The sequence below is a fragment of the Roseomonas sp. SRI_022 genome, from assembly GCF_057586215.1.
The window spans coordinates 54,494-110,973 of sequence record NZ_JBYCZL010000013.1 but is presented as its reverse complement, the minus strand read 5'-3'; the positions used below and the strand labels follow the sequence as shown (position 1 = coordinate 110,973).

The 56,480-nt window shown below is 69.7% G+C and carries 50 protein-coding genes (1 of these 50 cut by a window edge); 39 read left to right on the top strand and 11 right to left on the bottom strand.

Annotation, left to right across the window (positions count from 1 at the left end; all coding sequences use genetic code 11):
* On the top strand, window positions 1-80 hold the 3' portion of the coding sequence (locus tag AC2YHJ_RS14970) for a carbohydrate ABC transporter permease (protein ID WP_487396878.1). 814 nt of this gene lie to the left of the window's left edge; 80 of the gene's 894 nt are visible here — the last part of the coding sequence; the start codon falls outside the window, past its left edge; its stop codon occupies window positions 78-80.
* Window positions 73-906, top strand: a complete 834-nt coding sequence (locus AC2YHJ_RS14965; protein WP_487396877.1) for a carbohydrate ABC transporter permease — start codon at window positions 73-75, stop codon at window positions 904-906. Before AC2YHJ_RS14970 ends, AC2YHJ_RS14965 begins: the two co-directional genes overlap by 8 nt.
* Window positions 907-1,385: 479 nt before the next feature.
* Here AC2YHJ_RS14965 and AC2YHJ_RS14960 read toward each other — a convergent pair whose 3' ends face one another.
* Complete coding sequence (locus AC2YHJ_RS14960) at window positions 1,386-2,336, bottom strand: calcium-binding protein (RefSeq protein ID WP_487396876.1); 951 nt, start codon at window positions 2,334-2,336, stop codon at window positions 1,386-1,388.
* Window positions 2,337-2,653: 317 nt separating this feature from the next.
* On the opposite strand from AC2YHJ_RS14960, the gene AC2YHJ_RS14955 reads away from it, so the two are divergent.
* Window positions 2,654-4,573, top strand: a complete 1,920-nt coding sequence (locus tag AC2YHJ_RS14955; RefSeq protein ID WP_487396875.1) for a polysaccharide biosynthesis protein — start codon at window positions 2,654-2,656, stop codon at window positions 4,571-4,573.
* A 173-nt stretch (window positions 4,574-4,746) separates the two neighbouring features.
* Here AC2YHJ_RS14955 and AC2YHJ_RS14950 read toward each other — a convergent pair whose 3' ends face one another.
* Window positions 4,747-5,565: an IclR family transcriptional regulator gene (locus tag AC2YHJ_RS14950; protein ID WP_487396874.1), complete on the bottom strand. Its 819-nt coding sequence runs from the start codon at window positions 5,563-5,565 to the stop codon at window positions 4,747-4,749.
* A gap of 159 nt (window positions 5,566-5,724) precedes the next feature.
* Here AC2YHJ_RS14950 and AC2YHJ_RS14945 point away from each other — a divergent pair, with 159 nt between their 5' ends.
* From AC2YHJ_RS14945 to AC2YHJ_RS14900, 10 genes are read left to right on the top strand one after another with little or no spacing between them, the layout of a single operon-like run.
* Window positions 5,725-7,794 (top strand): hydantoinase/oxoprolinase family protein, encoded by a 2,070-nt coding sequence (locus tag AC2YHJ_RS14945; protein WP_487396873.1) that lies wholly within the window; start codon window positions 5,725-5,727, stop codon window positions 7,792-7,794.
* Entirely contained in the window at window positions 7,791-9,440 is a 1,650-nt protein-coding gene (locus AC2YHJ_RS14940) for a hydantoinase B/oxoprolinase family protein (protein ID WP_487396872.1), read from the top strand. The genes AC2YHJ_RS14945 and AC2YHJ_RS14940 overlap by 4 nt, the downstream gene beginning before the upstream one ends.
* 42 nt (window positions 9,441-9,482) lie before the next feature.
* Window positions 9,483-11,003: an ABC transporter substrate-binding protein gene (locus AC2YHJ_RS14935; protein WP_487396871.1), complete on the top strand. Its 1,521-nt coding sequence runs from the start codon at window positions 9,483-9,485 to the stop codon at window positions 11,001-11,003.
* A gap of 4 nt (window positions 11,004-11,007) precedes the next feature.
* A complete protein-coding gene (locus tag AC2YHJ_RS14930) occupies window positions 11,008-11,961 on the top strand; it encodes an ABC transporter permease (RefSeq protein ID WP_487396870.1) in 954 nt (317 codons plus the stop codon).
* A complete protein-coding gene (locus AC2YHJ_RS14925) occupies window positions 11,961-13,814 on the top strand; it encodes a dipeptide/oligopeptide/nickel ABC transporter permease/ATP-binding protein (RefSeq protein ID WP_487396869.1) in 1,854 nt (617 codons plus the stop codon). Before AC2YHJ_RS14930 ends, AC2YHJ_RS14925 begins: the two co-directional genes overlap by 1 nt.
* Complete coding sequence (locus AC2YHJ_RS14920) at window positions 13,811-14,791, top strand: ABC transporter ATP-binding protein (RefSeq protein ID WP_487396868.1); 981 nt, start codon at window positions 13,811-13,813, stop codon at window positions 14,789-14,791. Before AC2YHJ_RS14925 ends, AC2YHJ_RS14920 begins: the two co-directional genes overlap by 4 nt.
* Window positions 14,788-15,483: an SDR family oxidoreductase gene (locus AC2YHJ_RS14915; protein ID WP_487396867.1), complete on the top strand. Its 696-nt coding sequence runs from the start codon at window positions 14,788-14,790 to the stop codon at window positions 15,481-15,483. The genes AC2YHJ_RS14920 and AC2YHJ_RS14915 overlap by 4 nt, the downstream gene beginning before the upstream one ends.
* Window positions 15,480-15,755 (top strand): 2Fe-2S iron-sulfur cluster-binding protein, encoded by a 276-nt coding sequence (locus AC2YHJ_RS14910; RefSeq protein WP_487396866.1) that lies wholly within the window; start codon window positions 15,480-15,482, stop codon window positions 15,753-15,755. Before AC2YHJ_RS14915 ends, AC2YHJ_RS14910 begins: the two co-directional genes overlap by 4 nt.
* Complete coding sequence (locus tag AC2YHJ_RS14905; RefSeq protein ID WP_487396865.1) at window positions 15,752-17,131, top strand: FAD-dependent oxidoreductase; 1,380 nt, start codon at window positions 15,752-15,754, stop codon at window positions 17,129-17,131. The genes AC2YHJ_RS14910 and AC2YHJ_RS14905 overlap by 4 nt, the downstream gene beginning before the upstream one ends.
* Window positions 17,128-18,240, top strand: coding sequence for an NAD(P)/FAD-dependent oxidoreductase (locus tag AC2YHJ_RS14900; RefSeq protein ID WP_487396864.1), 1,113 nt, complete (start codon window positions 17,128-17,130; stop codon window positions 18,238-18,240). Before AC2YHJ_RS14905 ends, AC2YHJ_RS14900 begins: the two co-directional genes overlap by 4 nt.
* Here AC2YHJ_RS14900 and AC2YHJ_RS14895 read toward each other — a convergent pair.
* A complete protein-coding gene (locus tag AC2YHJ_RS14895; protein WP_487396863.1) occupies window positions 18,231-19,091 on the bottom strand; it encodes an isocitrate lyase/PEP mutase family protein in 861 nt (286 codons plus the stop codon). The genes AC2YHJ_RS14900 and AC2YHJ_RS14895 overlap by 10 nt on opposite strands.
* 156 nt (window positions 19,092-19,247) lie before the next feature.
* On the opposite strand from AC2YHJ_RS14895, the gene AC2YHJ_RS14890 reads away from it, so the two are divergent.
* Both AC2YHJ_RS14890 and AC2YHJ_RS14885 read left to right on the top strand, forming a co-directional pair.
* Entirely contained in the window at window positions 19,248-20,600 is a 1,353-nt protein-coding gene (locus tag AC2YHJ_RS14890; protein ID WP_487396862.1) for an MFS transporter, read from the top strand.
* Between the two features lie 32 nt (window positions 20,601-20,632).
* Window positions 20,633-21,634 (top strand): alpha/beta fold hydrolase, encoded by a 1,002-nt coding sequence (locus AC2YHJ_RS14885; protein WP_487396861.1) that lies wholly within the window; start codon window positions 20,633-20,635, stop codon window positions 21,632-21,634.
* On the opposite strand, the gene AC2YHJ_RS14880 is transcribed toward AC2YHJ_RS14885, so the two are convergent.
* A complete protein-coding gene (locus tag AC2YHJ_RS14880; RefSeq protein ID WP_487396860.1) occupies window positions 21,631-22,791 on the bottom strand; it encodes an MFS transporter in 1,161 nt (386 codons plus the stop codon). The genes AC2YHJ_RS14885 and AC2YHJ_RS14880 overlap by 4 nt on opposite strands.
* 10 nt (window positions 22,792-22,801) lie before the next feature.
* Window positions 22,802-23,548 (bottom strand): dienelactone hydrolase family protein, encoded by a 747-nt coding sequence (locus AC2YHJ_RS14875; protein WP_487396859.1) that lies wholly within the window; start codon window positions 23,546-23,548, stop codon window positions 22,802-22,804.
* 94 nt (window positions 23,549-23,642) lie between these two features.
* On the opposite strand from AC2YHJ_RS14875, the gene AC2YHJ_RS14870 reads away from it, so the two are divergent.
* The 7 genes from AC2YHJ_RS14870 to AC2YHJ_RS14840 all read left to right on the top strand — a co-directional run bounded on the left by AC2YHJ_RS14870 (window position 23,643) and on the right by AC2YHJ_RS14840 (window position 33,679).
* Window positions 23,643-24,233, top strand: coding sequence for a glutathione S-transferase N-terminal domain-containing protein (locus AC2YHJ_RS14870; protein ID WP_487396858.1), 591 nt, complete (start codon window positions 23,643-23,645; stop codon window positions 24,231-24,233).
* 112 nt (window positions 24,234-24,345) lie between these two features.
* Entirely contained in the window at window positions 24,346-28,257 is a 3,912-nt protein-coding gene (locus AC2YHJ_RS14865) for a hydantoinase B/oxoprolinase family protein (RefSeq protein ID WP_487396857.1), read from the top strand.
* A complete protein-coding gene (locus tag AC2YHJ_RS14860) occupies window positions 28,254-29,846 on the top strand; it encodes an ABC transporter substrate-binding protein (RefSeq protein ID WP_487396856.1) in 1,593 nt (530 codons plus the stop codon). The genes AC2YHJ_RS14865 and AC2YHJ_RS14860 overlap by 4 nt, the downstream gene beginning before the upstream one ends.
* Window positions 29,843-30,850: an ABC transporter permease gene (locus AC2YHJ_RS14855; protein WP_487396855.1), complete on the top strand. Its 1,008-nt coding sequence runs from the start codon at window positions 29,843-29,845 to the stop codon at window positions 30,848-30,850. The genes AC2YHJ_RS14860 and AC2YHJ_RS14855 overlap by 4 nt, the downstream gene beginning before the upstream one ends.
* Window positions 30,850-31,740 (top strand): ABC transporter permease, encoded by an 891-nt coding sequence (locus AC2YHJ_RS14850; RefSeq protein WP_487396854.1) that lies wholly within the window; start codon window positions 30,850-30,852, stop codon window positions 31,738-31,740. The genes AC2YHJ_RS14855 and AC2YHJ_RS14850 overlap by 1 nt, the downstream gene beginning before the upstream one ends.
* Window positions 31,737-32,723, top strand: a complete 987-nt coding sequence (locus AC2YHJ_RS14845; protein ID WP_487396853.1) for an ABC transporter ATP-binding protein — start codon at window positions 31,737-31,739, stop codon at window positions 32,721-32,723. The genes AC2YHJ_RS14850 and AC2YHJ_RS14845 overlap by 4 nt, the downstream gene beginning before the upstream one ends.
* Window positions 32,720-33,679: an ABC transporter ATP-binding protein gene (locus tag AC2YHJ_RS14840; RefSeq protein ID WP_487396852.1), complete on the top strand. Its 960-nt coding sequence runs from the start codon at window positions 32,720-32,722 to the stop codon at window positions 33,677-33,679. The genes AC2YHJ_RS14845 and AC2YHJ_RS14840 overlap by 4 nt, the downstream gene beginning before the upstream one ends.
* A 3-nt stretch (window positions 33,680-33,682) precedes the next feature.
* On the opposite strand, the gene AC2YHJ_RS14835 is transcribed toward AC2YHJ_RS14840, so the two are convergent.
* A complete protein-coding gene (locus AC2YHJ_RS14835) occupies window positions 33,683-34,408 on the bottom strand; it encodes a transporter substrate-binding domain-containing protein (RefSeq protein WP_487396851.1) in 726 nt (241 codons plus the stop codon).
* A 120-nt stretch (window positions 34,409-34,528) separates the two neighbouring features.
* On the opposite strand from AC2YHJ_RS14835, the gene AC2YHJ_RS14830 reads away from it, so the two are divergent.
* Genes AC2YHJ_RS14830 through AC2YHJ_RS14820 form a run of 3 tightly spaced genes read left to right on the top strand, consistent with a single transcriptional unit; the run spans window position 34,529 to window position 37,802 of the window.
* On the top strand, window positions 34,529-35,188 hold the full coding sequence (locus AC2YHJ_RS14830; RefSeq protein ID WP_487396850.1) for an AroM family protein: 660 nt from the start codon (window positions 34,529-34,531) through the stop codon (window positions 35,186-35,188).
* Window positions 35,188-36,261, top strand: coding sequence for an S-methyl thiohydantoin desulfurase family protein (locus tag AC2YHJ_RS14825; RefSeq protein WP_487396849.1), 1,074 nt, complete (start codon window positions 35,188-35,190; stop codon window positions 36,259-36,261). Before AC2YHJ_RS14830 ends, AC2YHJ_RS14825 begins: the two co-directional genes overlap by 1 nt.
* Window positions 36,258-37,802 carry a hydantoinase/oxoprolinase N-terminal domain-containing protein gene (locus AC2YHJ_RS14820; protein WP_487396848.1) on the top strand — a complete coding sequence of 515 codons (1,545 nt, stop codon included), beginning with the start codon at window positions 36,258-36,260 and terminating at the stop codon, window positions 37,800-37,802. The genes AC2YHJ_RS14825 and AC2YHJ_RS14820 overlap by 4 nt, the downstream gene beginning before the upstream one ends.
* 7 nt (window positions 37,803-37,809) lie before the next feature.
* On the opposite strand, the gene AC2YHJ_RS14815 is transcribed toward AC2YHJ_RS14820, so the two are convergent.
* Window positions 37,810-38,784, bottom strand: a complete 975-nt coding sequence (locus tag AC2YHJ_RS14815) for a Bug family tripartite tricarboxylate transporter substrate binding protein (RefSeq protein ID WP_487396847.1) — start codon at window positions 38,782-38,784, stop codon at window positions 37,810-37,812.
* A gap of 236 nt (window positions 38,785-39,020) precedes the next feature.
* Between AC2YHJ_RS14815 and AC2YHJ_RS14810 the strand changes: the two genes are divergently transcribed.
* The 11 genes from AC2YHJ_RS14810 to urtE all read left to right on the top strand — a co-directional run bounded on the left by AC2YHJ_RS14810 (window position 39,021) and on the right by urtE (window position 50,587).
* A complete protein-coding gene (locus tag AC2YHJ_RS14810) occupies window positions 39,021-39,836 on the top strand; it encodes an IclR family transcriptional regulator (RefSeq protein ID WP_487396846.1) in 816 nt (271 codons plus the stop codon).
* Between the two features lie 17 nt (window positions 39,837-39,853).
* Entirely contained in the window at window positions 39,854-41,659 is a 1,806-nt protein-coding gene (locus tag AC2YHJ_RS14805; RefSeq protein ID WP_487396845.1) for a thiamine pyrophosphate-binding protein, read from the top strand.
* A gap of 67 nt (window positions 41,660-41,726) precedes the next feature.
* Window positions 41,727-42,941: an ABC transporter substrate-binding protein gene (locus AC2YHJ_RS14800; RefSeq protein ID WP_487396844.1), complete on the top strand. Its 1,215-nt coding sequence runs from the start codon at window positions 41,727-41,729 to the stop codon at window positions 42,939-42,941.
* A 201-nt stretch (window positions 42,942-43,142) separates the two neighbouring features.
* The gene (locus tag AC2YHJ_RS14795; protein WP_487396843.1) at window positions 43,143-44,108 is read left to right on the top strand and encodes a Bug family tripartite tricarboxylate transporter substrate binding protein; all 966 of its coding nucleotides are present in this window, start codon (window positions 43,143-43,145) and stop codon (window positions 44,106-44,108) included.
* Window positions 44,109-44,124: 16 nt separating this feature from the next.
* A complete protein-coding gene (locus AC2YHJ_RS14790) occupies window positions 44,125-44,451 on the top strand; it encodes an NIPSNAP family protein (protein ID WP_487396842.1) in 327 nt (108 codons plus the stop codon).
* 5 nt (window positions 44,452-44,456) lie between these two features.
* Window positions 44,457-44,873 (top strand): VOC family protein, encoded by a 417-nt coding sequence (locus AC2YHJ_RS14785; protein ID WP_487396841.1) that lies wholly within the window; start codon window positions 44,457-44,459, stop codon window positions 44,871-44,873.
* Window positions 44,874-45,205: 332 nt separating this feature from the next.
* Complete coding sequence (gene urtA / locus AC2YHJ_RS14780) at window positions 45,206-46,450, top strand: urea ABC transporter substrate-binding protein (protein ID WP_487396840.1); 1,245 nt, start codon at window positions 45,206-45,208, stop codon at window positions 46,448-46,450.
* 44 nt (window positions 46,451-46,494) lie between these two features.
* Window positions 46,495-48,066: an urea ABC transporter permease subunit UrtB gene (gene urtB / locus AC2YHJ_RS14775; protein WP_487396839.1), complete on the top strand. Its 1,572-nt coding sequence runs from the start codon at window positions 46,495-46,497 to the stop codon at window positions 48,064-48,066.
* 59 nt (window positions 48,067-48,125) lie between these two features.
* Window positions 48,126-49,157, top strand: a complete 1,032-nt coding sequence (gene urtC, locus AC2YHJ_RS14770; protein ID WP_487396934.1) for an urea ABC transporter permease subunit UrtC — start codon at window positions 48,126-48,128, stop codon at window positions 49,155-49,157.
* Window positions 49,154-49,891: an urea ABC transporter ATP-binding protein UrtD gene (gene urtD / locus AC2YHJ_RS14765; protein ID WP_487396838.1), complete on the top strand. Its 738-nt coding sequence runs from the start codon at window positions 49,154-49,156 to the stop codon at window positions 49,889-49,891. The genes urtC and urtD overlap by 4 nt, the downstream gene beginning before the upstream one ends.
* 3 nt (window positions 49,892-49,894) lie before the next feature.
* Window positions 49,895-50,587, top strand: coding sequence for an urea ABC transporter ATP-binding subunit UrtE (urtE, locus tag AC2YHJ_RS14760; RefSeq protein ID WP_487396837.1), 693 nt, complete (start codon window positions 49,895-49,897; stop codon window positions 50,585-50,587).
* A 5-nt stretch (window positions 50,588-50,592) separates the two neighbouring features.
* Here urtE and AC2YHJ_RS14755 read toward each other — a convergent pair whose 3' ends face one another.
* The 4 genes from AC2YHJ_RS14755 to AC2YHJ_RS14740 form a co-directional block, all read right to left on the bottom strand.
* Window positions 50,593-51,771 carry a cupin domain-containing protein gene (locus AC2YHJ_RS14755; protein WP_487396836.1) on the bottom strand — a complete coding sequence of 393 codons (1,179 nt, stop codon included), beginning with the start codon at window positions 51,769-51,771 and terminating at the stop codon, window positions 50,593-50,595.
* Between the two features lie 445 nt (window positions 51,772-52,216).
* Window positions 52,217-52,744 carry a hypothetical protein gene (locus AC2YHJ_RS14750; RefSeq protein ID WP_487396835.1) on the bottom strand — a complete coding sequence of 176 codons (528 nt, stop codon included), beginning with the start codon at window positions 52,742-52,744 and terminating at the stop codon, window positions 52,217-52,219.
* A 90-nt stretch (window positions 52,745-52,834) separates the two neighbouring features.
* Entirely contained in the window at window positions 52,835-53,293 is a 459-nt protein-coding gene (locus AC2YHJ_RS14745; RefSeq protein ID WP_487396834.1) for a hypothetical protein, read from the bottom strand.
* A 192-nt stretch (window positions 53,294-53,485) separates the two neighbouring features.
* On the bottom strand, window positions 53,486-53,674 hold the full coding sequence (locus AC2YHJ_RS14740) for a hypothetical protein (RefSeq protein WP_487396833.1): 189 nt from the start codon (window positions 53,672-53,674) through the stop codon (window positions 53,486-53,488).
* 145 nt (window positions 53,675-53,819) lie between these two features.
* On the opposite strand from AC2YHJ_RS14740, the gene AC2YHJ_RS14735 reads away from it, so the two are divergent.
* The 3 genes from AC2YHJ_RS14735 (at window position 53,820) to AC2YHJ_RS14725 (ending at window position 56,352) form a co-directional block, all read left to right on the top strand.
* Window positions 53,820-54,779, top strand: a complete 960-nt coding sequence (locus AC2YHJ_RS14735; protein WP_487396832.1) for a Bug family tripartite tricarboxylate transporter substrate binding protein — start codon at window positions 53,820-53,822, stop codon at window positions 54,777-54,779.
* Between the two features lie 19 nt (window positions 54,780-54,798).
* A complete protein-coding gene (locus AC2YHJ_RS14730) occupies window positions 54,799-55,305 on the top strand; it encodes a tripartite tricarboxylate transporter TctB family protein (RefSeq protein WP_487396831.1) in 507 nt (168 codons plus the stop codon).
* A 153-nt stretch (window positions 55,306-55,458) separates the two neighbouring features.
* Window positions 55,459-56,352, top strand: coding sequence for a PhzF family phenazine biosynthesis protein (locus tag AC2YHJ_RS14725; RefSeq protein ID WP_487396830.1), 894 nt, complete (start codon window positions 55,459-55,461; stop codon window positions 56,350-56,352).
* Window positions 56,353-56,480 lie beyond the last annotated feature (128 nt).

Here is a 56,480-nt window from a genome sequence, read left to right as displayed (position 1 = left end):
TCGCCATGGTCCTGCTCTCCCTGGCGATTGCGGCGCCCTATCTCTACGCCGCGTGGGTCAGGATGCTGCGCCATGCGTAGGCCGCGGCCAATGGGACGCGCGCTGCGGCTGTCTGCCGCGGCGCTGGCGATCGCCTGGTCGATCTTCCCCATCGCGATGGTCGTGCTGTCCTCCTTCAAGCCGCAGCGCGACATCTTCGCGATCCCGCCGCAACTCGTCTTCGCCCCGACGCTCGACAACTACGTGCGGTTGCTGGCGGAATGGCCGGCCTTCCTGCCGAACCTGCTCAACAGCCTGATTGTCACTGTCGGCGCCACGGTGGTGACGGTGCTGTTCTCGACGCTCGCCGGTTATGTCTATGCGCGCTACCGCGGCCGGATGCTGGCGTTGTCCGCCTTCTTCATGGTGGTGGTCCGCATGCTGCCGCCGATCGTCGTCACCCTGCCGCTGTTTCCACTGTTCTCCTGGCTGCGCATCAACGACACGCACCTGGTGCTGGTGATCCTCTACGCCGCGTTCTTCGTCAGCCTCTCGACCTGGATCATGCGCGCGTTCATCGACCAGGTCCCTCGCGAGCTTGAGGAGGCGGCGCTGGTGGATGGCGCGGGGTTGTTCCAGGTGCTGCGAATGGTGGTGCTGCCCTTGGTCACCAACGGCGTGATCGCGGCGGCGCTCTTCGTCATCGTCTATGCGTGGAACGAGTTCATCTTCGCTCTCGTGTTCACTACTCGCGTTGCGCGCACGGCGCCGCTGGTGATGAGCGAGATGATGAGCACGACGGACGGCGTTGACTGGGGCGTGCTGTTCGCCGCGGCGACGGTGCAACTCGCACCGGTCCTGGCCTTCATCCTGTCGGCGCAGCGTTACGTGATTGCTGGCCTGACCGCTGGGGCGGTGAAGGGCTGATCCATGGCCGCGAGGCTGCGTCCGGATGCCGCCCGATCGAACTGCGGCGCGATGACTGCCCCGGAATCCGCGGCCAGGCGGCGATTGCGATCAATTCACCGGGGAGGATAACGCGCACCGGCGCGCAGGGCTGACCGGTGCCGGTGCAGGCGGCGGCGGTTTCGCTGCCGCCCGTGCGGCGTTGGTAAGGCCGCTGGAAGAACCTGCACGGCCGGTTGCGACGCATCATCGGCTGCGGCACCGCAAACGACCTGCTCACGCATCTCGTCCGCGACGCGCTCGATATGTCGGGGACCGTCAGGAAGCCGGCGTACGCCGCATCACCGGGTTCGTCCGCGATGCCCGCGAACAACGCCATGGCCGAGGTGCCCTGCGTCACTCTCGAGCGCGGACCGCTCAACCGCCGCCTCCGTTCTCGGGCCAGGCCCGCATGGCCGCCTGACGGTGGCCGTCGGTACCAGGCCAAGGCTGGGGCGCCCTCAGCCGATGAGGAACCAGTCACTCGACACAGTGTTGACGTCGACACCTGCCAGCAGGACAGTCACGTTGCCTGCTGACATCAATGTTTGCGTCTCGTCGCCGGTGGCGGATTTCATCAGCGCATCGCGTAGTGCGGCGGAGGCGACCACCAGGTGGTCCCCATCGCCCGCCTGGCCGCCGCTGAAGTCGAGGATGATGTCGGAGGACCCTGCATTGGGGCGCAGGACGAAGGTGTCCGCACCGCCGCCGCCCGACATCACATCGTCGCCGATGCCACCGTTGATCGCATCGGACCCGTCGCCGCCGTCGATGGTGTCGGCCCCGGCGTTGCCTTGCAGAGCGTCGTTGCCGGCGCCGCCATTGACCACGTCATTGCCTGCGCCGCCGACGACACTGTCGTCGCCGTCCTCGCCTTCCAGCGCATCATTGCCGGCGGCGCCGAGAATCGTGTCCGCTCCGGCATCGGCGAAGACCGAGTCGTTCCCGGCGCCGGTATGCGTGAAGTCGCTGCCGTCGCCGAGCAGGATGAAGTTGGCGCCCGCGCTGCCATAGGCGCGATCGTCGCCCGCCCCCGCATCGAGCGTGTCGGCCGCGGTGTCGGTGCCGGCATAGAGCACGTCGTTGCCGTCGCCGCCGGCCATCACATCGGCACCGGCACCGCCGGCCACCGTGTCGTTGCCGCCGCCCGCATCCACGACGTCGTCGCCATCGCCGGCGGTGACGTAGTCATCCCCTTCGCCTGCGAGGATGGTGTCGGCGCCCGCCGCGCCGCCCAGCGTATCGTTGCCGGCGCCGCTGAGAATGAAGTCGTTGCCGATCCCGGCATAGATCGCGTCGCCAGCATCGCCGGCCACCAGGACGTCGTCGCCCGCCAGGCCAAAGATCGTGTCGGCCAGGCCGGTCGTGTTGGAAAGCGTGTCGTTGCCGGCCGTGCTGCCAGGGATCGCCATGTCTGTTTCCTTCCAGCGTTACCTTTCTCGTTCATGGATTCTTCACAGATTCGTTACGACGTCCATGCAATAACGGCGAATCCGGAACGATTTTCACGATAAGCCGTTGCATTTGTCGCTATTGGTCATTTTTGGGACGTTGCAGGCGGCCTTCCCGCCGGCAAGTCAAGCCGAAGGGGCTGATCGCGTGTTGGGCGCGCAGTTGCCGGCGTTCGCCAGGCTCGACCGGCCCGCCGCCCGGCGCCGGCGGGGTCGCGGATGCAGGGCGGCGTCGTTGAAGGCTGGCCGTCAGGCTTGCGGCGCCCTATAGCCGCGACATGGCCCGCGGCCCATCCTTTCGCATCCTGCTGAACCTTGCGCTCGACAGCCTGTCGGCGGTCATCGCGCTGCCGGTCGCGGTCTGGGCGGCCGCGCCCGGGGTATGGCCGCCGGCATTTTGGTGGGTGGGCGCATTGCCCGGGGCCGTCCTGGCGCTGGCGGCAGCGGGGGCGCCGCTGCGCCTGCCTCAACAATACTGGCGCTTCGTCGGCCCGCGCGACCTGATGGCGGTGGCCGGGGCGGCGATCGGCGCCGCGCTGGTCTTCGCCCTGGGACTGCATCTGCTCGGCGCCTGGCGGCCGCCCAATGAGGCGTTTCCGCTGATCCACGCCGCGGCACTTGGCCTGCTGCTCGCCGGCGGGCGGGTGGCGAGCCTGCTGCAGGCAGCGCGCCATGCCGGTGATGCCTCCCCCGACGCGCAGAACGTCCTGCTGGTCGGTGCGGCGGAAGGGACCGACCTGTTCCTGCGCGCCCTGTCGCGCGACCGCCGCGCGCCCTATCGCGTCACCGGCATCCTGTCGCTCCGCGCGCGCCAGGCCGGGCGGCGCATGCAGGGCCACGCTATCCTCGGCACGGTCGAGGAGACCGAGGCGGTGCTCGACACGCTGCGCGCCGAGGGGCGCTTGCCGGCGGTGATCGTGCTCGCCTCCGCCCTGTCGGGCCCGATGCTGGAAGGGCTGCTCGACGCCGCCGACCGCCATGGCGTGCCGGTGCGCCGCGCCCCGGCGCCGACCACCCTCGCCCCGGCAGGCGGCGGCGAAGGGCGGCGCGTCGAACTGCGCCCGGTTTCGATCGAGGACCTGCTTGACCGCCCGCAGGTGCCGCTCGACCGGGAAGGCATGGCCCGGCTGGTGCAGGGAAGGCGCGTGCTGGTCACGGGCGCGGGCGGGACGATCGGCGGCGAACTGGCGCGGCAGGTCGCCGCACTTGGGCCGGCGACGCTGACATTGCTCGATCACGGCGAATACGTGCTCTACGAGATCGACCTCGAATTGCGGGAGAAGAACCCGGAGGTCGTCCGCCGCGCCGTGCTGGCCGATGTGCGCGACGAGCCGCGTATCCGTCGTCTGTTCGAAGAGATCCGCCCCGAGCTCGTCTTCCACGCCGCCGCGCTGAAGCATGTCCCGATGGTCGAGAACGACCCGCTCGAGGGGTTGCTGACCAATGCGCTCGGCACGCGCATCGTCGCCGATGCGGCGCGCGCGGTCGGCACCACGGCGATGGTGTTCATCTCGACCGACAAGGCGGTGAACCCGACCTCGGTGATGGGCGCGTCGAAGCGGCTTGCCGAGATGTATTGCCAGGCCTTCGACCGTGAGGCGCGCCACGGCAAGGAAGGGATGCGCTGCATCACCGTGCGCTTCGGCAATGTGCTGGGGTCCACCGGTTCGGTCGTGCCGCTGTTCCGCCGCCAGTTGGAACGCGGCGGCCCGCTGACCGTCACGCATCCCGACATGCGACGGTATTTCATGACAGTGCGCGAGGCCGTCGGCCTCGTGCTGCAGGCCTCCGTCGTCGGCACCACGGACCCGGAGAACATGCCCCCGGAACTCGCCGATGGCGGCATCTTCGTGCTCGACATGGGGGAGCCGGTGAAGATCGTCGACCTCGCCCGGCGCATGATCCGCCTGGCCGGGCTGCGGCCGGACGAGGATGTCGAGATCCGCTTCACCGGCCTGCGCCCCGGCGAGAAGCTGTTCGAGGAACTGTTCCACGGCAAGGAAGCGCCGCGTCCCACGGCCTATCCAGGGCTGCTGGTGGCGACGCCGCGGACGGCCGATGCGGCGCTGGTCGGGCGCGCGATCGATGAGATCGCGACCGCTGCGCGGGGCGGAACGCCACGGGTGGCGCTGCAGCAGCTTGGCCGGCTGGTGCCGGAATTCGAGCACGCGCCGGAAGGGACCGTGGCGACGCGGTAGAGGCGGAGGGGGGCGCCGCCCCTTCCCAATCCTGACCCCGCCGGTGTGCGGCGCGCCCTTGCGCGTGGTCTGTGGTGCTGGCCGCCAGAGCTGCTGCCGGGGCAACAAAGGCCCCTGGCCCCTGGTGGGATGGGTCCGGGAGGTCAATGCCCCTCCTGGTTCCGCGCCCGGCGCTACCCGAATTCCATCGCCGCGCCGGCGCGCCGCAGCGACGGGTCGAAGGGGTTGATCCCCCGCCCGATCGCCGCGGCTTCCCGCTTCAGCATCTCGGCCATCACCGCGCGGCGTTCGGGCGTCAGCCGGTCGGTCGTGGTGCCGATCGAGATGGCGGCGACAGCGCGCCCATCCTGGTCGAGGATCGGCGCGCCAAGCCCCGCCATGCCGGGGATCAGCCCGGCCGCGCCGCCGCAGAAGCCCTCACGATGCACCTGCGCCAGTTCGGCGCGCAGGGATGCCTCGTCCGGGCCGCCGATCTGGCGCATGCGCGGCAAGTTGTGGCGGATGATCTCGTCCTGCTCGGCAGGGGGCAGGAAGGCAAGGATCGCCACCGACCCCTGCCCGACGCCGAGCGGCACGCGCCCGCCGATATCCCCGGTGAAGGAGCGGATCGGCAGCGGCCCCGCGCTGCGTTCGATGCAGACCGCGTCATAGCCATTGTGGACCAGCAGGAAGAGCGTCTCGCCCAGCGATGCCGTCAGGCGCAGCAGGGTCGGCCGGGCCAGGTCGCGCAGGCCGAGCGTGTCGCCGGCCCGCGCGGCCAGCAGGAACAGCCCGAGGCCGAGGGTGTAGCGCTTGGACCGCGCATCGAAGGCGACCGCGCCCTCGGCGGCGAGGGCGCGCAGCATGCGGTGGACGGAGGGGCGCGGCAGGCCGGCGCGGCTGGCGATCTCGGTCAGGCGGGTGCCGCCAGGGCCGCTGTCGCCCAGCAGGCGCAGCAGGCCGAAGGCGCGGCTGACGCCGCTGATTGCGGGTTCATGGAGTGCTTCCGACAAGCGCGGCATCTCCTTCCTGATCGGCCTATGAAATTCCGCGGAGAGAAAAAATGCGTCAATGACTCTCGCTGTAAGGAATAAAGGCTTGCCGGCCGGCGAAATGCAACAGGATAGTCATGTCGCGCAAGGCGCGATCATCCGCGAAAGGGAAGCAGTTCCATGGCCCGTTGGCGTGTTGGCGTGGACTCCGGCGGGACCTTCACCGATGTCTGCCTCTTCGATGAGGAGGAAGGCCGGGTCGAGGTGTGGAAGGTCTCCTCCACGCCGGACGACCCGTCCCGCGGCATCGCCCAGGGGGTCGAGGAAGGCATGCGCCGCGTCGCCCCTGACGCTGCGCAGCCCGGCGCACCGGTCGCCTATTTCGGCCACGGCACCACGGTCGCGACGAATGCGCTGATCCAGCATCGCGGCGTGAAGACCGGCCTGGTCACGACCGATGGCTTCCGCGACCTGCTGGAGATCGGCCGCCAGAAGCGTCCCGACCTCTACGACATGCAGGCAGACAAGCCGCCGACCCTGGTGTCGCGCGACCTGCGCCAGGAAGTGCCGGAACGCGTGCGCCACGACGGGCGCATCGACTTGCCGCTCGACGAGGCGCGGATGCGCGAGGCGGCGAAGGCGCTGAAGGAAGCGGGGGTGAAGGCGATCGCCGTCTCCTTCCTCTACGGCTTCATCCGGCCCGAGCATGAGAAGCGCGCCGTCGAGATCCTGCGCCAGGAGATGCCCGACGTCTTCATCAGCGCCGGCCACGAGATCGCCCCTGAATTCCGCGAGTTCGAGCGGCTTTCGACCGTGGTGCTGAACGCCTATCTCGGCCCCGTCATGCGCAACTACATCGAGCGCCTGACGCCGCGGCTGCGCGACCTCGGCATGACCGCGACGCCGCATCTGACGCAATCCAATGGCGGTGTCATCGGCTTCGGCACGGCCGCCGAGATGCCGGTGCGCGCGGTGCTCTCCGGCCCGTCCACCGGCGTGGTCGGCGCGCAGGCGATCGGCGCGCTGGCGGGCTTCGAGGACCTGATCACCTTCGACATGGGCGGCACTTCCACCGACGTGGCGCTGCTCAACGGCGGAGCCTGCAAGCTGACTTCGGAGGCCATGGTGCATGGCTATCCGATCAAGGCGCCGATGCTCGACATCCACACGGTCGGCGCCGGCGGTGGGTCCATCGCCCATATCGATGCGGGCGGGCTGCTGAAGGTGGGGCCGCGGTCCTGCGGCGCTGATCCCGGCCCGGTCTGCTACGACCGCGGCAACACCGAGCCGGCGACGACCGACGCCAATGTCGTGCTGCAGACGCTGAACCCGGTCTATCTGCTGGGTGGCCGGATGAAGGTGCGGCAGGACCTGGCCAAGGCCGCGATCGGGCGGTTGGCGGAGAAACTCGGCCTCGGCGTGATGGAGACGGCGCAGGGGATCATCTCCGTCGTCACGGCGAACATGGCGCGCGCGATCCGCGTCATCTCCGTGCAGCGCGGCTACGACCCGCGCGACTACACGCTGATGGCCTTCGGCGGAGCCGGCCCGCTGCATGCGGCGCGGCTGGCGCGTGAGCTCGACATGAAGCGCGTGCTGGTGCCGCCCTATCCTGGCATCCTCTGCGCCATGGGCCTGCTGCTCACCGACCTGCGTGCCGATTTCGCGGCGACCAAGCTGCTGCCGGCGACGCCGGACTCGGTCGGCGACGTGGCGTCCGCCTTCGATGGTCTCGTGGCGCGTGCCGCCGAATGGTTCACGCATGAGGAGATCGCCGCACCCGACCAGCACATGACCCGCACGGCGGATATGCGCTACGCCGGGCAGAACTACGAACTCGCGGTGCCGCTGCCCGACGGCCCGGTGACGGCGGCGACCATCGCCGCACTCGCCGAGGGCTTCGCCGAGGCGCACAGGCAGCGCTACGGCTTCGTCGCGGAAGGCGAGCCGGTGCAGCTCGTCACGCTGCGCCTCGAAGCCACCGGCCGCGTGCGCAAGGCGGAGTTGAAGTCCCACCCCGATGCCGGCCCCGATGCCTCGAAGGCGATCGTCGGCGAGCGCGACGTCTGGTTCCCCGAGGCTGGCGCCTTCGTCCACACGCCGATCTACAGCCGCGACAAGCTCGCGCCGGGCAATCTCTTCACCGGCCCGGCCATCGTCGAGCAGATGGACACCACCACGGTCGTCCTGCCGGGGATGCATGCACGGGTGGATTCCTACCTCAACCTGATCCTGGAGGTGGCGGCATGAACGACGCGCCCGCAACGCACGCCCCCGTGCTGGACCCCATCACCGTCGAGGTGATCGGCGCCGCGCTCTCCTCCATCGTCGAGGAGACGGGCGAGGCGCTGATCCGCGCCTCCTACTCCACCAACATCAAGGAACGGCGAGACTGTTCCACCGCGCTGTTCGACACCAGCGGCAACACGCTGTGCCAGGCGGAACATATCCCGATTCATCTCGGGTCCTTCATCGGCATCGTGCCGCATATCATGAAGAAGCACCGGGTGGAGGACATGCAGCCCGGCGACGTCTTCGTCGGCAACGACGCCTATGAGGGCGGCGGCACCCATCTGCCCGACATCGTGCTGGCCGAGCCGATCTTCGTGGAGGGCAGGATCGTCGCCTGGACGGTGAACCTCGCCCACCATTCCGACTTCGCCGATCGCGGCCATGCCCATATCTACCAGGAGGGGCTGCGCATCCCGCCGGTGCGGCTGTATCGGGCGGGGGAACTGCAGAAGGATGTGCTCGACCTCATCCTGCTGAACTGCCAGGTGCCGCGCGAACGCCTGTCCGACCTGCGCGCGCAGATGGCGGCGAACCGCGTCGGCGTGCAGCGCTTCCAGGCGCTCTGCGCGAAGTATGGCACGGCGGTGGTGATGGCCGCCGGCGCGGCGCTGCTCGACTACGCTGAGCGCAAGATGCGCGCCGGCATCGCCGCCATCCCCGACGGTACCTGGACCTTTGAGGATGTCTTCGAGAGCACCGAGGTCACCGAACATCTGCCGCTGAAGGTGCGCGTCACCGTGCAGGGCGATGCGATGTCGCTGCATTTCGACAGCCCGAAGCAGCTGCGCGCCGGGTTGAACATGACCTGGACCGCGCTCGCGGCCACTGCCTACTACGTCGTGAAGTCTGTGGTCGATCCGACCATCCTGCCGAATGCCGGCCTGGCGCGGCCGCTGACGGTCACGGCGCCGGATGGTACGGTGCTGAACTGTTCGCACCCCGCCGCCGTGAACGGGCGCGTGCAGACCTGCCAGCGCGTGTCCGACCTGATCATCGGCGCGTTGGCGCAGGCGGTGCCGGACCGGGTGACGGCCTGCTCGAACTCCGTCTGCACGGTGGCGACCTTCATCGGCCAGCGGCCGGAGGATGGTGCGATCTGGGTGTACCTCGAGACCATGGGCGGAGGCGCCGGCGCGCGCGCGTCCAAGGACGGGCTGGACGGCGTGCATGTGCATGTCACCAACACCTCCAACCTGCCGGTCGAGGCGCTGGAGATCGAATATCCGCTGACGCTGCTGCGCTATGAGCTGGTCGATGATTCCGGCGGCGTCGGGCAGTATCGCGGCGGCATGGGACTGCGCCGCGTCTATCGCGCCGACCAGGATTGCCGCGTGCGCGTCGATGTCTCGCGCCTGTCGTCCAAGTCATGGGGCCTGCTGGGCGGCGGCGCCGGCGGCCATGGCGCGGTCGAATGCGGCCCCGGCGTGGTGTTCGACAAGGATAATGCGGTGCTGAAGGCGGGCCAGTGGTTCGCCGTGGTCAGCCCGGGTGCGGGCGGCTACGGCCCGCCGGACAGGCGCGAGCCCGCCGCGGTGGCGCGCGACCTGGCCGAGGGCGTGATCGGCGCGGCGACGGCGCGCGAGGTCTACGGCTACACTGGCTGACACAGGGTCTGTCTGGGCAACAATGAACAGGAGTGCTGAGCAATGGGTCCGAGCATTTCCCGCCGCGCCGTCATGGCTGGTGCCGCGAGCCTGCCCTTCCTGCGCGCCCCGGGGGCGCGCGCCGGCACGCCGGGCGAGTTGACCTTCGGCCTGTCATCCTTCCCGCCCAGCATCCAACCCTGGCAGAACACCGGCACCGCCGCCGCGACGATCAAGCTGATGATCTATCGCGGCCTCACCTCCTACGCACCCGATGGGTCGCTGCGCGGGGAACTCGCGGAATCCTGGCAGCCGATCGGCACCCAGGGCTGGGAGTTCAAGCTGCGCGACGCCCGCTTCCAGAACGGCGAGAAGGTCACTTCAGCCGATGTGAAGTGGACGATCGAACAGATCGCCGCGGAACGCTCCACCGCCTATTTCCGCGCCGAGATGCAGGGCGTGGACCGTGTCGATACACCCGACGACCGCACTGTGCGCATCATGCTGAAGGCGCCGGTGGCGACGCTGCCGATCATGATGGCGTCCTATCACCTGCCGATCATTTCGCGGAACTCGCCGCGCGGCCAATCAGTGGGTGCCGGGCCGTTCATGATCAAGGCGCAGGAACGCGGCGTCTCGCTGGAACTGGAGCCCTTCACTGGCTTCCACCGCGCTGGCCTGCCCAAGCTGAAGCGCATCCGCGCCATCGCCTATGCCGATGAGAATTTGCGTGTCGCGGCCCTGCGGTCCGGCGATGTGGACCTGATCGAATACGTGCCCTGGCAGTCGATGGACGCGATCAGTGCGGATCCGGGACTGAGCCTCGACACCGTCGATGGCGCCTTCATGTTCCTGGTGTTCAACGGGTCGCGCCCGCCCTTCAACGACCCGCGCGTGCGCAAGGCCGTCGCCCATGCCGTCAAGCGGGAGGAATTGGTCCGCGCCGCTTTCTTCGGCCGCGGTTCGCCGCTTCAGCAGCTGCCCGTCGCGGAATCCAGCCCCTTCTACAACGCCGAGTTCAAGGACGGCTGGAAGTACGACCCCGACCTGTCCAAGCGCCTGCTGGCCGAGGCCGGGCACGCCAACGGCATCTCCTGCTCGCTGCTGTCCACCGCGCAATACGGCATGCACAAGGATACGGCGGAGGTGGTGCAGCAGCACCTGGCCGCTGTCGGCATCCGCGCCGAGCTGAACATGCCCGACTGGGCGACGCGCGTGGCGATCGGCAATCGTGGCCAGTACGACGTGGCGGTGATGGGCACCGCCGCCGACAGCAACGACCCGGACGGCATCGCCAACTTCATCGACGGCTCGCTCGCGCCGTCCTATGTCCGCAGCTTCAACCTGAAAATCGACCGCATCACCGAGGGGCTGGCCGCCGGGCGCGCCGAGTTCGACCAGGAGAAGCGCCGCGACATCTACCGGGAGGTCGAGCGCGTCGCGATCGAACAGGCGCCCATCGTTGGCCTGACCTGGCGCAGCCAGGGCTATGCGATGCGCAAGCAGGTGACGGGCTTCAAGAACCTGCCGGGCGCGCTGACTTTCTATTCGGGCCTGACCTTCGAAACCACCGAAGTGGCCTGACTGCGTGCTCGCCTTCGCCGCGCGCCGCCTGATCGTGTCGGTCGGCCTGGTCTGGGCCGTGGCTTCGCTGGTCTTCCTGGTGATTCACCTGATCCCGGGCGATCCGGCGGAGCTACTACTCTCCCAGGGCGGCATCGCGCCGGACCCGGTGGCGGTGGAGGAACTGCGTGACCGGCTGGGGTTGAACCTGCCGCTGTGGACGCAGTATCTCGACTACATGGGCGGGTTGCTGCGCGGGGATTTCGGCCTCGCCTTGCAGGATGAGCACCCGATCGTGGACGAGATCGTGCTGCGCCTGCCGCGCACGCTGGAGCTGGTGGGCACGGCGGGGCTGATCGCGCTGGTCTTCGGTGTGCCGCTCGGCATTGCGGCGGCCCTGCGCGCCGGCGGCCTGCTGGATCGTGCGCTGACCGCGTGGGCCGGCTTCGCGCTGTCGATCCCGGTCTTCGTCGTCGGCACGCTGACGGTGCTGGTCCTGGCGCAGCAGTTGAAACTAGTGCCGGCCGGCGGCTACGTGCCTTTCGCACGCGATCCGGGGCGTCACATCCTGCTGCTGCTGATGCCGGCCGGGACCATCGCGGTCGGCCTCGGCGCGGTGGTGTTCCGTGTCATGCGCGCCTCTGTGCTCGAGGTTCTGGAACGCGAGCATGTCCGCGCCGCCCAGGCGCGCGGCGTCTCCCCGGCGGCGATCATCCGGCGGCACGTGCTGCGCAATGCGTTGACGCCGGTGGTCACGGTGGTGGCGCTGCATCTCGGCTCGCTGCTCGGCGGCACCGTGCTGGTGGAATTCGTGTTCAACTGGCCGGGCCTGTCGGGCTACCTCGTGCGCGCGGTGGAATCGCGCGACTATCCGGAGGTGATGGGCATCGTGCTCGTCATCTCCGCGATCTTCGTGCTGCTGAACTTCCTGGTCGATCTGCTTTATGCGGTGATCGACCCGCGCGTCAGGCACGGCTGATGCGGCGCACCGCCCTGCGTGGCCTGCTCGCACCCGGCCTGCTGGCGCTGGCGATCGTGCTGCTGGCGATCGCCGCGCCGGTCCTGCCGCTCGCCGACCCTGTGCGGCAGGATGTCGCGAACCGACTGACGGGCCCCTCGGCGCTGCATTGGCTGGGGCAGGACGAATACGGGCGCGACGTGCTGTCGCGCATCATCTGGGGCGCACGGGTTTCGCTCTCCGTCGCCTTCGCGGCGGCGGCGGCGGCGGCCGTCGCCGGCACGCTGCTCGGCATCCTCGGTGGCTATTTCCGCGGCGTGGTGGAACTGTTCACCGTGCGCATGGCGGAAATTGTGCTGTGCTTCCCGCCGCTGTTGCTCGCGCTGCTGGTCGTCACGCTGCTCGGGCCGGGCGCGGCGACGCTGATCTTCTCGCTGTCCATCCTGTTCGCCCCGGGCTTCGCGCGCGTCGCCTACGCCGAGACGCTGTCGGCCCGCGCGCTGGACTACGTCACGGCGCAGCAGGCGCTGGGCGCGCGGACGCGGCGCATCCTGGCGCTGACCGTGCTGCCGAACATCGCGACGCCGCTGATCGTGCAGTTCTCGCTGACCGTCGCGGCGGCGATGCTGCTGGAAAGCGGGCTGTCCTTCCTCGGGCTCGGCGTGGTGCCGCCCTCGCCATCCTGGGGGCTGATGATCCGCGGTGCGCGCGCGGCGATGGAACAGGCGCCGCTGCTGCTGTTCTGGCCCTGCCTCGCGCTGACGGGCACGGTGCTGGTGCTGAACCTGCTGTGCGACCGGTTGCGCGACGCGCTCGACCCGCGCGGGCGCGCGATGGGACGGCCGGGTTTCCTCGGCCGTGTCTTTGCGCTGCCGCGCGCGCCCGAGCCGACAACGGCGCCGGGCCTTTTGACCGTCCAGGGGTTGACGCTGCAGGTACCGGGGCCGCAGGGGCCGGTCGCGGTGGTGCGCGACGTCTCCTTCAGCCTTGCGCCGGGCGAGACGATGGCGATCGTCGGCGAGAGCGGATCGGGCAAGACGCTGACCGGCCTTGCCGTGATGGGCTTGCTGCCGGCGGCGGTGACGCCGCTGGCGGGCAGCATCCTGCTGACCGGCCGCGACCGGCAGCTGCGCGACCTGTTGCGCCTGCCGGAGGGCGAGTTGCGCGGGTTGCGCGGCCACGACCTTGCCATGATCTTCCAGGACCCGTCGAGCAGCCTGAACCCGCTGCTGCGCATCGGTTCGCAGGTCGCCGAAAGCCTGCGCGCCCACGGCACGACCGATGGCCTGCAAGACCGTGTCGTCGCGCTGCTGCGACAGGTCGGTCTGCCCGATCCGGAACGCGCGGCCATGGCCTATCCGCATGAACTCTCCGGAGGCCAGCGCCAGCGCGTGATGATCGCCGCGGCCATTGCCAATCATCCGCGCCTGTTGCTGGCGGATGAACCGACCACCGCGCTCGACGTCACGGTGCAGGCGCAGATCCTCGCGCTGCTGCAGGAGTTGAAGCAGGCCGAAGGCGGGATGGGCATGGTCTTCGTGACGCACAACCTGGCCGTCGTCGCAGAGATCGCCGACCGCGTCGCGGTGATGTATGCGGGTGAGGTGGTGGAGGAAGGCCCGGCCACCAAAGTGCTCGCCGCACCCCGCCACCCCTATACCGCCGCGCTGATCGCCAGCACGCCGGAAGGCGAGGCGGCGCGTCTGTCCGCCATTCCTGGTGCCGTGCCGCAGCCCTGGGCCATGCCGGCCGGATGTCGCTTCGCCCCGCGCTGCGCGATGGCGCAGCCCGCCTGCGAAGCGGCCGCCCCGGCATTGGCCGAGGTCGCCCCCGACCGCACCGCGCGTTGCCTGCGCTGGAAGGAGGTCGCATGACCGCCCCCCTGGTGCGTGGCGAGGGCCTGACCCGCGCCTTCCATCGCCGCGGCGGCTTGCTGTCGCGCGGCGTGCCGATGATGGCGCTGCGCGGTGTCGATATCGACCTGCATCGCGGCGAGGCGGTCGGCGTCGTCGGGGAATCCGGCTGCGGCAAATCGACGCTCGGCCGCCTTCTGCTGAGGCTGATGACGCCCACCGGCGGGCGCGTGCTGTTCGAGGACCGCGACCTCGCTACCCTGCCCGCGGCCGATCTGCGGGCGTTGCGGCGGCGCATGCAGATGGTCTTCCAGGACCCATACGGCAGCCTTGATCCACGCCGCACGGTGGGTGCGCAGATCGCCGATGGCATGGTGATCCATGGCCTCGCGCAGGGTGCGGCGGCGCAGGACCGTGTTGCGGCGCTGCTGCGGCAGGTTGGACTCGATCCCGGTCATGCGAAGCGTCTGCCGCATGAATTCTCCGGCGGGCAGCGCCAGCGCATCGCGGTGGCGCGCGCGCTGGCGACGCAGCCGGATTTCATCGTCGCGGATGAACCGGTCTCGGCGCTCGACGTGTCGATCCAGGCGCAGGTGGTGAACCTGCTGGCAGACCTGCGGGCGGAACTCGGCCTCGCGCTGGTCTTTATCAGCCATGATTTGCATGTGGTGCGGCATCTCTGCGACCGCGTGGTGGTGATGTATCTCGGCCTGGTGATGGAGGAAGGCCCGGCGGCCGAGATCTTCCGCGCCCCGGCGCACCCTTACTCACGCGCGCTGCTCGCCGCGACGCCGTCGCTGCGCCATCGCGGCGCCGCCGCCGCGCCGCTGGCCGGCGAAGTACCGAGCATCGCGAGGCCGCCCTCCGGCTGCGTATTCCGCACGCGCTGCCCGATGGCGCAGCCGGCCTGCGCGGACGCCGTGCCGATCCTGCGGCCACTTCCCGGCGCGACCGGTCGCCTGATCGCCTGCCACCGCGCCGAGGAGATCGCCGCATGATGGACCCGACCGGACGCGTCGCGATGATCTCCGGGGCCGCGCGCGGCATCGGGCGCGCGGTGGCCGAACGCCTGCTCGCCGCCGGCTACACCGTCAGCGCCGGGGTGCGCGATGCCTCGCGCCTGCCTGCCCATGACCGCCTGTCGGCCCATAGGTTCGAGGCCGCGACGCCCGGCAGCGCCGAGGCCTGGGTCGCCGCGACCATCGCCCGGCACGGTCGCATCGACGCGTTGGTGAATGCCGCGGGCATCAATCCGCGCGCCGCGATGCTCGACGCGGACGAGACGAATTTCGACGCGATGTGGACGGTGAATGCGAAGGGGCCGATGCGCGTCATCCGCGCCGCCTGGCCGCATCTGGTCGCGACGAAGGAGGGGCGCGTGGTCAACGTCTCCTCCCTGTCCGGCAAGCGCGTGCGCAATGAGAATCTCGGCTACGCGATGAGCAAGTTCGCGGTCATGGCGCTGACGCAGGAGGTGCGGCGCCAGGGCTGGGAACACGGCATCCGCGCCACCGCTGTCTGTCCCGGCTTCGTCGATACCGACATGACATCCCATGTCACCAAGGTCAGCCGCGATTCCATGTCGCGGCCCGAGGATATCGCCGCGCTGATCGAATCCGTACTGCGCCTGCCGAACAACGCGACGGTCGCGGAGTTGCTGGTGAATTGCCGGCATGAGGACACGCTGTGAAACTGGTCCGCTTGCGCGACGCGATCCGCCCGCGCATCACGTTGCGGCTGGAAGGCGCACCGATCGAAGCGCAGCGCGGCGACACGCTGCTGACCGCACTGCTCGCCGCTGATGCGGGCCATCTGCGCGAGAGCGAATTCGGCGACGGACCGCGCGCCGGCTTCTGCCTGATGGGCGCCTGCCAGGATTGCTGGGTGGTGGTGCAGGATCTCGGCCGCGTGCGCGCCTGCGCGACCCTTGCCGAGGATGGCATGGAGGTGCGGCGCGGATGAGGGTCGCGGTGGTCGGCGCGGGCCCCGCCGGGGTGCGCGCGGTGGAACGGCTGGTGGCCGCGGGCCTTTCGCCCGTCTGGATCGACGAGGCACCGGATGGCGGCGGACGCATCTACCAGCGGCCGCCGCCGGGCCTCGCCCGCGATGCGCGCAGCCTCTACGGCTTCGAGGCGAAGCGCGCCACGGCGCTGCATGAAACGCTCGATGCGCTGAAGCCGCGCTGCGATTGGCGCCCCGACACGCTGGTCTGGCACATCCGCCCCGGCGCGAAGCGGCTCAGCACGTTGTCGCGCGGCCGACAGCAGGACGTCGCATATGACGCCGCCATTCTCTGCACCGGCGCGATGGATCGCGTCATTCCCGTCCCCGGCTGGACGCTGCCGGGGGTGACGACGATGGGCGCGGCGCAGATCGCGCTGAAGACCCAGGGCTGCGCGATTGGGCGCCGCGTCGTGTTCCTCGGTAGCGGGCCGCTGCTGTGGCTGGTGGCCTATCAATATGCGAAGGCCGGCGCCGAGGTTGCGGCGGTGCTCGACACGACGGCCTTCGCGACGAAGCTGCGCGCTTCGCCCGGGCTGCTGTTGGGCGGGGCGACCTTCGCCAAGGGGCTGTACTACACGGCGTGGCTGCGCGCCCGTGGTGTGCGCATCGCGGAGGGCATCACGCCCGTCGCGATCGAAGGCGGCGATGACGGCGTCGCTGCGGTGACCTGGCGCGACGCCGCCGGGCGCGAGCACCGCACGGAATGCGATGCGGTCGGCCTGGGCTGGGGGCTGAAGCCAGAGGCGCAACTCGCCGACCTCGCGGCCGTGCCGTTCCGCCACGATGCCGTGCAGTCCAACTGGGTGCCGGTGCGCGATGGTGCGGGACGCACGCCGGTCGCGGGCATCTACCTGGCTGGTGACGGCGCGGGGATCGGCGGCGCGGAGGTGGCTGAACTCGCCGGCGCGCGCGCGGCATTGGCGCTGTTGGAAGACAGCGGCCATCGCATCGATCCGATCGAGACCGTCGCGCTGGATCGTCGCCTTTCCGCTCAGGCGCGCTTCCGCGCCGCGCTGGAGCGCGCCTTTCCTTTCCCCGCGCATCTCGCGCGCAACATGGCGGACGATACGCTGCTGTGCCGCTGCGAGGGGCTGCGCGCAGGCGAACTCCGCGCCGCCGCGCGGGCGGAGGCGGCCACCGGCCCGGCACCCGAGATGAACCGTGCCAAGGCCTTCACTCGTGTCGGCATGGGTCGCTGCCAGGGCCGCGTTTGCGGCCCGGCGGCGGCGGAGATCCTTGCCGCCGAGCTCGGCTGCGAGGTGCCGCAGATCGGCCGTCTGCGCGGCCAGCCGCCGGTCAAGCCGATACCGATCAGCGCGGGAGACGCAGCATGACCACGACCTGCGACGTGCTGATCCAGGGCGGCGGCGGGGCGGGTTGCTCGGCGGCGCTGCATCTCGCGCAACGCGGGTTGCGCGTGGTCCTGCTTGAGCGCGGGCTGGTCGGTGGCCAGGCCTCCGGCGTGAATTACGGCGGCGTGCGGCAGCAGGGGCGGCATCCGGCGGAATTGCCCATCGCGCGGCGGTCGCGCGAGATCTGGGGGCGGCTCGGCGTGCTGGTCGGCACCGATGCGGAGTTCACCGTCACCGGCCATCTGAAGCTGGCGCGCAGCGAAGCGGAGGAAGCCGAGCTCATCGCCTACCTCGACGTCGCGAAGCAGTACGACCTGCCGCTGCGCCTGGTCGGGCGCAACGCGATCCATCGGGAATATCCCTGGCTTGGACCGAAGGTCCTCGCGGGATCCTTCGCGCCGGAAGATGGCGCGGCCAATCCGCGTCTGCTCGCGCCTGCCCTGGCAAATGCCGCGCGCGCTGCCGGCGCCGACATCCGCGAACATGCGGAGGTCGTCGCGCATGCGCATGACGGCACGCGCTTCACGCTGCACACCAAGGCCGGAGACAGCTTCTCCGCTCCGGTGCTGCTGAATATGGCCGGCTTCTGGGGTGGTGCTGTCGCCGAGGCCTTCGGGGAGGCGGTACCGATCGCGCCGCTGTCGCCGAACATGGCGGTGACCGAGCCGCTGCCCTATTTCATCGAACCCAATCTCGGCGTCGTCGGCGGCAACGTCTATCTGCGCCAGATCCCGCGCGGCAACATCATCTTCGGCGGTGGGCACGGGGAAGCGGATGCCTCCGTTCCCTGGTCGCGCCCGCTGCCGGACGTGACGATCGAGGCGACGCAACTCGCGGTGCAACTGGTCCCGGCGCTGGCCGGCGCGCAGATCATCCGGTCCTGGAGCGGCATCGACGGCAAGATGCCCGACGGCATTCCGGTGATCGGGCCGAGCAGCACCACGCCCGGCCTGTTCCACGCCTTCGGCTTTTCCGGCCACGGCTTTCAGCTCGGCCCCGGTATCGGGGCGATCATGACTGAGCTGGTCGTGGACGGGCGCACCGATATCCCGCTCGATGCCTTCCGGATCGAGCGCTTCGCTCAGCCGTAATCCTCGTCCAGCTTCTGGAAGCGCGGCAGGTCCACGAGGGCGCTGAATTCGCCATAGGTCATCATGGAAGCGGCCGCGGCGGCCGGCGTGCCGTCGCGCTTCAACGTGGCGAGTGCATCGGCCATCGCCTTCGACGCTGCGAAGAGAAGCGAGACGGCGTAGAGCACGACGGCGAAACCCATCTCCTCCAGCGCCTTGGCGGTCAGCGCCGTGGTTTCGTTGCCATCGACGATGCTGACCACCTTCGGACCAGGAACCTGCCGGGCGACAATCTCCACTTCCCGGATATGCTTGATGCCGTCGACGAAGACGAGGTCCACGCCGGCATCGCGGTACATCAGGGCGCGACGGATCGCCTCCTCCGCCCCGATTGCCGGCATGGCATCGGTGCGGCCAATCACTAGCGGGCCGTTCGCGGGGCGTGAGGCGATCGCGCAGCGCAGCCGGCGTGCGGCCTCCTCCGCATCGATCAGGCGGATGCCGGCGAGTTGCCCGCAGCGCTTCGGCGCCACTTGGTCCTCCAGATGCACGGCGGCGACGCCGGCCTGGGCGTATTCCTCCATGGTGCGGGCGATATTCGCCGGGCCGCCATAGCCGGTGTCGGCATCGGCGATGATCGGGATGGCCACCGCGCGTGCCATGTCGCGGGCATGGGTCGTCATCTCGGTCTGCGTCAGCAGGCCGATATCGGGTCGGCCGAGGCGCGAGGCGGTGGCGCCGAAGCCGGTCATGTAGATCGCCTCGAAGCCGGCGCGTTCGATCAGGCGCGCGGCCAGCGCATCCGGCGCCCCGGGCGCGGAGATGATGCCGCCCGCGGCAAGGCGGGCACGAAGGCGGTCGGCAGCGGTCATGATGGTCGGTCCTGGCGTTTCCCTGGGAGCGCAGAATCCCCCGGAACCGGGTCGCTTGTGAAGGTCGCACAACGCTGTTGAGCAGCCCTGGTGCTGGGTGGGGTGCGCCGGTCCGTCGTATCGGCGATGCTGCGCGTCAGGACCAGGGGGATGCGCATGAACGGGCAGGGCCTGCTGCGGCTGGCGCCGATCGCGCTGGGCACGCTGATCGTGCCGCTCGACAGCGCGGTGAATGTCGCCTTCCCGGCGATCGCCGCCTCTTTCGGCCTGGCGGTGCCCGAGATCCAGTGGATCGTGATCTGCTACGTGCTGACCTATGGCAGCCTGATGCTGGCGGTCGGCCGGCTGGGCGACATCTTCGGCCATGCCCGCGTCTTCCGCTTCGGCCTGGCCTGGAGCGCGGTGGCCTATCTGCTGCTGACCGTCGTGCCGGGCTTCCATGCACTGCTGGCCTGCCGGGTGCTGCAAGGCATCGGCGCAGCGTTGGTGCTGGGCTGCGGCCCGGCGTTGGCGACCGGGCAGTTCCCTGAGGCGATGCGCGCCCGGGCACTCGCCGCCTATGCCGCGACGCTTGCCGCTGGTTCGACGATCGGGCCGCTGACCGGCGGCGTGCTGGTGGAAGCGTTTGGCTGGCAATCGGTTTATTGGTTCCGCGCGCCGATCGCGGTGGTGGCGCTGGTATTGTCCTGGCGGTTGCTCGCCGCACCGCGCGCCGCCTCGCGCGAGGCCTTCGACGCACCCGGCGCGGTGCTGCTGGTGGCAACGGTCGCGACACTGCTGCTGGCGCTGAACCGCGCGCCGACTCCCATGGCCATCGTCATCGCCCTGCTGGCGCCATCTTGCGGCATCGGTTTCGTTTGGCGCAGCCGGCAGGCGCCGCGACCGATCATCGATCTCGCCCTGTTCCGTCGTCCAGGCTTCGCGGCGTTGAACCTGTCGAATGCCGTGCTCGGCTTCGCGGGATTCTCCGTATTGCTGCTGGTGCCCTTCTACCTGGCGCGGATTGCGGGCCTGTCGGCTGCATTGCTCGGCTTGGTGCTCGCGACCGGGCCGGCAGGCGGCATGCTGGGCGCATGGCTCGGCGGGCCGGCCGTCATGCGTTTCGGTGCGCGCGCCGTGCTGATGGCGGGCGCGGTCGCGACCTCGGCCGGGCTGCTGGCGATCGCGCTGTGGGGTGTGGCGACATCGGCGGCGCTGCTGGTCGCGGCGCTGGTGCTGCAGGGGGTAGGCGTCGGCCTGTTCACCCTCGCCTATACCGACAGCGTGACGGCGATGATGAGGCGGGAGGATCGTGGCGTCGCCGGCAGTCTGACCACGCTGACGCGCACCTTGGGCGTGGTGGCGGCTGCCTCCCTGCTGACCTTGATCTTCGGCGCGACCGAGGCGGCACTGCTGGCCGAGGGACACCCGGCGACCGACGCCTTCCTCGACGCCTTCGCGCGCGGCTTCCTGCTCGCGGGGGTGCTGCCGCTCCTGGTGCTGCCCCTGTTGTTGCGTCAGCGCGACTGACGATAGGCTGCTCGCGACAGGAGGCGTGCAGGATGGATTGGCCGACGCAGGATGGTGTCTTCGATTTCGGCGACCTGCCCTTGCGCAAGGGCGGCACGCTGCCCGCCGCACGGGTTGTCTGGCGGACGCATGGCACGCTGTCCCCATCGCGCGACAACGTCATCGTCTATCCCACCAGCTACGGCGCGCAGCATCCCGACCTCGAATGGCTGATCGGGCCGGAGGGCGTGCTGGATCCGACGCGCTGGTTCATCGTCATCCCGAACATGTTCTGCAACGGGCTGTCGTCCTCGCCAAGCAACACCGCGCCCTGGCCGCGCCTGGTCACCGCCTGGGACAACGTCGCCGCGCAGCGCCGCCTGCTCACCGAGGTCTTCGGTGTTGATCGCGTCCATGCCGTCTATGGCTGGTCGATGGGTGCGCAGCAGGCGTATCACTGGGCCGCCGCCTTCCCGGACGCCGTGCAGCGCATCGTGGTCAATTGCGGCAGCGCGCGGACCAGCGTGCATAACCGTGTCTTCCTCAAGGGCATGATGGCCGCGCTGGAAGCGGCGCCGGAGTATGATGGAACGGCCCTGTTCTCCGCGCAGCCGATGGCCGCGCTGCGCGCCTTCGGGCGGCTTTATGCCGGCTGGGCCTTGAGCCAGGATTTTTACCGCGCTGGGCTACACCTGTCGGCGTTGAAGGCGCCCGACCTCGACACCTTCCTGCGCACGGATTGGGAGGAACGCTTCGCACGCCGCGCCGCGGCGGATTTGCTGGCTCAGATGCGCTGCTGGGATGCGGGGGACATCGCCGATGGTGGCGACCTCACCGCCGCGTTGCGTGCCATCACCGCGCGCGTGCTGCTGATGCCTTCCGAGACCGATCTGTATTTCCGCGTTGCCGACAATGCGGCGGAGCTGCCGCATCTGCGCCACGGCACGCTGGTGCCGATCCCCTCGATCTGGGGCCATCGCGCCGGTAACCCGGTGGCGAACGCGGAGGACACCGCCTTCATCCGGCGGGAGGTGCGCGCCTTTCTGGACGGCTAGCGGCCGCGGCGCCCGGTCAGCGCCAGCACAGCCGCGACCAGCGCCACCGCCATGGCGAAGGGGCCGAAACCCGCGAAACCGATCCCCGCCATGATCCAGCCGCCGAGCGAGGCGGCGCCGAGCCAGCCGAGGCTCGCGGCCGTCACATTCAACCCGAGCACGGTGCCGCGCACCTCCTCCGGCACATTGGCCAGCGCGGCCATCAGGCTTGGCCGCGCCATGGCGCTGCAGGTCGCATAGACGAAGCCCAACGCCACCGTGCCGGCCAGGCCGGGCGTCCAGGCGAACAGCGCCATGGCCGCGCTGCCCGATGCGATCATCGCCATCGCGAAGGTGCGCGAGCGGTCGGGCAGCCTGTCCGCCGCCTGGCCACCCAGGATGGTGCCGAGGATATTGCCCAGCGCCACGACAGCCAGCGGGATCGCGACGCCGGCCGGCGTCAGCCCGTAGGTCGTCTGCAGGAAGGTCGCAAAGTAGACGACCGTCAGCCCGTAGCAGACGCGTTCCGCCACGCCCATGGACAGCAGCCGCAAGACAGGCGGGGTCATTGCCCCACGCATGCTGGCTTGCTTCGTGGACGCGCCAGCCGCCGCGCCTTCCGCCGGCCGCAGCGTGGTCACGAACAGGCCGAGCGCTGCGAGCACCGCCACCCCTGCCACCACCTGATTCACGCCGCGCCAGCCGATGGAGGATCCGATCCAGGCCGCGAGCGGCACGCCGACCAGCAACGCGAAGGACTGTCCCGACATCACCCAGCCCAGCGCCCGGCCGCGTTGCCGGTCCACCGTGCGAGCCGACGCCTCCGTCATGATGACGCCGGTGAAGCCGCCGGCGCAGGCGCCCGACACCGTCGCCCAGAAGGCAACGCCGAGATAGCTCTGCGCCAGCGACAGGCAGACCAGCCCGGTCGCGAGACCGAGTGGCCCGCCGACCAGGAAGGGCCGCCGCCCCCAGCGATCCGACGCCGCCCCCGCGAACACCGAGGAGACGCCCCAGGCGATCGAGGTCACTGCCATCAGGTTCGCGACCAATGTCAGGCTGGCCGACAGGTCATGCGCCATGTCGAGCAGGAAGGGCGCACGCGTGGTGCCCGAGGATGAGGCGGCGAACATGCCGAGGCAGGCCGCCGCCAACAGCGCCCAAGGCATCGCAGGCATGGTGCTGGCCTCAACCCCCGCCCAGCCGCCGGCGATACAGCGCGATCAGCCTTTCCCAGTGCCGTTCCGCCGCGGGCTTGTCGTAGATCTTCCGCTCCGGGAAAGCGAAGCCGTGATGCACGGCGGGATGGATCTCCAGCTCGCCCGCCGCGCCGGAGGCGTCGAACAGCGCGCGCAGCTCCGCGACCATCGGCAGCGGTGCGAGTTCGTCATGCTCGGCACAGGAGATGTAGAGCTCGGCGCGGCCCGCACCGAGCGTCAGATGCGGGCTTTCCTGTGCATCGCTGACCAGCCAGGTGCCGTAGAAGGACGCCGCTGCGGCGATGCGGCCCGGATAGCGCGCGGCGGCGGCCAGCGCGTAGGGGCCGGACATGCAGTAGCCATGCACGCCGATCGGGCCGGGTGACGCGATGCCGGTGCGATCCAGGTAGGCGACCATGTCGGCGACGTCGCCCATCACCGGCGGAATGGTCATCTTCGTGCGGATGGCGCGCATGCGGTCGCGTTCTGGGTCGCCCATGACCAGCACACCGGGGCCGAACTTCGTGTCGCGGCCGGCGCGATAGTAGAGGTTCGGCAGCAGCACGCAGAAGCCCACCGTCGCGAGGCGACGGGCCATGTCGTAGAGCTCTTCACGGATGCCGGGCGCGTCCATCAGCATCAGCACGGCGGGGAAGGGGCCGCCGCGTTCGGGCCGCACGATGAAGGTCTCCATCGCGCCGTCGCGCGTCGGGATGTCCTCGATGGTTTCGATCATGCGGCGTCCTCCGTTCCGCGCAGGCTAGCCCCCGTCTGGACGGATGGCGATGGGCGGGGGACAGTCCCGCCATCCGCAACGGAGGAAATGCCGCATGAAGCTCACCATGTCGCCCGCCAGCCCCTATGTCCGCAAATGCCGGGCGCTTGCCATCAAGCGCGGCGTTGCGGACAAGATCGAGATGTGGACCATCGCGACGTCTTCCCCGGAACTCGCCGCGCTCAATCCACTGTCGAAGATCCCGACCTTCGTCACCGATGACGGCCAGGTGCTGTATGACAGCCCGGTGGTCTGCGAATACATCGACAGCCTGGGCGATGCGCCGCCCTGCATCCCGCCGTCGGGGCCGGCGCGCTGGCGTGCACTGACGCTCGCTGCCCTCGGCGACGGTATCCTGGACGCGACGCAGCCGCGCCGGCGTGAGATCGCGCTGCCGCAGGATGACGGCCGCAAGGAGTACATCGCGACCCAGCAGGGCAAGGTGACCCGCGCGCTGGATGCGCTCGAGAAGGAGGCGCTCGGCGACCTCGAGACGATCGGCGACATCACGGTGGCTTGCGCGCTGGGCTACCTCGATTTCCGCTATCCGAACGAACCGTGGCGTCCGGGTCATCCGAAGCTCACTGTGTGGTATGAACGTGTCGTGAAGCTGCCGCCGATGGCGCAGACCATGCCGCCGGCCTGATTTCGCACGCGGCGCGGGCATCGCCTGCCTTGTTCGCGGGCGCCCGCGCCGGTCTTGCTGCATGCCGGAAGCGCCGATAGCCTCCGGCCATTCTGCATGCAGCGAGGTTCCGGTGACGTCACCTTCCGGCCGCTACCGCCTCGGTTTCGATATCGGAGGCACTTTCACGGATTTCGTGCTGCTCGATGCCGCGACCGGTGGCATCACGCTGTACAAATGCCTGACCACGCCGGCCGATCCGGCAGAGGGCGCGCTGACCGGAATCCGTGCCATCACCGCGCAGGCCGGCATCGCGGTGGCAGACTTGTCCGAGGTGCTGCACGGCACCACGCTCGTGACCAATGCGCTGATCGAACGTCGCGGCGCGACCACCGGCCTGCTGACGACGCGCGGCTTCCGTGATGTGCTCGAGCTCGGCATCGAACAGCGCTACGACATCTACGACCTGTTCCTGAAATTTCCTGATCCGATCGTGCCGCGTCGCCGGCGCATCGAGATCACCGAACGCGTCACGCATGACGGGCAGACCATCGCGGCGCTCGATGCCGCGGAGGTGCGCGCGGCGGGTGCAAGGCTGGTCGCGGAAGGCTGCACCGCCATCGCCATCTGCTTCCTGCATGCCTATGCCAACCCGGCGCATGAACGCGCCGCCGCTGCGGTGCTGCGCGAGGCCTTCCCGCAACTTGCGATCAGCCTGTCGAGCGAGGTCGCGCCCGAGATCCGCGAATACGAACGCAGCGTGACCACCTGCGCCAATGCCTTCGTGCAACCGCTGATGGACCGCTATGTCGGCAAGCTGCTGCGGGAGCTCGATGCGCTCGGCTTCACCGGAACGCTGCGGCTGATGCAATCCGATGGCGGTTTGTGTGCGCCGGAGGTGGCGCGCGCCCTGCCGATCCGCCTGCTGGAATCCGGTCCGGCCGGGGGCGCCCTGGCGACGGTGCTGTTCGCTCGCGCGGCGGGGCTGCCCGATGCGCTCGCTTTCGACATGGGCGGCACCACCGCGAAGGCCTGCCTGATCGAACACGGCCGCGCGGAGGTCGCGCCGTTGATGGAGGCTGCGCGCGTCCATCGCTTCAAGCGCGGTTCCGGCCTGCCGATCCGCGCGCCGGTCGTGGATATGATCGAGATCGGCGCCGGTGGCGGGTCCATCGCCGGGGTGGATGAGACCGGGCTGATCAAGGTAGGGCCGCATTCCGCCGGCGCCGATCCTGGCCCCGCCTGCTACGGCCGCGGCGGGCAGAACGCGACGGTCACCGACGCCAACCTGCTGCTCGGCTACTACGATCCGGGCTTCTTCCTTGGCGGCACCATGTCGCTCGATCGCGCGGCGGCGGAGGCGGCGCTGGGACGGCTTGGCGCGGCACTCGGCCTGACCGCGATGGAAGCCGCCTGGGGCGTGCATGCCGTGGTGTGCGAGGCGATGGCCGGCGCGGCGCGGGTGCATCTGGTCGAGAAGGGCCGCGATCCGCGCAGCTATGCCATGGTCGCCTTTGGCGGCGCAGGGCCGGCGCATGCGGTGCGCGTCGCGCGCATCCTCGGCATTGGTGAGGTGCTGGTGCCGCCGGCCTCGGGTGCGGCATCGGCGCTCGGTTTCCTGGCGGCGCCGCTGGCCTTCGAGACGTCGCGCAGCCTGATCGCGCCGCTCGGTGCAACCGCTGATTTCCCGGCCATCACCGCCGCGCTGGATACGCTGGAAGCCGAGGCGCGGGAGAAGCTGCGCGCCGCGGGTGTCGCGGATGTCGTGATGCGGGTGGAACGCAGCGCCGAGATGCGCCTGATCGGCCAACTCCACCAGATCGCCGTCCCGTTGCCGGTTGGCGCGATCGAGGCCACGCGCCTGCCGGAGATCCGCGAGGCTTTTGTCGAGACCTATCAGCGCCTCTACACCCGCGTCGTCGAGGGTGCGGAGATCGAGCTGCTGTCGCTGCGCGTGCGCGTGCTGGGGCCGGAGCCGGAGATCACCGTCTCCGGCGCGGTCGGTGCGGCGGCGGGCGAGGGCGCGGCGCTGAAGGGCAGCCGCAAGGCCTGGTTCGATGGTGTCCACCACGATGCGCCCGTCTACGACCGGTATCGCCTGAAGCCTGGCGACCGTGTGCCTGGCCCCGCGATCGTCGAGGAGCGCGAGGCGACCACCGTCATCGCGCCGGGCGACACGCTGACCGTCGATGCCGTGCTGAACCTGCGCATCGCCGTCGGCGCCACCGCCAAGGCCGATGCGCTGGTCACGCCGGGCATGGCGCTGGAGGTCGCGAAAGCGCGCATCGAATCCGATCCGATCGGGCTCGAGATCATGTGGTCCCGGCTGATCTCGATCGTCGAGGAGATGTGGCAAACCGTCTGCCGCACCGCCTATTCCCTCATCATTGCCGAGGCGCAGGATTTCGCGAACGAGATCCTGGACCCTGAGGGCAATCCGCTGGCGCATTCGCCGCGTGCGATGCCGCTCTTCAACCTGACGCTCACCCGCTGCGTGAAGGCGCTGCTGGAACACTTCCCAGCCGAGTCGCTGCAGCCCGGCGACGTGCTGGTGACCAACGACCCCTGGCTCTGCGCCGGGCATCTGTTCGATATCGCGCTGGTGACGCCAGTCTTCCACCAGTGCCGCGTCGTCGCGCTGATGGGCACGGTGGGCCATGTCAGCGATATCGGCGGCGTGAAGGACCCGCTCGCGGCGCGCGAGATCTACGACGAAGGCTTCCAGATCCCGCCGATGAAGCTGTACGAGGCGGGCGTGCCGGACCGCTCGCTGTTCCGCCTGATGGCGCAGAACATCCGCAACAGCGACCAGGTGCTGGGCGATGTGGAATCCATGGTGACGGCCAATGCGCTTGGCGCCCAGCGGCTGGTCGCTTTCATGGAGGAATACGGGCTCCAGGATCTCACCGCGCTGGCCGCCGTGGTGCAGGGCCGCAGCGAGGCCGCGACGCGGGCGGCCATCCGCGCCGTGCCCGATGGTGTCTATGAAAGCGAGATCGAGAACCGCCCGCTCGGCGAGACACTGCGATACCGCGTGCGCGTGCACAAGCAGGGCGACACCATCCATGTCGAGCATGTGGAGGCGCCGCCCACCCTGCCGCGGGGCGGGCTCAACTGCACGATGAACGTCACGGCGGCGCATTCCTCCTATCCGCTGAAGTGCATGCTGACGCCCGGCGTGCGCGGCAATGCCGGCTGCTACGCGCCGATCAGCGTGGTCGCACCGGAAGGCTCGGCATTGAACTGCCAACCGCCGGCGGCGGTGGCCTATCGCACGCGGCTGTCCTGGTTCCTCGGGCCGAATCTCTATCGCGCCATGGCGCCGGCCATCCCGGACAAGGTGCAGGCCTTCACCGGCCTGCCGAAATCCTTCGGCTTCTACGGGCGCAACAAGCAGGGGCGCGTCGCATCCGACCACTTCTTCATGGGTGGCGGGCAGGGGGCTTCGTCCAAGGCCGATGGCAAGTCGGGGCTGCTGTTCCCGACCAGTGCCGCGAACACGCCGGTCGAGCTGCTGGAGTCCCGCATGCCCGTGTTGGTGATGGAAAAGGGCCTTGTCGCCGACACCGGTGGCCCGGGGCGGCAGCGCGGCGGCCTCGGCCAGCGCATGCGCGCTCGGCGTCTGGTGGGCGGCACCGAACCGATCATGGTCGGCCTTTATCCCGAAGGCGTCGGCCTGAAGCCGGAAGGGCTGTTCGGCGGGCATTCTGGCGCGCCGGGCCGCGGCGCGGTGAAGGGCCCGGACGATGCCTCGCAGCGCGATGTCGGCACCGGCGAGATGGTCGCGCTGTTCGACCCGCGCACCGAGATCGAGGGCCGCATCGCCGGGGGTTCTGGTTTCGGCCGGCCCTGGGACCGGTCGATCGAGGCGGTGCAGGCCGATCTCGACGATGATTACATCACGCCGGATGGCGCGGTGCGGGACTATGGTGTCGTGCTGGGCGCCGATGGGCGCATCGATCCCGTCGCCACCGCGCGGCGGCGGGCGGACGATGAGGACAGCGCGGACAGGGACATGGCGGCAACGACCGGGGATTCAACATGACCGATCATCCTTCTCGACGCGGCCTGCTGGCCGGGGCCGCGGCGCTCGGCTTTGCCGCGCCCGGCGTCTCCTGGGCCTTCGAGCGTGACGGCAGCCGCAAGGTGCTGGTCTTCTCCGGCAACCAGCAGGTACCGGTGCTGGACCCGCATGTGCGCTACGACTGGTCCACCCGCATGATCCAGCAGGGCGTCTATGACGCGCTGCTAAAATATGAAGGCGACCCACCGCGCATCGTGCCCTGGCTGGCTGAACGGCATGAGGTCTCGTCCGACGGGTTGACCTACACCTTCCACCTGGTCGGTAATGCGAAGTTCCACAACGGCGATCCAGTGGATGCCGAGGCGGTGCGCTTTTCCTTCGAGCGCGGCCTGCGCCTGAATGCCGGCATCGCCTGGATGCTGACGGACTTCCTGAAGCCCGAGAAGATCACCGCGGTGGATGCGCGCACCGTGCGCTTCACGTTGGAGCGCCCCTTCGCGCCGTTCATCTCCTATTTGCCGTGGTGGTACATCGTCAATCCGAAGCAGGTGATGGCGAACCAGGACGGCAACGACCTCGGCCGCAAATGGCTGACCGAGAACGGCGCCGGCTCCGGTCCCTTCAAGCTGCGCCGCTTCGACGGCAATGCGCTGATCCACCTCGATGCCGTGCCCGACTACTGGAAGGGCTGGCCGATGGCGGATGGGGAACGCGTCTCCGGCGTCATCTACCGCATCATCCGCGAGGCGGCACCGCGCAAGGCCGCGCTGCAGCGGCGCGAGGCCGACATCATCACCAACCTGACGCCCGACGACATCGAACAGCTCGGCCGCGTGCCGGGCGTGGTGGTGGAGAATCACAAGGGCTCGACCACCTTCGGCATCAAGTTCAACTGCCAGCAGGGGCCGACCGCCGACATCAACCTGCGCAAGGCGATCGCTTACGCCTTCGACTACGACAGCCTGCTCGCCATCCACAACGGCGCGGCGACGCTGATGACGAGCCCCTTCCCGGCATCGATGGCCGGGCACATCGACGTGCCGGGCATCCCGCGCAAGGATCTCGACAAGGCGCGCGACTTTCTGAAGCGGTCCGGCACGCCGAATGGTGGGATCGAATTGGAATATGTCCACGTCCAGGGGTTGGAGGATGCGCGGCGGATCGGCCTCGCGCTGCTCGACAGCCTGCGTGCGCTGGACATCCGGGTGAACATCGTCGGCCAGCCCTGGCCGACCATGACGAGCCGCGGGTCGAAGCCCGAGACGGCGCCGAACATGATGTCGATCTACGTCACGCCGGTCGGCACCGACCCGGATACCGTCGCCTATCAGTATCACCGCGCCTCCTGGGGCCTGTATTACGGTACGGCGCACTACGAGAACGCCGACGTGTCGCGCTGGATCGACGAGGCGCGCGGCGAGACGGACAATGCCAAGCGCATGGCGCTCTATGCGCGCATCCAGACCCAGATCGTCGCCGATCAGCCGGAGTTGTTCGGTATGGTGGCGAACCGGCTCTGGGCGCGGCGTGACTATGTGCGCGGCTTCGCCTTCTCGCCGGTACGCTTCACCGGGGAGATCGACCTCTACCCGCTCTGGGCCGTCGGTTGATCGGCTACGTCCTCCGTCGCATCGGCCTCGCGGGGCTGATGCTGTTCGGGCTGGTCTGCCTGACCTTCGTCATCGCCAATGTCGCGCCATCCGATCCAGCCGCGCTCGCGGCCGGGCCGGATGCGGGGCGGTCGCAGATCGAACAGGCGCGGCGGGACTACGGCCTCGACAAGCCGCTGCCCGAGCAGTTCCTGCGCTACCTGACCGACCTGGCGCAGGGGAATTTCGGGCGGTCCATCGCGACGGGGCGATCGGTCGGGACGGATCTCGCGCGGTATTTCCCGGCGACGCTGGAACTGGTGATCCTGGCGATGCTGCTGGGGGTGCTGCTCGGCGTGCCGCTCGGCGTGATCTCGGCACTGCGCAAGGACGGGCCGGTGGACCACGTGACGCGCATCTTCGCCGTGTCCGGCATCGCGCTGCCGCCTTTCTGGTTCGGGCTGCTGCTGCAATTGGCCTTCGCCACCTGGATGGGCCTGCTGCCGACGAGCGGGCGCCTGTCGGTCTTCATCGAACCACCCGAGCCCATCACCGGCCTGCTGTTGGTGGACAGCCTGCTGCGTGGCAACACCGCGCTGTTCACCGAGGCGTTGTCGCACATCATCCTGCCCGCCATCGTTCTGTCGCTGCCCTGCCTCGCCTCCATCCTGCGCGTGAACCGCAGCGAGATGGTCGAGGCGCTGCGCATGGACTACATCGTCGCCGCCCGCGCGCATGGCGTGACACCTTGGCGCATCGTGATGGTCCACGCGCTGAAGAACGCGATGCTGCCGACACTCGCCATCATCGGCCTGCGCTGGGGCTGGATGATGAGCAGCACCGTGTTGGTGGAGACCGTCTTCGACTGGCCGGGCATCGGCCTCTACGCCGTGTCGTCGGCCATCGCAGGGGATTTCAAGCCCGTAATGGGCGTCACCCTGATCGTCGGGCTGAACTTCATGGCGGCGAACCTGATCGTCGATCTTCTCTACGGCGTGCTCGATCCGCGCCTGCGGAGGGCCTGATGTCCGCCGCCGCCGAGGAAACCGTCGCTGCCCCGCCCCGCCGCCGCCTGCGTCTGGCGATGTGGCTGCTGACGCGGTCCTTCTCCTCCATGCTCGGCCTGTTTCTGGTGACGGTGATCGTGGCACTCGCGCTGCTTGGGCCCTGGATCGTGCCTTACCCGGAGCATGTGCAGGGCGCGATCGATCTCGCAAACAAGCTGCAGCCACCGTCGATGGCGCATTGGCTCGGCACGGATGAGGTCGGCAACGACATCCTCACCCGCGTGATCATCGGGGCGCGCATCTCCCTGCTGGTGGGCATCGGCATCACCGTCGCGGCCGCGGTGATCGGCGTGCCGCTCGGCATCCTCGCCGGCCTCGCGGGCGGGCGGCTGCGCGAAGTGATCATGCGCTTCACCGACCTGTTCCTGTCCGTCCCCGGCCTGGTGCTGGCGATCGCGCTGGTGGCCGCGCTTGGCCCCGGCATTGTCAACGCGATGATCGCGCTGATCCTGGTCTGGTGGCCGGGTTATGTGCGCCTTGCCGAATCCAAGGCGCTGTCGATCCGCGAGGAGCCTTTCATCGAGGCCGCTCGCGTCGCCGGCGCATCGCGCGCACGCATCCTGCGCCGCCACGTCCTGCCCAACAGCATCTCCCCGCTGATCGTGAAGATGTCGATGGATATCGGCCAGGCGATCCTCGCCGTCGCCTCGCTTGGTTTCATTGGCCTTGGGGCCAAGCCGCCGACGCCCGAATGGGGCGCGATGATCTCCGTCGCGCGCGGCTACCTGCCGGATTGGTGGTGGTACGCCATGGCGCCGGGCGTGTTCATCTACTTGGCCGTGCTCGGCTTCAACCTGCTGGGGGACGGCTTGCGCGACATCCTCGACCCGCGGAGCAACCGCGGGTGAGCGCGCTGCTGGAAATCCAGGACTATCGGCTCGCCTTCGACACCTTCGACGGCACGGCGCAGGTCCTGGACGGCATCGACCTGACGCTGGAAGCCGGCGCGACGCTCGGCATCGTAGGGGAGACAGGCTGCGGCAAATCGGTGCTGGCGCGCAGCCTGCTCGGCCTCAATCCGTCACCGCCGGCGCGCGTGGTCAGCGGCGCCATCCGCTTCCGCGAGGATGACATCCTGCGCTTGCCCGAGCGCGGCATGCGCCGGCTGCGCGGGCGTGCCATCGCGATGATCTTCCAGGACCCGGCCTCCTATCTGAACCCGCTGCTCGCCATCGGCACGCAGATGGAGGATGCGATCCGCGGCCAGGACGCCGCGGCGGGCGCGTCCAAGCGGTCCCGCGCGGCGGCGCGGGCGCGGGCGGAGGAATTGCTGGCTGCCGTGGGGCTGCCGGAACCGGCGCGGCTGCTCGACAGCCATCCGCACATGCTCTCAGGTGGGATGCGTCAGCGGGTGCTGATCGCCATGGCGCTCGCCGGCGATCCGGCGCTGCTGGTGGCGGATGAACCGACCACCGCGCTGGACGTCACGGTGCAGGCGCAGGTGCTGGCGTTGATCGCGCGGCTGGTCGCCGAACGCGGCCTGGCGCTGATGCTGATCAGCCACGACCTCGGCGTTGTTGCGGCATCCTGCGCGCGCGTCGCGGTGATGTATGCCGGCACGGTGGTCGAGGAAGCGCCGACCGCCGAACTGCTCGACCGCCCCCTGCACCCCTATGCGCGCGGGCTGATCGCCGCGGTGCCGGATCTCGACCGGCCGGAACATCGCCCGCAGGGCATCGCCGGCAGCATTCCGGGATTGATCACGCCGCCATCGGGCTGCCGCTTCCATCCGCGCTGCCCGGCCGCCACGGATCGCTGTCGGCAGGAGAAGCCGCTGAAGCGCGAGATCCTGCCCGGCCGCACCGTCGCCTGCCATCACGCCAGCCCATGACGGAACCGCTGCTCCGCGCCGAGGGCCTGTCGCGGACCTTCGAGGGCCGCCGCCGGATGTTCCGCGACACGCCTCAGGTGCGCGCGGTGGCGGAACTCGACCTCGTGCTCGATCGGGGTGCGGCGCTCGGCATCGTGGGGGAAAGCGGCTGCGGCAAATCGACGCTGGCACGTCTGCTGCTGCGGCTGATTCCGCCGAGCGCCGGACGTATCACCTTCGACGGTCAGGACATCACCGCGCTGGATGAAGCCGCCATGCGTCCGCTGCGGCGGCGCATGCAACTGATCCACCAGAATCCCTCCGCCGCGCTGGACCCGCGCATGACGGCCGAGGACGCCGTCGCCGAACCGCTGCGTATCCATGGCGTCGTCTCGGGCCGCGCGTTGCGTGACCGCATCGCCGGGTTGCTGGCCGAGGTCGGCCTGCCGCCCGCCTTCCTGCACCGGTTCCCGCATGAACTCTCCGGCGGGCAGAAGCAGCGCGTCTGCATAGCCCGCGCGCTGGCGCTGGAACCGGACCTGCTGGTGCTGGACGAACCGACTTCCGCGCTCGACGTTTCGGTGCAGGCGCAGATCCTCGATGTGCTGGATGCGCTGCGGACGCGGCGCGGGCTCGCCTATCTGTTCATCAGCCACAACCTAGCGGTGGTGCGCCAGGTTTGTGAACGCGTGGCGGTGATGTATCTCGGCCGCATCGTCGAGGAAGGCAGCGCGGCAGAGGTGCTGGGCGCGCCGCGCCATCCCTATGCGCGTGCGCTGCTGGCGTCCGTGCCGCGGCTGGAGGTGCATGGCGCGCCGCCTTCCGTGCCGGGGGAGCCGCCCAACCCGGCCGCGCCACCGGCGGGCTGCGCCTTCCATCCGCGTTGCATCCTGGCGGTGGAGGCATGCCGCACGGCGATGCCGCCGCTGGTGACGCTCGGTGACGGGCATCGGCTGCGCTGCCCGCGCGTGGGGTGACCGTCAGGCGGCGGGCGCGACGGACAGCCCGCGCACGCCATGCTTCGCGATCAGGCGGGCCACCAAGCCGCTCGCCTTCGCCTCCTCGATGAAATCGCGCAGGAAGGCCGCGGCGGCGGTGTTCGCGCGGGCGGTGCCGATTGCCTGCTGCACGGCGCTGAATTGCCCATCGAGGATACGCGCGCCAGGCAACGCCTCGACATCCTTCAGCAGCCGCGGACGCAGCCCGGCCAGCGCCTCCAGCCCCTGGTCGCGGAACAACGCGAAGGTGGCGTCGATGCTGTCAGCCCGCAGCAGCGTCGCTTGCGCGATGTTGCGATCGAGCCAGAGGTCGTAGGCGGCGCGTGCCGTGCTCGCGATGCGCACGCCGGGCCGGTCCACATCGGCCATGGTCGCGATGGGCGAGCCCGCCGGCACCAGATAGGTCGCCTCGATTTCCGCATAGGCGGCGGTGAATGCGATCTTCTCGGCCCGCTGCGGCTCGGCGCCGATCAGCCCGATATCCCAGGAATCGGTGCTGACAGCATCCGCCAGCAGGCCGGGGGAGGCATAGGGCACCAGGCGCAGCGCCACGCCCAGCCGCTCGGCCACGGCCCGCGCCATGTCCGGTGCCACGCCTTCCGGGCTGCCATGCGCGTCGCGTCCGGTGACAAGCAGGAAGTTGCTGAGGTTGATGCCGGCACGCAGCATGCCACGCGGGGCGAGTTGGGCGACAATCTCGGGCGACATGGGCGAATTCCGTTTCCGTCGCATGCAGTAGACGGCGCGCGCGCCGCATCGGCAAGCCGGCGGGGTTTGCAGCGCGCAGCGCAGGGGCCATCATGGCGTCAGGCATCGCGGGGAACAGGCATGACGGCTCTTCCCGTCTTCGTCATCGGCCAGGCGCCACGGCCGGACCTCGCGGCGGAAATCGCCGCGGCCGCGCCGGGCCTGCGCATCGCGATGCGAGGCGCGCTGGACGGCCTGACGCGTGACGAGATCGCCGCCATCCCGCCGCACGACGGCGCCGATACGCTGTTCACCATGCTGCCCTCGGGCGAGGGCGTCGCCATCTCCAAGGATGCCGTCACGACGCGCATGAAGGCGATGCTGGCGGAAGCGGCGGGGCCGGTGCTGCTCGCCTGCACCGGCGCGTTCAAAGGGCTGCCGGACCGGCCGGACCTGGTGCAGCCATCGGCGGTGCTGAACGGCATGGCGGAGGCGTTGCTGCCGTGCGGCCGGCTCGGCCTGTTCGTGCCGTTGCCGGAGCAGGCGGCGACGCTCGGCGGATCGCGTGCGCGGGATGGGTTGTCGGTGATCGTTCATGCGTTGCGCCCGCATTCCGATGGTGCGACGCGCGCAGCCGCGATGGCGACGATGGCCGCCGCGAGGCCGGACCTCGTGTTGCTCGACTGCATTTCCTATACCCGGGCGGACAAGGCGGCGGCGATTGCCGCGCTGTCCTGCCCCGTCCTTCTGTCCGTCGCGGTGGCCGCCCGTGCTGCCGCCTCCCTGCTGCCGGAGCCCTGATGCGAGAGATCACCCTGGACGAGATCGAGGCGCTGGCGGTCGGCGCCTGGGTGCTGGGAACGGGCGGCGGCGGGTCGCCCTATCTCGGCCTGCTGAACATGCGGCAGCTCTATGCCGAAGGGCATCGCGTGCAGCTGATGGATCCGGATGAGCTCGCCGATGACGACATGGTCGCCGTCGTCTCCAACATGGGCGCGCCGCTGGTCGGGCAGGAACGTCTGGTGGACAGCGCGAATATCGGCCGTGCCGTCACCCTGATGGAGGAATATCTCGGTCGTCCCTTCCGCGCGATCATGTCCGTCGAGATCGGCGGCAACAATGGCGTGCAGCCCTTCCTTGCCGCCGCCGAGACCGGCAAGCCGGTGGTCGATGCGGATGCGATGGGCCGCGCCTATCCGGAAGCGCAGATGACCTCCTTCGCGGTGGGCGACCTCAAGCCCTGGCCGCTGTCGCTGGTCGATCCGCGCGGCATCGAGGGCATCGTCGCGAAGGTGCCGTCCTGGAAATGGATGGAGCGCCTGTCGCGCAAGATGTGCGTCGAGGTCGGCTCGATCGCCGCCACCTGCAAGGCGCCACGCCGCGGGGCGGAGGTGAAGCGCTGGGGCATCCTGCGCACCACCACGCAGGCCATCGCGCTGGGCCAGGCGATCCGCGCCGCGCAGCGCGAGCATCGCGACCCGGTGCAGGCGATCCTGGCGCAGGAAAAGGGCCTGCTGCTGTTTCGCGGCAAGGTCGCCGATATTGCGCGTCGCACCACGGAGGGCTTCCTGCGTGGCACGGTAAAGCTGGATGGCCTGGATGACTGGCGCGGTCACGGCTTCGACCTCGCCTTCCAGAATGAGTGGGCGGTGGGCTGGCTGGATGGCGAACCACGAGTGATGACACCCGACCTGATCTGCGTGCTGGATACCGTCAGCGGGGAGGCGATCGGCACCGAGGTGCTGCGCTATGGCCAGCGCGTCACCGTGGTGGCCCTGCCGGCCCCGCCCGTCTTCCTGTCCCCGCGCGGGCTGGAGTTCGTCGGGCCACGGGCCTTCGGCTACGATCTCGATTTCCGTTCGGTGTTCGCATGAGGCGGCGGATCGGCATCGATGTCGGCGGCACCAACACCGATGCGGTGCTGCTGGAGGACGACCGCGTGCTGCATGCGGTCAAGAAGCCGACCACGGCGGATGTGCTGACCGGGGTGCGCCTCGCGCTGGAAAGCGCGGCGCAGGCCATGGGCAGCGAGGGCGTCCAGGCCGTGATGATCGGCACCACGCATTTCGTGAACGCGGTGGTGCAGCGGCGGGATCTCGCGAAGGTCGGCGCCTTGCGGCTCGGCATGCCGGCGTCGAAGTCACTGCCGCCCTTCTGCGACTGGCCGGAGGACCTCGCCGCCCTGGTGCGCGGCCAGGTGCACATGGTCGAAGGCGGGCATGATTACGACGGGCGGCCGATCATGCCGCTCGACGAACGCGCCGTCGCGGCGGCCGCGCGGGAGATGAAGGCGGCAGGCATCGCCTGCGTCGCCATCAGCAGCATCTTCTCGCCGCTCGATCCTGCCATGGAGGACCGTGCTGCCGAGATCCTGCGCGCCGAGATGCCCGATGCCGCGGTCACGCTGTCGCACGACCTCGGGCGTATCGGGTTGCTGGAACGCGAGAATGTCGCGCTGCTGAATGCATGCCTTGCACCGCTCGCGCGCCACACCGTGCAGGCTTTCGAGGAAGCGTTGCGCCAGGCCGGCATCGCGGCACCGCTGTTCATCACCCAGAATGACGGCACGGTGATCCGCGCGGAACTCGCCGCGCGCTTTCCGGTGCTGTCCTTCGCCTCGGGCCCGACCAATTCGATGCGCGGTGCGGCCTTCCTCACCGGGTTGAAGGATGCGCTGGTGGTCGATGTCGGCGGCACCACCAGCGATGTCGGCGCGCTCAAGGCCGGCTTCCCGCGTGAGGCCAATGCGGTCGTGCATGTCGGCGGCGTGCGCACGCTGTTCCGCATGCCGGACCTGCTGTCGATCGGCCTCGGCGGCGGATCGCATGTCGAGGCGCGACAGGGCGGTGGCATCGCCATCGGTCCGCACAGTGTCGGCTTCCGGCTGCCGGAACTGGCGCGCATCTTCGGCGGGCCGCAACTCACCACCAGCGACATCGCCGTGCGCGCCGGGCTGTTGTCGCTCGGCGACGGGGCGCGGGTGACGGACCTCGGCGCCGGCTTCGTCCGCGACGCGCTGGCCGAAGCCGCGCGCATGCTGGAGGAAGCCGTCGATCGCATGAAGACCGAGGCGGCGGAGGTGCCGCTGCTCGCCGTCGGCGGCGGCGCCTTTCTGGTGCCGGACCGGCTGCCGGGCGCATCGGAAGTGCTGCGCCCTGCCCATGCCGCCGTCGCCAATGCCGTCGGCGCGGCCATCGCGCAGGTGAGCGGCGAGGCCGACCAGGTCTTCCAGGGCCTGACCCGCGCCGAGGCGATGGACGCCGCCGAGCGCATCGCGCGCGACCGCGCGGTGGAGGCCGGCGCCGACGCCGCGACCCTCGCACTGGTTGATATCGAGGACCTGCCGCTCGCATACCTGCCCGGCGGGGCGCTGCGCGTGCGCGCCCGCGTGGTGGGGGAGATCGCGGCCGGCTGAACCGCGCCTATTGCGGTTCGATCCCGGCGGCGCGGACCACTGTGGCCCAGCGGTCCACCTCGGCACGCACCAGGCGGGACAGCGCTTCGGGGCCCTGCGCGTCGGTGGCCGCAGGGATGGAACCGAGTTGTTCGATCCGCTGCCGGATCGCCGGATCGTTGATGGCTGCACGCAGAGCGGCATCCAGCCGCGCGACCACCGGTGCCGGCGTGCCACGCGGCGCGAAGACCGCGTTCCAGCCCTGGAAGATATAGTCCGGCACCCCGGCCTCGATCGCCGATGGCACATCCGGTGAGCCCGGATTGCGCACCGCCGCACCGGTCAGCAGACCGCGCATGGTCCCGGCCTGGACCTGCGGCACGGCGGCCGGCGCCAGCACGCAGGCGCTGTCCACCTGCTGCGCGACGATGTCGTTCACCGCCGGCCCCTCGCCGCGATAGGGGATGTTGTTGAACTGCGCTCCGGTCAGATGCGCGAACAGCGCGCAGGCGAGATGGTTGGTGGACCCGATCCCGGCATGGCCGTTGGACACGCGCCCCGGATTCTCCCGCACATGGGCGAGGAATTCCTGCATCGTCCGCGCCGGGAAGCCATTGCGCACGACGAAGAACAGCGGCGTGCCGGCGATCAGCCCGATCGGCTGCAACTCGCGTGGATCATAGGCGATGGCGCGGTAGATCGACGGCGCCGCCGAATGGCTGCCAAGGCTGCCGACCGTCAGGGTGTAGCCATCCGGCGCCGCCTGGGCGCCGCGCGCGCCGCCGATGTTGCCCCCGGCGCCGGAGACGTTCTCCACCAGCACGCGCTGGCCGAGCGTCCGCATCATGTGATCGGCGACGATGCGCGCCAGCACGTCCGTTGCCCCGCCCGGAGCGAAGACGACGAGCATGTTGATCGGGCGGTTCGGGAAGTCCTGCGCGCGGGCCGGCAGCGTCATGCCACCGAGCAGCAAAGCCGCGGCGGCGGCGAGAAGGCGCTTCATCCTCGGGGTTCCTCCGGCTGTCGTGGTTCGACCGGGGGTCGCGACGGCCGGCGCTGCGCGCAGTCCGATGTTGGACACGGCCATCCCTTCCCCTTTCAGCGCGCCCCTGTGGGGCTTCGCCGTTTCTTCCGTTACGCATAGCGAAACCCTTTTCGGAAATCGACGTCAAGTGTATCGATTAGGTGGAGCGGTTTCGCATGGCGATGCCGCGTGTCTGTCCTGACCGAGGAACCGCCATGGCACCGGACCCGACCGACCCGCCCGCCCCGGGGGGCACGAAGGATCCCTATCTGCTTGCCTCCCTGCATCGCGGGCTCGAGGTGCTCGACTGCTTCGCCACGCAGGATGCGTGGACGCTGTCGGACCTCGCGGGGCATCTCGGGCAGAACAAGGCCACGGTGTTCCGCGTGCTGCACACGCTCGAGCAGTTCGGCTACCTGGCGAAGGATGGGGCGACCGGCCGCTATGCGCTGGGCCTGCGGCTGCATGCGCTGGGCGCGGCCGCGGTGCGGCACGAACAGCTGCGCTGGCAGGCGCTGCCGCCCCTGCAGGACCTCGCGGAAAGCACCGGAGAGACGGTGCATGTCGGCATCCTGCACGAAGGTGTCGTCGTCACCGTGCAGATCGTCGAGGGCACCCATGCGGTGCGCATGCATTCCTCGGTCGGCAAGCGCAGCCCCGCCCATGCCAGTGCACTCGGCAAGGTGCTGATGGCCTATCTGCCGGATGCGGAGGTGGATGCCGTCGTGGCCGCGCATGGCCTGCGGCGCTTCACCGCGCGCACCATCACCACGCCCGGGGCGCTGCGCGAGGCGCTGCACCGCGTGCGCCTGGACGGCTATGCGCAGGATGAGGAGGAGATCGAGACCGGCCTGCGCTGCGTCGCGGCGCCGATCAGCGACCGGTCCGGCCGGCCGATGGCGGCGGTGGCGATCTCCGCCCCCGCCACGCGCATGGATCCCGACCGCATCGCGGCGCTGATCCCGCGCGTGAAGGCGGCCGCCGCGCGCATCTCACGCATGCTCGGCAGCCCATCGATGGCCGCCGCCTGACAGACGAGGAAACGACCATGGATGGCAGCAGCAAGGCGGCGCTGATGAACGGCGCCGACATCATCGTCGATCACCTGGTGAAGCAGAAGGTGCCCTATCTGTTCGGGCTCTGCGGCCACGGCATCACCGGCTTCATGGACGCGGCCTTCAAGGCGCAGAACCGTATCCGAACCGTGTCGACGCATCACGAGCAGACCGCCGGCCACATGGCCGATGCCTACTACAAGGTGCGCGGGGAGCCGGTGGCGACCTTCACCTCCTGTGGGCCGGGCTCGGCGAATCTCGTCGTGGCGCTGGCCGCGGCGATGATGGATTCCTCAGCCTTCCTGGCGATTACCGGCAATGTGCCGACCGGGCAGTTCAACCGCGGCCCGTTCCAGGAGACGGGGCGGCATTTCCAGGGCGATTTCCCTTCGGTCATCCGCCCCTATGTGAAGCGGTCCTACCAGCCGACGCGGGCCGACATGGTGCCGCTGGCGGTGACGCAGGCCTGGGACCAGCTGACCGCCGGGCGGCCGGGGCCCGTCAATCTGGACGTGCCGCTCAATGTCTTTGTCGAGGAGACGAGCGTCACGGTGAACGGCGCGCCGCGCCGCGTCATCAATGGCGCGCCGGGCAATCCGGCGGAACTCTCCGCCGCGCTCGATCTGCTGTTGGCGGCGAAGCAGCCGGTCATCATCGCGGGCCAGGGTGTGATCATCGGCGGGGCGAGCGATGCGCTGCTCGCCTTTGCGGAGCTGACGCGCATCCCTGTCGTCACCAGCCCGAACGGCAAGGGTGCGATCCCGGACCGCCACGACCTCGCCTTCGGTGCGATCGGGCGCAACGGCGCCTATGCGGCGAATGACGCGACGCGCAATGCCGATGTCATCCTCGCCATCGGCTTTTCCTTCGACGATCGCGCGACCAGCGCCTGGCTGGATGGCTACACGCTGTCGGTGCCGCCGTCGCGGCTGATCCAGATCGACATCGATCCCAGCGAGATCGGCCGCAACTATCCGGCCGAATACGGGATTCTCGGCGATGCCAGGGCCAGCCTGGAATTCCTGGCCGAAGCCGCGCGCCCGCGCCTCGGTTCCGGCCGCAGCATCGCGCCCTGGTTCGCGCGGCTGGAGAAGGGCCGTACCGCCTGGCGCGAATACCAGGCGGGGCTGGCGGAGTCCGACCAGATGCCGCTGCGCCCAGAGCGCCTGATGCGCGCCCTGTCCCGCGCCATCCCGGAGAACGCGGTCGTCGCCTCCGATGTCGGCGTGCACCACAACTGGATCATCCAGCTGATGGACACGCTACGCCCGCGCCACCTGATCCATTCCTGGGGCTTCGCGGCGATGGGCTTCGCGACCTCCGGTATCCTCGGCGCGAAACTGGCTGCGCCGGACCGCCCCTGCGTCGCGGTGGTCGGCGACGGGTCCTTCCTGATGACGCCGCACGCGTTGGCAACCGCGGTGGAATACGACATCCCCGTCGTGTGGGTGGTGTGGAACAACAACGGTTTCTGTTCGATCCGCGACATCCAGCACGGCATGTTCGGCGGGCGCGAACTCGCCACCGGCTTCGAGATCCAGCGCAGCGGGGAACTCTACAGCCCCGATTTCGCGATGATGGCGAAGTCCTACGGCGTGCCCTCGCACCGTGTGACGCATGCGGGCGAGGTGGAGGACGCGATCCAGACGGCGATCAGGGCGAACCGGCCCTATCTCGTGGAAGTGCCAGTGGACCGCGACATCCGCCCGATCGGCACCGGGTCGTGGGACTTGCCGCCGCTGCCGAACCCGGAGCCGAACTTCCTCAAGGCGCTGCAGGCGCGCGGCCTCAGCCTCTGAAATCGCGGCGAGCGGGGCGACCAGAAACCCGCCGTGGCACCACGACAAGCAAAGGGAGGATTCCACAATGAACCGCAGGACACTTCTTGCCACAATGGGCGCGCTGGCGCTGCCGACCCTTGGCGCGGTGCGCGCCCAGGCCGCGATCTCAGACGGTGTGGTGAAGATCGGCGTGCTCGACGACATGTCAGGCGTCTTCTCCGACCAGCAAGGCATGGGTGACGTGGTTAGTGCGCGCATGGCGGTCGAGGATTTCGGCGGTCGGGTCCACGGCGCGCCGGTCGAAGTCGTCTATGCCGACTTGCAGAACCGCGCCGATGTCGGCATGGCGATCGCCCGGCGCTGGTACGACCAGGAGAAAGTCGATGCGATCTTCGGCCTGGGCAATTCCGCTGTCGCGCTCGCCGTGCAGAACCTTTCGCGCGAGCGCCAGCGCATCGACGTGCCGATCGCTGCCGGCACCACCGACCTGACGGGCAAGGATTGCTCTCCGTATGGAATCCACTGGACCTATGACAACTACTCCGCGGCCAAGGGGCCGGTGACGGCGCTGGTGGGCGCTGGGAAGCGGAGGTGGTTCTTCCTCACCTCCGACTACGCCTTCGGCCATTCGCTCGAACAGAACGCCTCGCAGATCCTTCAGGTTCTCGGTGGAACAGTCACCGGCAGCGCGCGCGCACCGCTCGGTGAGACTGACTACTCCTCCTACCTGGTGCGCGCCGCGGCCTCGGGCGCGGAGGTGGTCGGCATCTGCGCGGGCGGGGCGGATATGATCAACATCGCCAAGCAGATGGGCGAGTTCGGCCTGCTACGCCGCGGCATCACCCCGGCGGCACTGAACTGCTCGCTGACCAACATCAAGTCGATCGGGCTCGAGACCGGGCAGGGCCTCGTCTATTCCGAGCCCTACTACTGGGATCAGACCGAGCAGACGCGCGCTTTCGCCGCGCGGTTCCAACGCATCCATGGCCGTCCGCCGACCGCGTTCCAGGCAAGCACCTGGGGTGCGGTGACGCACTACCTCAAAGGTATCGACGCAGCGGGAACGGACGCCGCGCCGGCGGTGATGGCGAAGATGCGCGAGATTCCGATCAACGACTTCATGACGCGCAACGGCTCGATCCGCGCCGACGGCCGCGTGATCCGCCAGATGTATCTGATGCGCGCGAAGCGCCCGGACCAGGCGCGCGGCGAGTGGGACTTGCTGGATGTGGCCCAGGAGATCCCCGGAGACCAGGCTTTCCGCCCACTGAACGAGGGCGGCTGCCCGTTGGTGCGCTGACGCGATGGGATGGCAGGCCCTCGGCCGCGGCCCTTGAGCGCAGTGCGGGGCGGAAACGGGTGCCGTCGACGGGTGTGCCGGCTGCGCGCCAAATCAAGCCGCGAAGCCGGGTCAGCCGATGCGCTGGTCACTATGGCGGTCCCTCTCTGGCGCGCTGGCCGATGGCGCGCCATGCTCGGCGCAATGCTGAAGGGGGGAGGCATGCGTCGGATCGTCGTCTGCCTGATCCTGCTGCTCGCGGCCCTGCCCGCGCGGGCGCAACAGGGGACATACCCCGACCGCGCCATTCGCATGGTGATCCCCTTCGCGCCCGGGGGTGCTGCCGATGTCGTCGGGCGCATCGTGGCGCAAGGCATGTCGGAGGATCTTGGTCAGCCCGTGGTGGTCGAGAACCGTGGCGGCAGTGGCGGCATCATCGGCTCCCAGGCTGCGCTGACCGCGCCGGCGGATGGCTACACCATCGTGCTGCACACGCTCTCCTCGGGCGTGATGAATGCGGGTCTGTACCGCTCCATGCCCTTCGACCTTCGACGCGCCTTCGCACCGGTCGGGCTGGTCGGCACGGTGCCCAACATCATCGTCGTCAATCCGCGCGTGCCGGCGCAGAACCTTCAGGAATTCATCGCCCTGGTGCGCCGCAGCCCCGGGCGTATTACCTATGCGAGCTCTGGCCCCGGGACCATCGTGCATCTGTCGGGCCACATGCTGGCGACCGCCATCGGCGTGGAGATGGTGCATGTCCCCTATCGCGGATCCGGGCCGGCGCTGGCCGATCTCGCGGCCGGCACGGTGGATGTGATGGTGGATACGCTGCCGCCCTATGTCGCGCTGGTGCGCAGCGGGCAGGTGCGGGCACTGGCCATGGCGTCGCGCACGCGAAGCGCCGCCCTGCCCGACGTGCCGACCGCCGCCGAGGCGGGCCTGCCGGGATACGAGACGAACAACTGGCACGCGGTCTTCGTCGCCACCGGCACGCCGGTGCCCGTGATCGCGCGGCTGGAACGGGCGCTGCGCAACGCCGTCGCCGCGCCGGCTACACGCCAGCGCCTGGTCGATCTCGGGGTCGAGCCGCGCGGCACTGGCGCGGAGGATCTCGCCACCTTCTGGGACGAGCAGTTCCGCATCTGGATACCCATCATCCGCGCCTCCGGCGCAACAGCCGAGTGAACAGGGGACCTTCGACATGATCCATGAACTGCGCGTCTACCGCTGCCTGCCGGGCCGCCTGCCGGCCCTGCTGAAGCGCTTCGACACGGTGACGCTGAAGCTGTGGGAACGGCATGGCATCCGCCAGGCCGGCTTCTGGACGACGGTGGTCGGCGAATCGAGCAACGACCTGCATTACCTGCTGGCCTGGGAATCGCTCGCCGAGCGCGAGCAGAAATGGGCGGCTTTCCAGAGCGATCCGGAATGGATCGCCAAGCGCGCGGAATCCGAAAAGGACGGGCCGATCCTGTCGAATGTGAGCAACGCGATCCTGCAGCCGACATCCTTCTCGGCCGTGAAGTAGCGGCCTTGCGCTTCAACCACGTCGCCAACCGTCTCGATGCCCGGCATTTCGACGTGGTGGTCGCGATGCTGAAGACGCAGCTCGGCTTCGTCGAGCTGCGTCGTACCGAGCGCGCGATCTGGTTGCGTCAGCCGGGCACGAATATCGACCTGCAGTTCAGCCGCAGCGACACCACGCGGCGCGATGCGGACAAGCTGCGCTCGCAGGTCTCCTTCCTGAGCGAGACGCCGCGACAGGACCTCGAGGCCCTGGTCGCCTGGTTCGGCGCGCGGGGGCTGGAGGCGCGCGTCGGGGCCTATTCGGATCGGGAATTCTACCTGGACGTGCCGGATGCCTTCGTCGATTTCGTCATCGAGGCGATGCGCCCTGAACTTGCCGATTACGGCGACGTTCCGGGGCTGGAGGCGGCAGCGAAGGCCTGATCCTTCTGCCGCGGGTGCAGCCGGGAGAAGGTCTTACCCCTCGGCGCCGCCGATGGAGCATGACTGCCCATCCGGTAGGCGCCGGATCACGCCTGACCGCGATATCGGCCTAATCTGCAAAACAAACGCACATAAATCGTGCAATTCGATGGCGTAGTGTGCACCGCTGCGTGAGTCGCGTGCATACAATGTGATCCGTCGCGGCCCTGACCGCCCGCATTGCACTGGCACGGCTTTCGCTACCCACCCCTTCGTGCGCAGCGCGTCAGCGCGCCGATCCCCGGCGGCGACTGCACGGCCCCGCGCCCAGAACGATTGAGGGTGAGAGACCGATGACCGACACCAGGAAGATCACGCGCCGCGCCGCGCTTGCTGGGCTGACCACCGCCCTGACGGCGCCGGCATTCCGCCCGTCCTTCGCGCAGGCGGCCCCGATCAAGATCGGCGTGCTGCACTCGCTGTCCGGCACCATGGCCATTTCCGAGACCGCGCTGCGCGACACCGTGCTGATGATGGTCGAGGCCCAGAACGCCAAGGGCGGCCTGCTCGGCCGGCGGCTCGAGGCCGTCGTCGTCGACCCCGCCTCCAACTGGCCGCTCTTCGCCGAGAAGGCGCGCGAATTGCTGCAGGTCCACCGCGTGGACGTGACCTTCGGCTGCTGGACCTCGGTGTCCCGCAAGTCGGTGCTGCCGGTCTTCGAGGAGCTGAACGGCATGCTGTTCTACCCTGTCCAGTATGAGGGCGAGGAGGAGAGCAAGAACATCTTCTACACCGGCGCCGCGCCGAACCAGCAGGCGATCCCGGCGGTTGACTACCTGATGTCCGACGACGGCGGCAAGGCGACGCGGATCGCGCTGCTCGGCACCGACTACGTCTATCCGCGCACGACGAACCGCATCCTGCGCGGCTTCCTCAACTCCAAGGGCATCACCGATGCCGACATCATGGAGGAATACACTCCGTTCGGGCACAGCGACTGGCAGGGCATCGTCGCCCGCGTGAAGCGCTTCGCCGGCGAAGGCAAGAAGACCGCGATCGTGTCCACCATCAACGGCGACGCGAACGTTCCCTTCTATCGCGAGCTCGGCAACCAGGGCATCAAGGCTGAGGACATCCCCTGCGTCGCCTTCAGCGTCGGTGAGGAGGAACTCGCCGGCATCGACACCCGTCCGCTGGTCGGCCACCTGGCGGCCTGGAACTACTTCATGTCGGTGCAGTCGCCGGCGAACACCGAGTTCAAGAACCTCTGGCAGGCCTACATCAAGAACCCGCGCCGCGTGACCAACGACCCAATGGAGGCCACCTACACCGGCTTCAACATGTGGGCGCAGGCCGTGGCCGCCGCCCGCACCACGGCGGTCGATGCCGTCCGCACCGCGGTGATCGGCCAGAAGTTCGCCGCACCCGCGGGGTACACCGAGGAGATGCTGCCGAACCACCATCTGTCGAAGCCGGTGATGATCGGCGAGATCCAGGCGGATGGCCAGTTCAACATCGTCTACAAGACGGCCGATGCGGTGCCGGCCGAGAACTGGTCGCGCTTCATCCCCGAGAACGCCAACCGCCGCCGCGGCTGAACAGGTTGGGCGGGGCGTCTCCAGCGCCCCGCCCGCACCCCCATATGAAGCGCATCATCGTTCTTCTCGTCCTGTTGCTCGCCTCGCTGCCGGCGCGCGCGCAGGATGCCTTCCTCGCCGACTTGCCGAACCTCGGCGGCGGCTTCGGCGCCCAGGCCGAGGCGGTGGCGCGGCTCGGCACGCTGGGCGATCCTCGCGCCCTTCCGGTGCTGCGAGCGCTGGCCGATGGCCGGTTGCTGCGCATGGCCGACGGCACGCTGCTGATCCGCGACGGCACCACCCTGATCAATGCCTCGACCGGTGCGCGCGCCGGTGTCGCCGAGGCCGACGCGCAGCGCGTCAACATCAACAACCGGGTCCGCGGCGTGCTACGCGGCGCGCTCGGCCAGTTGCAGATCGTCTCGCCCGATCCGGCCGAGCGCCTAGCGGCCGCCGAAGCGATCTTCCGCAGTCGCAGCCCCGAGAACGTGCCGCTGCTCGAAGCCGCGCTCGCGCGAGAATCCACGCCGCGCATTCGCGACCGCATCGCGCTGGCCCTCGCGGCGTCGCGACTGGTGGCGACCGACCCCGCCGCGAAGCTCGCCGGCATCGCGGCGCTGGGCGAGAGCGCATCGCCCGAGGCGCGCTCGATCCTGCTCGAGGCGCGCGCGGCCAATGCCGATGTGCTGCCGCAGATCGAAGCCGCGGTCGCCGCGATCGACCAGCGCCTGGCGATCCGTCGCGCGGCGGAGACCACCTTCCAGGGCCTCTCGCTCGGCTCGGTGCTGCTGCTCGCCGCCCTTGGCCTTGCGGTGACCTTCGGCGTGATGGGCGTGATCAACATGGCGCATGGCGAGTTCGTCATGCTCGGCGCCTACACCACCGTCATCGTGCAGGACCTGGCGCGCGACATCCCTTGGCTGCAGCCCTGGTCGCTGCCGCTGGCGGTCCCGGCTGCCTTCCTGGTTACCGCCGCGATCGGCGCGGCGATGGAACGCGGCCTGATCCGCCATCTGTACGGCCGCCCGCTGGAGACGCTGCTGCTGACCTTCGGCGTCGGCATGATGATCCAGCAGGCGGTGCGCCTCGCCTTCGGCGCGCAGAACCGCGAGGTGATCAGCCCGCCCTGGATGCAGGGCACGATGATGCTGCCCTTCGATGTCCCGGTCACAGCCAACCGGCTGTGGATCCTCTGCTTCTCCCTGATCGTGTTCGGCCTGATCGTCGCGGCCATCCGCCTGACGCGCTTCGGGCTGGAGATGCGCGCGGTGACGCAGCGCCGGCCGATCGCGGCCGCAATGGGCATCCGCACCGGGCGCGTCGATGCGCTGACCTTCGCCTTCGGATCCGGCATCGCGGGCATCGCCGGCGTGGCGCTCAGCCAGATCGACAATGTCTCGCCCAACCTCGGCACCGGCTACATCATCGACAGCTTCCTCGTCGTCGTCTTCGGCGGGGTGGGCAGCCTGGCAGGCACGCTGATCGCGGCCTTCGGCCTTGGTGTCATCAACAAGATGCTGGAACCCTGGGCGGGCGCGGTGCTCGCCAAGGTCTTCGTGCTGGTGGCGGTGATGGTCTTCATCCAGCGCCGCCCGCGCGGCCTGTTCCCGCAGAAGGGGCGGGCGGCCGAGGCATGAGCGCGACCACACTCGACACCGGCGCTCCGTCCCGCATGCGGCTCGGCTTGCGGGCGGTGATGATCGGGGCGGTGGTGATCCTCGCCGCCTTTCCGCTGCTGAACATGCTGCCGCGCGACAACGCGCTGCATGTGTCGGATTTCCTCGTCTCCGTCTCCGGCAAGTGGATCTGCTACGCGATCCTCGCGCTGTCGCTCGACCTCGCCTGGGGCTATGCGGGCATCCTTTCGCTCGGCCATGGCGCGTTCTTCGCGCTGGGTGGCTATGCGATGGGCATGCACCTGATGCGGCTGATCGGGCCGCGCGGCGTCTATGGCCATCCGGTGCTGCCGGACTTCATGGTGTTCCTCGGCTATCCGGAGCTGCCCTGGTACTGGCTGGGCTTCGACCACTTCGCCTTCGCCATGCTGATGGTGCTGCTGGTGCCCGGCGTGCTGGCGCTCGTGCTGGGCTGGCTGTGCTTCCGCAGCCGCATCACCGGCGTCTACCTGTCGATCATCACGCAGGCGATGACCTATGCGCTGATGCTCGCCTTCTTCCGTAACGACATGGGCTTCGGCGGCAACAACGGCTTCACCGACTTCAAGGAACTGCTCGGCATGCCGCTTAACACCGCCGCGGCGCGCGCGACGCTGTTCTATGCGTCGCTGGCGACGCTGGTCGGCGCCTACCTGCTCTGCCTGTGGATGACCGGCACGAAGTATGGCCGCGTGCTGACCGCGATCCGCGATGCGGAGAACCGCGTGCGCTTCCTCGGCTACGACACCACCAGCCACAAGCTGTTCGCCTTCGTCGCCTCGGCGATGATGGCGGGACTCGCCGGTGCGCTCTATGTCCCGCAGGTCGGCATCATCAATCCCGGCGAGTTCAGCCCAGGCAATTCGATCGAGGCCGTCATCTGGGTCGCGGTCGGTGGGCGCGGCACGCTGGTCGGCGCGGTGCTCGGCGCCTTCAGCGTCAACGGCCTCAAGACCTGGCTGACCAGCGCGGCGCCGGATCTCTGGCTGTTCGTATTGGGCGGGTTGTTCGTGGCGGTGACGCTGTTCCTGCCGAAGGGTTTGATCGGTCTGCTGCAAGGGCGCGTGAAATGAAGGGGCGGCGGTTGTATCTCGACGGCGTCTCGGTCGTCTTCGACGGCTTCCGCGCGCTGAACAACCTCGCCCTCGTCGTCGAACCCGGCGAGATGCGCGCCGTCATCGGCCCGAACGGCGCGGGCAAGACGACGATGATGGACGTGATCACCGGCAAGACACGCCCGACCTCGGGCATCGTCAGCTTCGGCGATCTCGACCTGACGCGGATGGACGAGGCATCGATCGCCAATCTCGGCATCGGGCGGAAGTTCCAGAAGCCGACCGTCTTCGACGCGCTGACGGTGTTCGAGAACCTGGAACTCGCGCTCAAGGCACCGCGTGGGCCGGTCGCCTGCCTGCGCTGGATGCTGTCCGGCGCGGGCCGCACGCGCATCGAGGACGTGACGAACGAGATCGGATTGACCGAGCGATCCCACGACCGCGCCGGCATCCTGTCCCACGGCCAGAAGCAGTGGCTCGAGATCGGCATGATGCTGATGCAGGATCCCGACCTGATGCTGGTGGACGAGCCCGTCGCCGGCATGACGGATGCCGAGACGGAGCTCACCGCCAGGTTGCTTGCACGCATCGCCGGCAAGCACAGCGTCGTGGTGGTCGAGCACGACCTCGATTTCGTCCGCGCGCTGAACTGCCGCGTCACCGTGCTGCATGAAGGCACGCTGCTGTCGGAAGGCTCGATCGACCATGTGCAGAACGACCCGCGCGTGGTCGAAGTCTATCTGGGACGCTGACGCATGCTGACCGTGGCGAGCATCGATCTTTCCTATGGCGCCAGCCGCTGCCTGCGCGGCGTCTCCATGGTCGCCGAACCTGGCAAGGTCACCGCCGTGCTCGGGCGCAACGGCGTCGGCAAGTCCTCGCTGCTGCGCGCCATCATGGGGCTGGAACGCATCCAGTCCGGCAGCATCGCGTGGGAAGGGCGCGACATCTCGCGCCTCGCCCCGGCCGAGCGCGCCCGCGCCGGCATCGGCTACGTCCCGCAGGGCCGCGAGATCTTCCCCTTCCTGACCGTGCAGGAGAACATGGAGACCGCGCTCGCCGCCGCCCCGCGCGGATCGAACGTGCCGAGCGACATCTTCGACCTGTTCCCGATCCTGCGGCAGTTCCTCCGCCGGCGGGGCGGCGACCTGTCGGGCGGGCAGCAGCAGCAACTGGCGCTGGCGCGCGCGCTGTGCGCCAGGCCGCGGCTGCTGATCCTCGACGAACCGACCGAAGGCATCCAGCCTTCCGTCATCAAGGACATCGCCCGCGTCATCCGCCACTTGTCGCGCGACCGCGGCATGGCGATCGTGCTGGTCGAACAGTATTACGACTTCGCGCGCGAGCTTGCGGACCTGATCACTGTGATGGTGCGCGGGGAGGTGGTCTTGCAGGGCCCCGCCGACACCCTGTCGGAAGACGCTGTGCGCCCCCTGCTGACCGTGTAGCCAGTCTACGCCCGCTCCAGCACCCCGTGCTGCGCCAGCTTCTGGCAGAAGGCCAGCGCGTCGCCGCCTAGCTCGGCGGCGGTCGCGCCATCCTCCAGCGCCATCAGCCAATCGAGCTCACCGGCGGTCAGCTTCTCGACGCCGCCATACCAGCGCAAGGCCGCGCCGCCATTGTCGAAGGGCACCAGCGTGTGGTGCATCGACTCCGACAGGCGCAGGCGGTCGTCCGGGCCGGGCGGCGGCGTGTGCAGCGATCGCCCCGGCAGCGCCATGCGGTCGCGCGCCAGGCGGTCCAGCGCGGCCATGGTCAGCCGGTCGGCAATGTCCGGCCGGGCCAACGCCGCGAGCGCCGCCGCCAGGCGATCCCGCACCAGGGCCGCGCCCTCCGGCTCGGCGAGGCGCCAGGTCGGCATGGCGGCGCGCAAGGCGGGCTCCTCGCCTTCCAGGTCGGTGAGCAGGTTGCGCAGCATCTCCCCGAGGCCGGGTTCCATCAGCCCGATGGTGATGTGCAGCGACGGTTCGCCACCCTGCTGCACCGTTGCCTCGTGCATCACCCCGCGCGGCAGGTACAGCGCGTCGCCCGGCGCCATGACCAGCGCATGTGGCTCGCCTTCCGGCGTTGCGTTGTTGGCCCAGGGCGTGTGGCGCGTCGGTGCCGGAAAGGGGATGCCGTCCCACACCCGCCAGGCCTTGCGCCCCGACACCTGCATCACCAGCACGTCATGCGTGTCGAAATGCACGCGGAAGCCCTGCGCACCCGGCGGCGTCAGGTAGATGTTCGCCTGCACGCCGTGGAGGAATGCCTTCTCCAGCCCGCGGCAGAAGCGCGCCAGCGGCGGATGGATCTCATGGAACTGGGAAACGACGAGGCTCGCGCCGCCATCATGCAGGCCGAACAGGCGCGGCAGGTCCACGCGATCGCCGCCGTCCTCGATGTATTCGTCGATCGGCACCGCTGCGCTGCCCTTGCGCGCGCCATCGGCCATCGACACGCGCGGTGTGCGCGCCGCATCGGTGCGCAGGAAGGCATCCAGGTCGGCGACCGACAGCAGCCCGGCGAAGCGATCCGGATCGTTGCCCGGCATCAGCCGCCAGGCCGTGCCTTCGCGCATCGCCATGCCATCGTCCAGGGACAGCGTCCCGAAAGCCAGGGACCAGGCTTCTTCTGCCATAGTGGCGCTCATCGTGATCCTCGTCCGCGTCCGGCGGCATCGCGCGGATCGCTGTCTGAAAAGCCGGTGCGGGGCCGTCCGCGTCCGGCGCCGTCGCGCGGGTCGCTGTCAGAATACCCCGTGTGGGGGCGGCCTCGCCCGGCACCGTCGCGTGGGTCGCCGTCGGAATATCCGGTGCGAGGTCGTCCGCGCCCGGCGCCGTCGCGCGGGTCGCTGTCGGAATACCCGGTGCGCGGCCGTCCGCGCCCGGCGCCATCGCGTGGATCGCTATCGGACTGGCCGGTGTACGGCCGCCCGCGCCCGGCGCCGTCGCGCGGGTCGCTGTCGGAATACCCGGTGCGCGGCTGCGCCTCCGCCGCCATAGGCGCGAGGCCCGCCGTGCCGCCGACCATGAGCATGCGTCGCGACAGCCTGCCGCGACGTCTTTCCTCGTCCTCGGCCATGGCGCCGGCGCCCGTCAGCGCCAGCCGCGGCCGCGGCCGGCGGCGTCGCCCGGGTCGTTGTCGGTCACGCCGCGCCCGCGATAGCCACCGCGGCCGTTGCCTGGCCCGTCATTCGGGTCGGCATCGGTGATGCCGGTACCCCGGCGCTGCCGCCAGCCCGTGCCGTAGCCCGAAGGGTCGCCCGGATCGCCGTCGTTGATGCCGGTATAAGGCCGGCCGCGCGGCTGCGCGCGATAACCGCGGCCCTGGCCGGGCCCGTCGCTCGGGTCGTTGTCCGTCAGGCCCGTGCGCGGCGGGCCGCGATATCCGCCGCGTCCATAGCCCGGCCCGTCGCCGGGATCGGAATCCGTCAGGCCCGTGCGGTACTGCACCGGCGTCGCCTCCAACGCCTCGGCAGCCGGCGCGGCGGCCGCGACGGCGCTGCCCGCCGCAGCGATGCGGAGCACCAGCAGCCGGCGGCCCAGCGCCCGGCGCGGCGTCTCGCCGGCGGCATCCAACGCCTCGGTCGGTGGCGCGCCTTCCGCTGCCTCCGTCTTGCTCATGATCTTCCCTCTCCTTCCCCCATCCCCATCATCATGCCTGGCCGCCGTTCCGGGCAAGCAAGGTGAAGGGCGGCGGTGTGCGCCAGCGCACTACCAGCCGCGGCCGCGGCCGGGCGCGTCGCGTGGATCGCTGTCGGAGACCTGGCGGCGCATGCCGCCTCGGCCCTGGCCGGGGCCGTCATTCGGATCGGCGTCCGTGTAGCCGGTGCCGCGCCGGCCGCCGCCACGGCCATAGCCAGGCCCGTCGCTGGGATCGGCATCGCTGAAACCGGTGCGCCGGCGCGCCGGACTGTAGCCGCCGCGGCCCTGGCCCGGCCCATCCGCCGGATCGGCGTCGGTGTAGCCGGTGCGCACGCGATTGCCGCCACGGCCCTGGCCTGGCCCGTCATTCGGGTCCGCATCGGTCAGCCCGGTCTGATAGGGCTGCGGCGCATAGACTGGCGGTGCGACGACGCAGCCCGCCAAGGCCGGTGCGGCCGCGCCGATCACCGTCGCCTTGATCACCAACAGCCGGCGCCGCAACCGCGGCTGATCCCCATCACCATCCAAGACAGCATCCTCCCCAACCCCTCGGATGCCATTCTTCCGCAGCATGCCGCGTCGGGGCAATGCGCATCGGGCGCAAGGCGGCACCGCGCGGTAGCCGCGCGATCAGCGGCGCTTTCGGGAGCGGTTCGGGTCTGTCGGGAAGGTTCGGTCGGCGCGGTCGCCGGGTTGGTGTCGGTCCTTTCGTGCCGGGCTTCAGCGCCTGGGAGAGGTGTCGCTGTCGAAGGGGTCCGGGGCGCGTGCCGGGCGCGGCGACGCACCCGGCGTCGTGGTCGGGGCGGCGCGCTGGCTGCCCTGTTCGCAGCCTGCCAGCGGCAAGGCGGCCGCCGCAGCGGTCGATGCGGTCAGCAGCAGCAGCCGGCGTTGCAGGCGGGACGGGGTCACGGGGGCGGCATGGGCTGGCTCATAGTGCGAATGCGTCGCATTCGTGCATGACGTCGCCGCGCGCGCAAGGGGGCGTGCTTCGCGTTTGCGCCGCGCCCCCGGCCGTCGCATTCTCCCTCACGAGGAAATCACCGGACCGCACACCATGATCCATCGCCGCAGCCTTCTCGCCGCCACCGCCGCGACGGGCGCCCTGTCGCGCCCGGCCTTCGCGCAGCAGCGCTTCGCCAGCATCTTCATGTTCGTTCCCGCCGGCCCGGGTGGCGGCTGGGACGGCCTCGGCCGTGCCATCGAGCAGGCGGCCCGGCAGGAAGGCCTGGTCGGCACCTTCCAGTTCGAGAATGTCGGCGGCGCCGGCGGCACGGTGGGCTTGCCGCGCTTCCTGCAGCAGCGCCGCGGCCGGCCCGAGGCGTTGATGGTGGGCGGGTCGGTGATGGTCGGCGCCACGCTGACCAACAAGACGCCGGTGTCACTGCAGAACACGGTCGCGGTCGCCCGTATGACCGAGGAAGCGGGCGTGATCATCGTGCCGGCGGCCAGCCCCTACCAGAACATCGGCCAGCTCGCCGATGCGCTGAAGGCCAATCCGCGTTCGGTGTCCGTGGCCGGCGGCAGCGCCGGCGGGACCGACCACATCATCCTCGGCCTGATGCTGCAGAAGCTTGGCCGCCAGCCGCGCGAGGCCTCCTTTGTCGCCTTCCCCGGCGGCGGGCCGGCGCAGGCGGCGATCCTTGGCGGCCAGGTCGCCGCCGGCATCTCCGGCTGGTCGGAATTTTCCGAGCAGATCAAGGCCGGTCGCGTGCGCGCCCTGGCCACCACCGGTGAGCGCCGGCTCGATCCCGCGGTGCCGACGCTGAAGGAAAGCGGCCTCGACGTCGTCGCGACCAATTGGCGCGGCGTGTTCGGCGCCCCGGGCATCAACCCGACGCAGCGGCAGGCGCTGGTGGACCTGATGACCGCCATCCACGCGACCGAAGCCTGGCGGCGCATTCTCGCCGATCGTGGCTGGGAAGACGCCTTCCTCACCGGCGCGGCCTTCGACACCTTCCTCGAGCGGGACCGTGCCGAGACCGAGAGCGTGCTGAAAGACCTCGGCCTCGCCTGAGGGGCGGGGCCGCGCTGCGATGAAGCCCGGTGCGCTTCCCGACCTCGCGGTCGGCCTCGTGGTCACAGCGCTCGGGCTGCTGACCGCCTGGCTGACCTGGATCATCCCGCTGACCCCCGTCTATGCGGTGGTCGGGCCGAAGCTGGTGCCGGCGGTGATCGCCACGGCGCTGGTCGTGCTTGGGCTGCTGCTGACCGGCAGCGCCCTGCGCGGCGGATGGAGCGCCGACCTGCCCGAGGTGGCCGAGGCCGGGCCGCCCAACCTTGTCTCGCTGGCCTGGCTCGGCGGCGGGATGCTGCTGAACCTTGTGCTGATCGAACCGCTGGGCTTTTCGATCGGCGCGGCGGTGCAGTTCGTCTGCACCGCGCGCGCCTTTGGCAGCCGCGCGCCGTTGCGCGATGCGGTCATCGCGCTGATCGTCTCGCTCGGTGCCTTCTTCCTGTTCGTCGAGGCGCTGGGCGTGAACATCGGCGCTGGCGTGCTGGAAGGCGCCATCCTGCGGGCGCTGGGGCAAGACGTTCCATGACGCAGGTCTCCATTCGGCCCGATGCTCGGCATCGGGCCGGGAACGCAAAGCGCGGCCGCGCCCGGACCGTCATTCGCACCCAGTGCGCCAGTGCAGGGCGCGAAAGCCAAGCCGCACGGACGTGCGGCGCCCGGCGCCTGAGGACAAAGTAAAATGCGCGCCCTCCGCTTCGTCACGGTCGATGTCTTCACGGACCGGCGTTTCGGCGGCAATCAGCTCGCCGTGTTTCCGGACGCCCGCGGGCTTTCGGACGCGGAGATGCAGGCCCTCGCCGCCGAGTTCAATCTCAGCGAGACGACCTTCGTCCTGCCGCCCGACAATCCGCAGCACAGCGCGCGGGTGCGCATCTTCAACCGCGTCGCGGAGATGAGCTTCGCCGGCCATCCCAATGTCGGCACCGCCTTCGTGCTGGCGCGGGAGGATGAGGAAAGCCCCCGCGCCTACCGTTTCGAGGAACCTGCCGGCTTGGTGGAAGTGACGCTGCTGCGCGACGACGCCGGCCGGGTGCTGGGGGCTGAGGTCGCCGCGCCGCAACCGCTGCGTATCGGTGCGGAGCTGTCGGTCGCGACTGCGGCAGCCTGCGCAGGGATACCGGAAGCGGCGGTGCTGACGACGCGGCATGCCCCGACGCTCGCCGCCGATGGCGGCAACCACCGGCTGCTGACGGAGGTGACGCCCGAGGGCCTGACCGCCGCCACGCCCGATCTCGGCGCCTTCCGCCGCGCGGTCGAGGCGCATCCCGAACAGACGCGCGGCTTCCTCTCGCTCTACCTCTATTGCCGCGACGGCGCGGCGGTGCGCGCGCGCATGTTCTCGCCGCTGACCGGCACCTGGGAGGATTCGGCGACCGGCAGCGCGGCGACGCCACTCGCTGGCTTCCTGCTGCATCTCGATGGCGGGACGGAGGGGGCGTGGGACATCGCGCAGGGTGTGGAAATGGGCCGGCCCAGCCTGCTGCTGGCCCGCGCGCGCCGCATGCCCGAAGGCATCCGCGCACGCGTCGGCGGGCACTGCGTGCCGGTGCTGCGGGGCGAGGCGGTGCTGTGAGGCGTATGGGGATCGTTGGAGGGGCGCCGCCCCTCCGGGCCACCCCGCCAAAGGCCAGTGGCCTTTGGAATGCCGGTTTTTGGCGCCGCTCTCCCATGGGCAGCACCAATAAGAGGTTTCCAAAGGCC

Coding starts and splice junctions, on each gene's coding strand:
- AC2YHJ_RS14965 (WP_487396877.1), top strand. CDS start 73: ATGCGTAGGCCGCGGCCAATGGGACGCGCGCTGCGGCTGTCTGCCGCG.
- AC2YHJ_RS14960 (WP_487396876.1), bottom strand. CDS start 2,336: ATGGCGATCCCTGGCAGCACGGCCGGCAACGACACGCTTTCCAACACG.
- AC2YHJ_RS14955 (WP_487396875.1), top strand. CDS start 2,654: ATGGCCCGCGGCCCATCCTTTCGCATCCTGCTGAACCTTGCGCTCGAC.
- AC2YHJ_RS14945 (WP_487396873.1), top strand. CDS start 5,725: ATGGCCCGTTGGCGTGTTGGCGTGGACTCCGGCGGGACCTTCACCGAT.
- AC2YHJ_RS14940 (WP_487396872.1), top strand. CDS start 7,791: ATGAACGACGCGCCCGCAACGCACGCCCCCGTGCTGGACCCCATCACC.
- AC2YHJ_RS14935 (WP_487396871.1), top strand. CDS start 9,483: ATGGGTCCGAGCATTTCCCGCCGCGCCGTCATGGCTGGTGCCGCGAGC.
- AC2YHJ_RS14925 (WP_487396869.1), top strand. CDS start 11,961: ATGCGGCGCACCGCCCTGCGTGGCCTGCTCGCACCCGGCCTGCTGGCG.
- AC2YHJ_RS14920 (WP_487396868.1), top strand. CDS start 13,811: ATGACCGCCCCCCTGGTGCGTGGCGAGGGCCTGACCCGCGCCTTCCAT.
- AC2YHJ_RS14915 (WP_487396867.1), top strand. CDS start 14,788: ATGATGGACCCGACCGGACGCGTCGCGATGATCTCCGGGGCCGCGCGC.
- AC2YHJ_RS14905 (WP_487396865.1), top strand. CDS start 15,752: ATGAGGGTCGCGGTGGTCGGCGCGGGCCCCGCCGGGGTGCGCGCGGTG.
- AC2YHJ_RS14900 (WP_487396864.1), top strand. CDS start 17,128: ATGACCACGACCTGCGACGTGCTGATCCAGGGCGGCGGCGGGGCGGGT.
- AC2YHJ_RS14895 (WP_487396863.1), bottom strand. CDS start 19,091: ATGACCGCTGCCGACCGCCTTCGTGCCCGCCTTGCCGCGGGCGGCATC.
- AC2YHJ_RS14890 (WP_487396862.1), top strand. CDS start 19,248: ATGAACGGGCAGGGCCTGCTGCGGCTGGCGCCGATCGCGCTGGGCACG.
- AC2YHJ_RS14885 (WP_487396861.1), top strand. CDS start 20,633: ATGGATTGGCCGACGCAGGATGGTGTCTTCGATTTCGGCGACCTGCCC.
- AC2YHJ_RS14880 (WP_487396860.1), bottom strand. CDS start 22,791: ATGCCTGCGATGCCTTGGGCGCTGTTGGCGGCGGCCTGCCTCGGCATG.
- AC2YHJ_RS14875 (WP_487396859.1), bottom strand. CDS start 23,548: ATGATCGAAACCATCGAGGACATCCCGACGCGCGACGGCGCGATGGAG.
- AC2YHJ_RS14870 (WP_487396858.1), top strand. CDS start 23,643: ATGAAGCTCACCATGTCGCCCGCCAGCCCCTATGTCCGCAAATGCCGG.
- AC2YHJ_RS14860 (WP_487396856.1), top strand. CDS start 28,254: ATGACCGATCATCCTTCTCGACGCGGCCTGCTGGCCGGGGCCGCGGCG.
- AC2YHJ_RS14850 (WP_487396854.1), top strand. CDS start 30,850: ATGTCCGCCGCCGCCGAGGAAACCGTCGCTGCCCCGCCCCGCCGCCGC.
- AC2YHJ_RS14840 (WP_487396852.1), top strand. CDS start 32,720: ATGACGGAACCGCTGCTCCGCGCCGAGGGCCTGTCGCGGACCTTCGAG.
- AC2YHJ_RS14835 (WP_487396851.1), bottom strand. CDS start 34,408: ATGTCGCCCGAGATTGTCGCCCAACTCGCCCCGCGTGGCATGCTGCGT.
- AC2YHJ_RS14830 (WP_487396850.1), top strand. CDS start 34,529: ATGACGGCTCTTCCCGTCTTCGTCATCGGCCAGGCGCCACGGCCGGAC.
- AC2YHJ_RS14825 (WP_487396849.1), top strand. CDS start 35,188: ATGCGAGAGATCACCCTGGACGAGATCGAGGCGCTGGCGGTCGGCGCC.
- AC2YHJ_RS14820 (WP_487396848.1), top strand. CDS start 36,258: ATGAGGCGGCGGATCGGCATCGATGTCGGCGGCACCAACACCGATGCG.
- AC2YHJ_RS14815 (WP_487396847.1), bottom strand. CDS start 38,784: ATGAAGCGCCTTCTCGCCGCCGCCGCGGCTTTGCTGCTCGGTGGCATG.
- AC2YHJ_RS14810 (WP_487396846.1), top strand. CDS start 39,021: ATGGCACCGGACCCGACCGACCCGCCCGCCCCGGGGGGCACGAAGGAT.
- AC2YHJ_RS14805 (WP_487396845.1), top strand. CDS start 39,854: ATGGATGGCAGCAGCAAGGCGGCGCTGATGAACGGCGCCGACATCATC.
- AC2YHJ_RS14800 (WP_487396844.1), top strand. CDS start 41,727: ATGAACCGCAGGACACTTCTTGCCACAATGGGCGCGCTGGCGCTGCCG.
- AC2YHJ_RS14795 (WP_487396843.1), top strand. CDS start 43,143: ATGCGTCGGATCGTCGTCTGCCTGATCCTGCTGCTCGCGGCCCTGCCC.
- AC2YHJ_RS14790 (WP_487396842.1), top strand. CDS start 44,125: ATGATCCATGAACTGCGCGTCTACCGCTGCCTGCCGGGCCGCCTGCCG.
- urtA (WP_487396840.1), top strand. CDS start 45,206: ATGACCGACACCAGGAAGATCACGCGCCGCGCCGCGCTTGCTGGGCTG.
- urtB (WP_487396839.1), top strand. CDS start 46,495: ATGAAGCGCATCATCGTTCTTCTCGTCCTGTTGCTCGCCTCGCTGCCG.
- urtC (WP_487396934.1), top strand. CDS start 48,126: ATGATCGGGGCGGTGGTGATCCTCGCCGCCTTTCCGCTGCTGAACATG.
- urtD (WP_487396838.1), top strand. CDS start 49,154: ATGAAGGGGCGGCGGTTGTATCTCGACGGCGTCTCGGTCGTCTTCGAC.
- urtE (WP_487396837.1), top strand. CDS start 49,895: ATGCTGACCGTGGCGAGCATCGATCTTTCCTATGGCGCCAGCCGCTGC.
- AC2YHJ_RS14755 (WP_487396836.1), bottom strand. CDS start 51,771: ATGAGCGCCACTATGGCAGAAGAAGCCTGGTCCCTGGCTTTCGGGACG.
- AC2YHJ_RS14750 (WP_487396835.1), bottom strand. CDS start 52,744: ATGAGCAAGACGGAGGCAGCGGAAGGCGCGCCACCGACCGAGGCGTTG.
- AC2YHJ_RS14735 (WP_487396832.1), top strand. CDS start 53,820: ATGATCCATCGCCGCAGCCTTCTCGCCGCCACCGCCGCGACGGGCGCC.
- AC2YHJ_RS14730 (WP_487396831.1), top strand. CDS start 54,799: ATGAAGCCCGGTGCGCTTCCCGACCTCGCGGTCGGCCTCGTGGTCACA.
- AC2YHJ_RS14725 (WP_487396830.1), top strand. CDS start 55,459: ATGCGCGCCCTCCGCTTCGTCACGGTCGATGTCTTCACGGACCGGCGT.